The sequence below is a fragment of the Pseudoalteromonas sp. MMG033 genome (assembly GCF_057197785.1).
Genome location: NZ_CM170070.1, coordinates 7,501 through 65,171, shown reverse-complemented (window position 1 = coordinate 65,171; position 57,671 = coordinate 7,501). Strand labels below are relative to the sequence as shown.

At 42.2% G+C, this 57,671-nt stretch carries 41 protein-coding genes and 1 tRNA gene (2 of these 42 only partly in view); 24 read left to right on the top strand and 18 right to left on the bottom strand.

Features of this window, described 5'->3' with window-relative positions; genetic code table 11:
- From AC2CZC_RS00235 to AC2CZC_RS00175, 13 genes are all read right to left on the bottom strand, one after another.
- Positions 1-222 carry the 5' portion of a bactofilin family protein gene (locus AC2CZC_RS00235; protein WP_484583391.1) on the bottom strand. It extends 165 nt beyond the left edge of the window, so only the first 222 of its 387 coding nucleotides appear in the window; it begins with the start codon at positions 220-222; its stop codon lies beyond the left edge, outside the window.
- Positions 212-1,327, bottom strand: a complete 1,116-nt coding sequence (locus AC2CZC_RS00230) for a M23 family metallopeptidase (protein WP_484583390.1) — start codon at positions 1,325-1,327, stop codon at positions 212-214. The genes AC2CZC_RS00235 and AC2CZC_RS00230 overlap by 11 nt, the downstream gene beginning before the upstream one ends.
- A gap of 122 nt (positions 1,328-1,449) precedes the next feature.
- Positions 1,450-2,763, bottom strand: coding sequence for a fumarylacetoacetase (fahA, locus tag AC2CZC_RS00225; protein ID WP_484583389.1), 1,314 nt, complete (start codon positions 2,761-2,763; stop codon positions 1,450-1,452).
- 133 nt (positions 2,764-2,896) lie between these two features.
- Entirely contained in the window at positions 2,897-3,943 is a 1,047-nt protein-coding gene (gene hppD / locus AC2CZC_RS00220) for a 4-hydroxyphenylpyruvate dioxygenase (RefSeq protein ID WP_039611556.1), read from the bottom strand.
- Between the two features lie 431 nt (positions 3,944-4,374).
- Positions 4,375-5,811 carry a peptide MFS transporter gene (locus AC2CZC_RS00215; protein ID WP_484583388.1) on the bottom strand — a complete coding sequence of 479 codons (1,437 nt, stop codon included), beginning with the start codon at positions 5,809-5,811 and terminating at the stop codon, positions 4,375-4,377.
- A 270-nt stretch (positions 5,812-6,081) separates the two neighbouring features.
- Positions 6,082-7,290 carry a DUF642 domain-containing protein gene (locus tag AC2CZC_RS00210; protein WP_484583387.1) on the bottom strand — a complete coding sequence of 403 codons (1,209 nt, stop codon included), beginning with the start codon at positions 7,288-7,290 and terminating at the stop codon, positions 6,082-6,084.
- Positions 7,291-7,464: 174 nt separating this feature from the next.
- A complete protein-coding gene (locus AC2CZC_RS00205) occupies positions 7,465-11,565 on the bottom strand; it encodes a poly-gamma-glutamate synthase PgsB (RefSeq protein ID WP_484583386.1) in 4,101 nt (1,366 codons plus the stop codon).
- On the bottom strand, positions 11,555-15,823 hold the full coding sequence (locus AC2CZC_RS00200) for a hypothetical protein (protein WP_484583385.1): 4,269 nt from the start codon (positions 15,821-15,823) through the stop codon (positions 11,555-11,557). The genes AC2CZC_RS00205 and AC2CZC_RS00200 overlap by 11 nt, the downstream gene beginning before the upstream one ends.
- Positions 15,802-16,566, bottom strand: a complete 765-nt coding sequence (locus AC2CZC_RS00195; RefSeq protein WP_484583384.1) for a hypothetical protein — start codon at positions 16,564-16,566, stop codon at positions 15,802-15,804. Before AC2CZC_RS00195 ends, AC2CZC_RS00200 begins: the two co-directional genes overlap by 22 nt.
- Positions 16,553-18,844 carry a hypothetical protein gene (locus AC2CZC_RS00190; protein WP_484583383.1) on the bottom strand — a complete coding sequence of 764 codons (2,292 nt, stop codon included), beginning with the start codon at positions 18,842-18,844 and terminating at the stop codon, positions 16,553-16,555. Before AC2CZC_RS00190 ends, AC2CZC_RS00195 begins: the two co-directional genes overlap by 14 nt.
- Positions 18,831-21,944 carry a poly-gamma-glutamate biosynthesis protein PgsC/CapC gene (locus AC2CZC_RS00185; protein WP_484583382.1) on the bottom strand — a complete coding sequence of 1,038 codons (3,114 nt, stop codon included), beginning with the start codon at positions 21,942-21,944 and terminating at the stop codon, positions 18,831-18,833. Before AC2CZC_RS00185 ends, AC2CZC_RS00190 begins: the two co-directional genes overlap by 14 nt.
- Positions 21,944-23,914 (bottom strand): hypothetical protein, encoded by a 1,971-nt coding sequence (locus AC2CZC_RS00180; protein WP_484583381.1) that lies wholly within the window; start codon positions 23,912-23,914, stop codon positions 21,944-21,946. Before AC2CZC_RS00180 ends, AC2CZC_RS00185 begins: the two co-directional genes overlap by 1 nt.
- Positions 23,915-23,924: 10 nt before the next feature.
- Complete coding sequence (locus tag AC2CZC_RS00175; RefSeq protein ID WP_484583380.1) at positions 23,925-26,132, bottom strand: CapA family protein; 2,208 nt, start codon at positions 26,130-26,132, stop codon at positions 23,925-23,927.
- A gap of 240 nt (positions 26,133-26,372) precedes the next feature.
- Between AC2CZC_RS00175 and tyrR the strand changes: the two genes are divergently transcribed.
- Complete coding sequence (gene tyrR, locus AC2CZC_RS00170) at positions 26,373-27,929, top strand: transcriptional regulator TyrR (protein ID WP_063361768.1); 1,557 nt, start codon at positions 26,373-26,375, stop codon at positions 27,927-27,929.
- 16 nt (positions 27,930-27,945) lie between these two features.
- On the opposite strand, the gene AC2CZC_RS00165 is transcribed toward tyrR, so the two are convergent.
- Positions 27,946-28,440 (bottom strand): hypothetical protein, encoded by a 495-nt coding sequence (locus AC2CZC_RS00165; protein WP_063361767.1) that lies wholly within the window; start codon positions 28,438-28,440, stop codon positions 27,946-27,948.
- Between the two features lie 165 nt (positions 28,441-28,605).
- On the opposite strand from AC2CZC_RS00165, the gene AC2CZC_RS00160 reads away from it, so the two are divergent.
- Positions 28,606-29,145 carry a thioesterase family protein gene (locus AC2CZC_RS00160; protein ID WP_484583379.1) on the top strand — a complete coding sequence of 180 codons (540 nt, stop codon included), beginning with the start codon at positions 28,606-28,608 and terminating at the stop codon, positions 29,143-29,145.
- 31 nt (positions 29,146-29,176) lie between these two features.
- Here the strand turns inward: AC2CZC_RS00160 and AC2CZC_RS00155 are convergent, their stop codons facing one another.
- The gene (locus AC2CZC_RS00155) at positions 29,177-29,827 is read right to left on the bottom strand and encodes an OmpW/AlkL family protein (protein WP_081216446.1); all 651 of its coding nucleotides are present in this window, start codon (positions 29,825-29,827) and stop codon (positions 29,177-29,179) included.
- A 299-nt stretch (positions 29,828-30,126) separates the two neighbouring features.
- On the opposite strand from AC2CZC_RS00155, the gene dapE reads away from it, so the two are divergent.
- From dapE to AC2CZC_RS00140, 3 genes are all read left to right on the top strand, one after another.
- Positions 30,127-31,296: a succinyl-diaminopimelate desuccinylase gene (gene dapE, locus AC2CZC_RS00150; RefSeq protein WP_484583378.1), complete on the top strand. Its 1,170-nt coding sequence runs from the start codon at positions 30,127-30,129 to the stop codon at positions 31,294-31,296.
- A 475-nt stretch (positions 31,297-31,771) separates the two neighbouring features.
- Positions 31,772-32,593, top strand: coding sequence for a MipA/OmpV family protein (locus AC2CZC_RS00145; protein ID WP_063361763.1), 822 nt, complete (start codon positions 31,772-31,774; stop codon positions 32,591-32,593).
- A complete protein-coding gene (locus AC2CZC_RS00140; RefSeq protein WP_484583377.1) occupies positions 32,583-32,975 on the top strand; it encodes a DUF3019 domain-containing protein in 393 nt (130 codons plus the stop codon). The genes AC2CZC_RS00145 and AC2CZC_RS00140 overlap by 11 nt, the downstream gene beginning before the upstream one ends.
- Positions 32,976-33,019: 44 nt before the next feature.
- Here the strand turns inward: AC2CZC_RS00140 and AC2CZC_RS00135 are convergent, their stop codons facing one another.
- The 3 genes from AC2CZC_RS00135 to AC2CZC_RS00125 form a co-directional block, all read right to left on the bottom strand.
- A complete protein-coding gene (locus AC2CZC_RS00135; protein ID WP_063361761.1) occupies positions 33,020-33,526 on the bottom strand; it encodes a hypothetical protein in 507 nt (168 codons plus the stop codon).
- A 66-nt stretch (positions 33,527-33,592) separates the two neighbouring features.
- The gene (locus AC2CZC_RS00130) at positions 33,593-34,066 is read right to left on the bottom strand and encodes a globin (protein WP_063361760.1); all 474 of its coding nucleotides are present in this window, start codon (positions 34,064-34,066) and stop codon (positions 33,593-33,595) included.
- Positions 34,067-34,309: 243 nt separating this feature from the next.
- Positions 34,310-35,095: a delta-class carbonic anhydrase gene (locus AC2CZC_RS00125; RefSeq protein ID WP_484583376.1), complete on the bottom strand. Its 786-nt coding sequence runs from the start codon at positions 35,093-35,095 to the stop codon at positions 34,310-34,312.
- A 204-nt stretch (positions 35,096-35,299) separates the two neighbouring features.
- Here AC2CZC_RS00125 and AC2CZC_RS00120 point away from each other — a divergent pair.
- The 19 genes from AC2CZC_RS00120 to AC2CZC_RS00030 form a co-directional block, all read left to right on the top strand.
- A tRNA-Met gene (locus tag AC2CZC_RS00120) sits at positions 35,300-35,376 on the top strand.
- Between the two features lie 260 nt (positions 35,377-35,636).
- Positions 35,637-36,092 (top strand): ribosome maturation factor RimP, encoded by a 456-nt coding sequence (gene rimP / locus AC2CZC_RS00115; RefSeq protein WP_063361758.1) that lies wholly within the window; start codon positions 35,637-35,639, stop codon positions 36,090-36,092.
- A gap of 39 nt (positions 36,093-36,131) precedes the next feature.
- Complete coding sequence (gene nusA / locus AC2CZC_RS00110) at positions 36,132-37,631, top strand: transcription termination factor NusA (RefSeq protein ID WP_063361757.1); 1,500 nt, start codon at positions 36,132-36,134, stop codon at positions 37,629-37,631.
- Between the two features lie 26 nt (positions 37,632-37,657).
- On the top strand, positions 37,658-40,336 hold the full coding sequence (gene infB / locus AC2CZC_RS00105; RefSeq protein WP_484583375.1) for a translation initiation factor IF-2: 2,679 nt from the start codon (positions 37,658-37,660) through the stop codon (positions 40,334-40,336).
- A 106-nt stretch (positions 40,337-40,442) separates the two neighbouring features.
- Positions 40,443-40,847 (top strand): 30S ribosome-binding factor RbfA, encoded by a 405-nt coding sequence (gene rbfA / locus AC2CZC_RS00100; RefSeq protein WP_063361755.1) that lies wholly within the window; start codon positions 40,443-40,445, stop codon positions 40,845-40,847.
- Entirely contained in the window at positions 40,847-41,782 is a 936-nt protein-coding gene (gene truB / locus AC2CZC_RS00095; RefSeq protein ID WP_063361754.1) for a tRNA pseudouridine(55) synthase TruB, read from the top strand. Before rbfA ends, truB begins: the two co-directional genes overlap by 1 nt.
- A gap of 103 nt (positions 41,783-41,885) precedes the next feature.
- A complete protein-coding gene (gene rpsO, locus AC2CZC_RS00090) occupies positions 41,886-42,155 on the top strand; it encodes a 30S ribosomal protein S15 (RefSeq protein ID WP_036975065.1) in 270 nt (89 codons plus the stop codon).
- Between the two features lie 246 nt (positions 42,156-42,401).
- On the top strand, positions 42,402-44,531 hold the full coding sequence (gene pnp, locus AC2CZC_RS00085; protein ID WP_484583374.1) for a polyribonucleotide nucleotidyltransferase: 2,130 nt from the start codon (positions 42,402-42,404) through the stop codon (positions 44,529-44,531).
- 106 nt (positions 44,532-44,637) lie between these two features.
- Positions 44,638-45,531 (top strand): lipoprotein NlpI, encoded by an 894-nt coding sequence (gene nlpI, locus AC2CZC_RS00080; protein ID WP_484583373.1) that lies wholly within the window; start codon positions 44,638-44,640, stop codon positions 45,529-45,531.
- Positions 45,532-46,704 carry a hypothetical protein gene (locus AC2CZC_RS00075; protein ID WP_484583372.1) on the top strand — a complete coding sequence of 391 codons (1,173 nt, stop codon included), beginning with the start codon at positions 45,532-45,534 and terminating at the stop codon, positions 46,702-46,704. It abuts the gene before it with no gap.
- A 238-nt stretch (positions 46,705-46,942) separates the two neighbouring features.
- Complete coding sequence (locus AC2CZC_RS00070) at positions 46,943-49,735, top strand: monovalent cation/H+ antiporter subunit A (protein ID WP_211036479.1); 2,793 nt, start codon at positions 46,943-46,945, stop codon at positions 49,733-49,735.
- Positions 49,735-50,106: a Na+/H+ antiporter subunit C gene (locus AC2CZC_RS00065; protein WP_046356586.1), complete on the top strand. Its 372-nt coding sequence runs from the start codon at positions 49,735-49,737 to the stop codon at positions 50,104-50,106. The genes AC2CZC_RS00070 and AC2CZC_RS00065 overlap by 1 nt, the downstream gene beginning before the upstream one ends.
- Complete coding sequence (locus AC2CZC_RS00060; protein ID WP_484583371.1) at positions 50,103-51,614, top strand: monovalent cation/H+ antiporter subunit D; 1,512 nt, start codon at positions 50,103-50,105, stop codon at positions 51,612-51,614. Before AC2CZC_RS00065 ends, AC2CZC_RS00060 begins: the two co-directional genes overlap by 4 nt.
- Positions 51,615-52,151: a Na+/H+ antiporter subunit E gene (locus AC2CZC_RS00055; RefSeq protein ID WP_484583370.1), complete on the top strand. Its 537-nt coding sequence runs from the start codon at positions 51,615-51,617 to the stop codon at positions 52,149-52,151.
- Positions 52,145-52,414, top strand: a complete 270-nt coding sequence (locus tag AC2CZC_RS00050; protein WP_023397675.1) for a K+/H+ antiporter subunit F — start codon at positions 52,145-52,147, stop codon at positions 52,412-52,414. Before AC2CZC_RS00055 ends, AC2CZC_RS00050 begins: the two co-directional genes overlap by 7 nt.
- A gap of 12 nt (positions 52,415-52,426) precedes the next feature.
- Positions 52,427-52,753, top strand: coding sequence for a Na+/H+ antiporter subunit G (locus AC2CZC_RS00045; protein ID WP_284019902.1), 327 nt, complete (start codon positions 52,427-52,429; stop codon positions 52,751-52,753).
- 520 nt (positions 52,754-53,273) lie between these two features.
- Entirely contained in the window at positions 53,274-55,115 is a 1,842-nt protein-coding gene (locus tag AC2CZC_RS00040; RefSeq protein ID WP_484583369.1) for a methyl-accepting chemotaxis protein, read from the top strand.
- A gap of 137 nt (positions 55,116-55,252) precedes the next feature.
- Positions 55,253-57,190, top strand: coding sequence for a DNA topoisomerase III (locus tag AC2CZC_RS00035; RefSeq protein WP_484583368.1), 1,938 nt, complete (start codon positions 55,253-55,255; stop codon positions 57,188-57,190).
- A 76-nt stretch (positions 57,191-57,266) separates the two neighbouring features.
- On the top strand, positions 57,267-57,671 hold the 5' end (the start) of the coding sequence (locus tag AC2CZC_RS00030; protein WP_484583367.1) for a tetratricopeptide repeat protein. 453 nt of this gene lie beyond the right edge of the window; the window shows 405 of its 858 coding nt (coding positions 1-405); the start codon lies at positions 57,267-57,269; its stop codon lies off the right edge, out of view.

The following is a 57,671-nucleotide window of genomic DNA, read 5'->3' as shown; positions in this document are numbered from 1 at the left end:
GCCGTTGACAGTGCCTTTCACGTGAACTTGTGTGGCTTTAATATTACCCTCAATGGTCCCTTGCTCACCAATTACCAAGTGCTCGACTTCGAGGTTACCAGAAACAATGCCATCAATTTGAATTTCACCTTCGCAATGAATATCACCAATCACTTTGGTGTTGGGAGAAATCATGGCGACGTAGAGCGCTGAGGATTTATTATTTTTTAATTTATTGAACACGTTCGAGTACTCTTGCAAGTTTAACAGGGTTAATATGCTTTTTATCCTGTAATACTTCGTAGTGCAAGTGTGTACTAGTACTTCTTCCTGTGCTACCCATTAATGCAATTACGTCAGATTGCTTAACTTGTTGGCCTTTTTTGACTTTAATTGTGTGTAAATGTCCGTAACGTGTCGTGATCCCGTTGACATGTTGAATTTCAATAAACTTGCCATAACCGCCATATTTTCCGGCTCTGATAACTGTACCATCTGCAGGAGCGATGATTTCCGTTTTGTGCCACCCAGCTAAATCGACGCCTTTGTGGTAGGCGCGGCGACCGTTAATCGGATCTTTTCGATAGCCAAATGCACTAGAAATATAATATTTGTCTTCTTTTACTGGCATGCTTGCTGGCAGCTTTTGGACTAAGCGCTCCAGTTGGTTTAGTTGCACAGAGCTGTCAATTGCGTTGAGGTATGATTGAGGCAGTTTATCACTTTGAACCTGGTGATAAGGACCACCTTGCGCTTCATTTGGCGTGTTTGCTTTGATGCCTGCTTCTTGCATACCTGCGAGTAAAATTTGATTTCTGCGTGCGATCAAATTGTGCAATTGGTTAAGCAGCTGACTTTGTGCGTCGTTTAGTTCAGTCGCATGATGATGAAATGAGTCAGTATGCTCTTCGTGTAGCTCTAATGATTCTGTATTTACTTCGCTATTTTCGTGCGATTCTGATGGGAGAGGGGCTGTGTCACTCACCTCACCTTCAGTCAGCGTGTTGGGGAGCGAAGCCATAAGCTCGTTTAGTACTGCATGCTGTGCATCGAGCTGTGCTATGCGCGTTTGCTGTTGGGCAAGTTGCGCTTCGAGTGCGGCCTGCTTACTAAGAAACGCAGCTTCTTTATTTGAAACTTCATCGGACAGCGCAAGTAAATGTGTTTTTTGTGTGAAATATTGTGAGGTTGTAAAGCCAAGCCATGCCAAAGTTGTGATTAGGCATACTATAATCGTGATTTGCACCCAAGCTGGTATAGCTAATAAGCTTACTTCGCCATTTTGACGTAGCATGACTTGTTTGGGTTGAAATAGCTTTAAAACTAGGCTTTTGATAACGCTTAACATAACACTTAAAAATTTAGATAACGCCTAACTCTAACAATTTTTATACAAAAAGCCAGTATAAAATCATAAAAAAAAGGCGTGTTTATGCACGCCTTTGATTTGAATGAAATTATTTTATTCAATTATTTTGCAGGAAGCACAGTGCCTTCTACTGAGCCGAAGCCGATGCGGTTGAAGCCGTCAGCTTCACACCAGCCGCGCATAATGACTTTATCACCATCTTCAAGGAATTTACGCTCTTCGCCATTGTTTAAAGTAATCGACTCTTTACCGCCGCGAGACAGTTCAAGTAATGAACCTGCTTCTTCATGTTCTGGACCTGATTGTGTGCCTGAACCTAGCATATCGCCTGGTAAGAAGTTACAGCCGTTGACTGTGTGGTGCGTAACCATTTGTGCAACTGTCCAATAGCTATGCTTGAAGCTTGACTCAGAAACCTTGCTTGGCGCTGCATTTTCGCTGCGCATCTTATCTGTTTCGATAAGTACGTCCATTTGAATATCAAATGAACCAGTCTCACGGTTCTTTGCAGACTCAAGGTAGCTCATTGGTTGTGGGTCGTTTTCGTCACGGTGCCACGCAGTGCGGTATGGTGCTAACGCTTCCGTTGTCACAATCCATGGTGATACTGTTGATGCAAAGTTCTTCGCAAGGAATGGACCTAAAGGCTGGTATTCCCATGCTTGTAGGTCACGTGCTGACCAGTCATTAAATAGACAGAAACCGAATACGTGGTCTTCTGCATCTTCAATTGCAATTGTTTCACCTAGTTCATTGCCTTTACCAAGGTAAATACCTAGCTCTAGTTCGTAGTCTAGACGTTTACAAGGGCCAAATGATGGTGCTTCTGCATCTGGTGCTTTAGTTTGACCTTTAGGGCGCGGGAAAGTCTGACCTGATACATCAATTGATGAAGCACGGCCATGGTAGCCGATTGGTACCCATTTGTAGTTAGGCAGAAGTGGGTTATCAGGGCGGAACAAGCTACCTACTGCAGTTGCGTGATAGATTGATGTGTAGAAATCAGTGTAATCACCGATGTGACATGGAAGAGCATATTCAACGTCATCCTGTGCTACAAGTGCACTCTCAAGGGCACTTTGATGCTCAGAGCCTTCACGTAATGCACGAGAAAGTGCCAAACGTAAACCTGACCAATGTGCTTTACCTAGACCCATGAATTCGTTTAGTGCTTGTGCATTTGCTGCTTCAACCGCCTCTTGCGCTACACCGTCAAAGATGTTTGCAGCTGCAACGACTGCTAGATCTAGTACTTGATCACCAATGGCTACGCCGCCACGGAATTCTTCATTGCTGCCTTTGCGACGAAATGACGCAAACGGTAAGTTTTGAATTGGGAAATCGTTACCAGCCTGGTTTGCACTTGCAACCCAGCTTTTTAAATTAATATCGTGTGTTTCATTGATAAAAGACATGGTCTTTCCTTTTTTCTACAAGCTGCATATGACTATGCATTTTTATTTGTGCTTTCGCCAGAATATGGCCAAGTTTAAATAGCAAAAGCAGCTTAGAAAAGCTGCTTTTTAATTTGTCTTTACTGGTGGATAATTAAATCACACCACGACGCTCTTGGTCACGTTCAATTGACTCAAATAGAGCCTGGAAGTTACCTTCACCAAAGCCACCGTCATCAACACGTTGGATCATCTCGATGAAGATAGGACCGAACAGGTTCTTAGTGAAGATTTGAAGTAGGTAGCAGTTTTCGCTCTGGCTATCTACTAGGATCTGGTGCTCTTTGATCTTTTGCTTATCTTCAGCAACCCAAGGTACACGGTCGAAAATTGTATCGTAGTAGTGATCAACAATATCTAAAGTCGCGATGTTTGTTTTGTCTAGCTTATCTAGAGAGCCAACAAGGTCGTTTGTTAAGAATGCAAGGTGCTGTACGCCCGGACCATTGTACTCGTCTAGGTACTCATCGATCTGGTTGTTGTTGTCATCTTTACCTTCATTGATTGGAATCGAGAAAGTACCACAAGGTGACTTAAGTGCGTAAGAAAGTAGCGCAGTCTTTTGACCTTTGATGTCGAAATAACGCACTTCTTCAAAGCCAAATACGCCTTTATAGAAGTTTGCCCATGTTTCCATTGTACCTTTGTAAACATTGTTAGTTAGGTGGTCAATGCGGATGAAACCTTTGTCTTCAACAATGTTTTGTTCTTCTAGGTCTTCAAAATCATTTTCAAAGATAGAGCCTTTATCACCGAATACATCGATGAAGTAAATAAGGCTGTCACCGATACCGTAAATTGCAGGGTATGGTAGGTCTTTGTTTGCAGAATCAGTCGCTGGTTTTGCACCACGCTCTACAGCAATGTCAAACGCTTTTTGTGCATCTTCTACACGCCAGCCCATTGAACAAATAGCTGGACCGTGTGACTTAGCAAACTCGGCAGAGAAACCGCCACGCTCGTTGTTTAGAAGGAAATGGATTTCGTTCTGGTTATAATGAACGATGTCTTTACCTTTAAACTTTTTAAGTTTAGAGAAACCAAAATCAGCAAAGATTTTGTCCATGTAATCTGCGTCTGGGGTTGCGTATTCAGTAAATTCGATACCTACAAGGCCAAGAGGATTATTTACTTCACTCATTGTCATTCTCCTGCATTAAGCACTGGATTGCTTGTTGTAATTTATGCAGTGGATAATTAATCAAAATGACCTAAAGTGAAAGGTTTCAACACCAATTCACTCATGGCTGTTTTGTAAATTTGATTGAACATTTGGTGCCGTTTTAAGACAAAATGAAAACAGACAATTTTTTTAGATTGAAAAGCTGTAATTAAACTGAAAATTAGGTTGTTAATTCGCTAATCTTAGAAAGAAGTACAATTTTAAATTTTTGATTTTATTTATCTTTTATGTTTTTGATATGATTGCTCAAGAAGTCTACAGTGATATGCGCGATGTGCATAAAATAGGTAATCAATGGGTTTGCTGTAAATTTATCTGTACATTTTTAGGTTGAGATACGAAAAAGCCGCACTAAAAAGTGCGGCTTTTTCGTAAATTTTATTTATGCGTTATTGTCTTTCGCCAGTCACTTCGAGCTCTTTTTCAAGATAGTGTGCTTGCGTGTGGGGTTCATTGTCACCCTCAGCACCATGCATCCAGTCAACTAGCTTGTTACTGAGCAAGTACATTGCCAGTGCAGAAATGAGTGCTGTTGCACCTAAGCCAATAAAGATACCCATTGCGTTCCCCATTGCTTCTTGGCCTTCGCCAATGAAGGAGCCGACAAAGCCGGCGATTTTATTTGCGACTGCCGTACATAGAAACCAAATACCCATAAGCAGTGATGCAAGACGAAGTGGTGCCAGTTTACTCACCATGGATAGACCAATTGGAGATAAACATAATTCACCCAGAGTATGAAATAGGTAGAAAAGGACTAGCCACATCATGCTGATTTGCAGTGTGTCACCAGGTGCTGCACCTTCTGTCATTAATGCCAGCATCATGGTTAAGAAGCCAAGCGCTAAAAACACTAAGCCTATGGCAAACTTAACTGGCGAGTTTGGCTCACGTTTATCCAGTTTTAACCAAATCATGGCAACAATGGGTGCAAAGATGATGATGAAAATGGAGTTTAAAGATTGAAACCAAGACGCTGGAATTTCAAAGCCCATCAACATGCGGTCTGTATAATCATTTGCGAATAAGTTCATCAAACCACCGGCTTGTTCAAAGCCCATCCAGAAGATGATACTGAATACAGACATGGTAAAGATCACGCGAATACGGTCTTTTTCCACTTTAGTTAATGGCTCTTTTGTGCCAGATTCTGACTGCTGTTGTGATAACTTCGCAGCTGGAACGACACCAATATCACCTAAGTACTTTTGACTTAGTAGCATTTGCATGACGACAGAGATCACCATACCAATACCTGCAGCGACAAAACCGGCTTGCCAGTTTATTTCAGATGCAACATAGCCTGCGACTAGTGGGCCTAATGCGCCACCTAAGTTAATGCCCATATAGAAGATGGTAAATGCGCCATCACGACGCTTGTCACCTTCTTCATATAAGTCGCCCACCATGGTAGAGATATTTGGCTTGAATAAACCGTTACCAATACACAGCAGTGTTAGACCAATATAGAAGACATTTTCTTCTTGGCCTGCAACCACACTGTGTGGGATCCCCATGATGAAATGACCTGCCGCCATTAAAATACCACCAATGATGATGGCTTTGCGCTGCCCCAGTACGTTATCTGCTAGCCAGCCGCCAAATAGCGGAGTTAAGTATACGGCCATGGTAAAGGTGCCGTATAAGCTAAGTGCGTCGGCATTAGTCCAGCCAAAACCGCCACTTTGTACCTGAGCTACTAGATAAAGTACTAAAATTGCACGCATACCGTAGTAGCCAAATCGCTCCCACATCTCCGTGCCGAATAGTAAGAATAGGCCCTTAGGATGGCCTAAAAACTCACCTCGATTAGGTATTGAATTCATATTTATTACTTCCAGATTTATCACATGTGTGTTGTATGGCCTTTATATCATCGACAAATTCATACTTATATATGTGTGAATTTGTCTATTTTTAATTGGGAGGCCAGTTCCCAAAAGCTCTACGTGCGAAGTCAGTATTGACTAACTATTCACGAAAAACGCGTCAGTATACCCAGCAAGGAGGCTATGGGGAAGCCTTACCAGATAGGTTCAGAGGCGATGTGGCATAAAAAAACCAGCCAAGAGGCTGGTTTTTAAGATTAATAATTATTAACGGCAATAATTATCGACAAATGTTAGGTCGTTAATATGTGCCGGGCCTTCCATCAGCTCTGTCGCGACTGCTGTATTTGGATTAAGTGAGTAAATTTTTGCATTCTGACCACTTTGACGGCCTGACACGTACAAGATGCCAGTGTCTGAAATGGCAAGGCCAGACGCCCAATTTACGCCATGCTCGCCAATCTTGGTGAGGCTCATATCCGCGGTATCTAACGTATACAGTGCTTTACCGGTTAATACGTATAGCGTGTTGTTGTCAGCTGAATATGCGATATCGCCATGACTAAATTCATCACCTGCGTATTTCAACTTACCTAATACAGTTTTTTCACCGGTCTGCAAATTGTAGTCATACATATAAGTTTTACTTGTTGCACGCAGGTGTATACCGTCATCACTGACTGCAGAGCGGTAAATAGGCCATGATGTCGCATTGGCCAAGGCTGTCTCAACATTACCATCTAAATCAAGTGACCATAATGTAGAGGCTTTGGTTTGACTGTCGTTTTGTTCCATGAAATACAATACGCCGTCTTTGCTCGCGATATTTGACGCGGTATGAGATACACCAGCAACTTTGCTGTAAGTCATGGTGCCTAAATTGAAATTGAAGATATAACCTTCGCCCGCGCTGCCATAGTTATTGATGCCAAATAGACCTGTTACGCAATCTGCTGTTACAGATACATTGTCCAACAAGGCACCATATGAATCTGATGTGCCGCTACCTGAAAACGCCAGTGTGCTTTGAGCACTGTCTGCTGTCACAGTGACTGTCACGTGCTGCCAACCTCGGTTAGCGCCATTCAAATTCGCGATAACTTGACCATTCCAAGTAACCGTTGCTTGATTCGTTTGGGTGTTGTTGCGTACTCTCGGAGAGTAATAAAAACTGACCACATAACGCTTACCAGCTTCAGTCGCAATGCTTTGATATGCAGTGTAGTTGCTGGTTGAGTCTAGCTCTAAATACTGTGAACCATCTTGTGGTGCAATAAGGCCGAGTCTATCGGTTTGAATTTCAAAACGTGCGCCTGTGCGCTGCCAGCCTGAAAGGTTATCGAAGAGTTTCCAAGTCCCTGAAATGTTTCCTGATTGTTCAAATGAACCATTGGCAATTAAATTATTCTCTGCCAGAACATTCTGGCTCGCTGTCAATGCAGTAACTAATAATACAGATGACGTGGATAGCTTCATATATTACTCCCAACTTGATTACATAACATCCGTTGTTAGTAAAATGTTAAATTAAAATGCCTTTGTCTAATCTTATTTTCCTAGTTTTGAGTGCTCAGGTCAATTAAAATACAAAAAATGACTGGAATTTATTATTCCTTAAATTTCATTCTAGATAAAATTAGTTAAAAAGTACTAATTTTTGGAGTTTGGGATCCTTTTTCGTTTCTGTTGTAGGGCCAGCCAGCCAGGCTTCTGGCTGCGATTGAGTGCGGCCAAAACGGCAATGGCTTTTTCGAGCGTGATACGCTGTGATGCGATGTCTTTATATACTTGTTGAGCTGTTTTTTTACGCTTCACAGCAGCACCTGCATCTAAAAAAGACTCCACGACTTGCAGGACAAAGCGAGTCACTCGATTTTGTTTTACCTCTTCTTCCTCACTGTTTGATTTGGGGTCTTTACTTTGCAGGCGCTCTTTCAGGTGGGCGATTTCAGCCTGACTAAATTCGTTTTGAGCATGGGGTAATTTACTGAGCTTACCAAGAAAGTCATTAAAGTAGTCGTGCTCTATTACGCCGATCCGTGAGGTTTGTGCGAGTTTCATCAACCCTTGCCTAAACTGTGCTTGGCTGATGTGGTGATTTAACAATTGATCGCAAGTTTGATGTAGATGATGCCATTTTTGCCACGCATAAACATAGTTAAGACCGGCGCCTTTTATGTTTTGCATACCCACAATAAGTTGATGTTGTCCATCTAATCCGAGCTTGGCGATTTTTCGAGTGAGCTCATCGGCGCTAATGTAGGGGTTTTCTATTAGCCGCGTGCGCGCCGCAAGTAGTGTATTTAAGTGATCGCTTATTTCTTTAGCATGTGCTTGCAAATCCTCTATGGACATTATGTCATTGGCTAAATGCCAGCTTTCAACTAAGTGATTAAAATAACGGCGTTGACGCCCACAATCTACATGCTGCTCAAAAAATGCTATCATCCTGGGTTTGTCTTGTAGCGTCTCACAGTCCAGCTGGGTGTTTGGGAGTAGCGCATTTAACTTATCACAAAGCATTTGATCAGATACTAAGCATTTAAATTGTTCGAGTAGTTTGGCGAGATCTTCTCGGTCATTATTGGTAATAATACGTGCAATACGTGCGCTTAATGCTTGGTTAAAGTAAGCAAGGAAGCCATCCACATTAGTACCGATAACGACGATATAATCAAAAGTGAGATCTTCAATCAGTATTTGGGCAAACACCTTGGTGCGTGCAATGCGATCATTACGATTATTGATGAGTGCAATGGTCTGAATTTTTGGCTGCTGGCTTTGACCAAACAAATTTAAGCGTCGCCAGTTTTCTATTGTAGCAAGGCGTTCATTGGCAGACATACTATTGACAAAAGATTGGGTGAGTGTCCCGATGGGCGCTTGCTCAAAATGCTGCAATACACCAATATCAGGCACAATGCGCTCGGCAGTTTCTTTAAATACGTAATCTTTATTTATGCCTATATACTGCGCCATTTTGCATACCAGTGCGATGTTATCTGGGTGCTCCTCATAGGGGTAGAGTGCACGAATATCATCTGTGATTTGAAACCCTTCGCCCCAATGCACTTGAATAAGTGTCGAGTCTTTTTGTTCTGCCGACTTATTAAGAATTGGATACATGCTTTGCTCAGCGGTAAATACTTGGGTGTTTGAGCCAATAAACGACGACATTTCAGTGGCGACATCTAAACCGGTTGGGCCTAAAATATCTTCATGATCAGGATAAGCATTGGTGATTGTCGCGAAATTGTCATTCATCCAGCGACGCAAGATCCGCACATACCTTGGCGTCAGTCCCATACATTCCCATAAAAATACGTCTGCTTTTACGGATTTAGCAAATGCCAATACATCGCTTTGCTCCCAAATACTGGCTTTATCAAAAGGCCTGAATAATGGCAGCTCATGTTGTTCTCCATTGCTGGTGGTATATATCATCATGGCTTCACAGCCAGTTGTTTTGGTGATCACTTTTAGCGCGATACTACTAAATAGCGCTGCCTTTAATCTCTCGGTCCCTGATTTACCACGTGTTCCCCAACCGCCAATAGAGATAGGAATATGTTTTCGATTTCGTTGTATATCTTGGCTCACTTTAATATGACGAGACCAAAAGTAGGCCATAAAGGCGCAGACAAAAAACACCAGTTGGCCAATGCTATTTTGATAGATGGAATATAGATACTCTTTAAAGCCTAAGCCAATATTAATCAGTGCGGTGGTGATTGACGTTCGACTAAACAATTGTCGGATGCCGCTTTCAACAGGAAATTGGGCTTTGTGTGTGGAGCCATAGCCGATAAATTCAATTTGAAATCCAAGCTTTCTAATCGCGTCTAGGTAGTTTTGCTGTTCAAGCTCTCCGCCTTTTCTCAAGCGATCTAATGATGAAAACTTGATAGAGATTTGCCAATAGGCCCGTATACGCTGAATAAGTTTATGTGGACGTGTGATCAATAAAATGCCATCAGGTGTGTAACTTTTAGCCTGCGCAGGCAATTGATCCTGACTCAGGATAGAAAGCAAATAATCAGGTAATGGCAAATAGGGTCTTGCGCTATGTTCTTTTAAGTTATAAAGCGCTTCACCAGGTACATTGGTTTCACTGATCTCAGCGGTTGAGCAGCTCGTGACATGTAGCTCAGCAGAGGGTTTTTGCGCTTTAGTATGACTATAACTTTGTCGTTTATCTGTGCTTGGCGTAAAAAACTCGTGCCAGATCCGCCAAAATCGTCGCCCCTTTAATGTGCCATTGTGGATCTGCCATTGATCCCCTTTCTGATAGCCATTAAAGCCTAGCTCTGACTGGGCAATGAAACTCAGTGCTCTGCCGATTTCCTCATGGGCGGCGTCAGTGGAAAGTGTGATGGTGTCTCCTAGCGCCAACTGATCTTCGATAGTCACAATCAGCTCTTGTATATAAAAACTATTTAGTTGCTCTCGAGTTCTAGTAATGAAGCGTCTGACTGCGGTACTTGGGTCTTGTTCTAATTGCAAATTGAGCACATCAATGAATTGTTTAAAAATCGATTCAGGCTGATCTGTTTCTAGCTGCATATTAAGCATTAGCCTAGCGCTTTGCTCTAAAATGATGCGCTTTATCTCGAAGCTTTCTTCACCTTGTAGGCAGCGCTTCCAGTGTTTGAAAGCCAGCCCATTTTCGCTAAATCGGGCGGCAGTCAACTGCTTAACGAGTGTAAAGCGTATTGCGTTTTCTGTTTCGTAGCGAAACCTGTTTTCTAATAATTCAGTGGCAAACTCATTTTCGTAGTTAGGTATACACTCTATCGTAGCTTGTCTTACCCTATGGTATGGGTGAGTACTAAGCTGTTGTATCAGCTTTATGTCGGAGTCTGTTAAAGCTCTTTGCTGTATCAGCACTTTTGGCATAGCAGCTAAGATAAATAACTGATCATTATTTTTTGGTTTGTCTGGAAAGTCATTCACAGACTCTGCAACTTTTGCCCACATAAAGCTGCGAATAAATGTCGGTCTTTGGTGTATCAATATTTCCAATATATCTATGATGGCGAGGTAAGGTGTATTGTCAGCTTCCAAAAGCTCAATAAGTTGCGCTACTAACTCAGCATCTAGTTCAGGATCAGCACTAAATTCATGAATTAGAGAAACTTGGTTAACCAAAGCACGGATCATGCCGTGACGAATATGCAGGCTGTTACTGTGTGCCAGTAAATGAATAAAAAACGGCTGTAAGTCTAGCTTTTGCCAAGCGGTATTCAGGTCATCTTTACTCGAACGTAGGTAGCGGTTAGTCAGTGCACCGAGCTTTGCAATTAAAAATTTTAAGTCTTGTTCAATTTCAGACACTTTTGACTGATAGCGCGCGATGACTGCGCCTTCATCGAACCAGCGTGAAAAGGCCAACTTGTCTTTTTGCAATTCTAATCGTGAAGCACCGAGTTGCTCCGCATACTTTAAAATGTGTAATTCTCTTTCTGCTTTTAACTCTGCTTTGTTTAATCGTTCAATGAAACTTTTATAGTCGGCCTCGATGGCTTGTAAATTACCATGGTGACTTTCAATTTTATGGCGTAAAAACGCAATCGTTTGTAATAGTTGCCAATAGGATGTTTGTTCTTGTTCTGGTTTGTTTTTTACTAACTCCCAATCAGCCAACTCATCTACGAGAGTTTGATACTTGTGCTGATATAGGTTGAGCCAAAATTGTTCTGTGTCGGCAAATAAGAGGTCTTGAAGCTGTCGTTTTAACGTTTTATCTGCCATTAATATCTTGCTCTAGGAAGTGTGTTAGTTGTAGTGATTCAAAAATAATTTCATCATGTGCAAAAGGCGCAAAACCTGTATTTTGTAGGTTACCTAAAGTCACCTCAAAGCGTATGTTATGATTGTTTCTAAACCAATCTTGTGTCCAATTTAGACTGATCCACCCTGCAGTCTGTTCACTAAAATCAAATAAGGTTTGCCAGCTCAATGAGGTTAAGTACTGCCAAGTCGCATTCGGACGGTTTTGGTCCGCGAACACATAGCTGCTGCTGAGTCCCAATGTAAAAATATGCCCTTCATAATATTGTTGCCAATTCCCGCTCAGTGTTGCAGTGTCTAGGCTGGTCCAATCTTCATTAGAGGTTGTGCTAATTTGCGCACTAAATTGACTGTCTACCCAAGGTTGATAGCGAATTCGATATCCTGCTTGCCAGCCATGCATATGGTTTGCGCGATAAAAATTGTACATGTCCTGGCTAATAAACGGGTCGTCTAGGTATTCTTGTTTTTCTATGCTGGTGTAATAGTAATAGGGTTGCCACCACCATTGATGTCTCACGGATATATCATCTCGCCAAATTTGACCGATGGTTGCGTCAATGTGGCTGGTCAAATGGCTTTCCTGAGCAAGTTCAGCTTCTTGCCAGCGGTTATAGAGTCCAACTTCACTAAACCAAGGGCTGTCGTGATCTAGCCAATTGTATATGCCGTTAATCGCCAAAGACTCATATCGTAAATTATTGAGTCGATATGCGCCCTCAAGCCGATACCAGTGCTGTCGATAGCGGTTTCTTAAGCGGATCCCGAAATCGAGTCGGTGAGCGGTATCAATGGGATCATTGGTTTGAAAAATGCCGTCTCTGTCATAGCGCATAAACCCCTCAATATGTGTTCTATTGCCGTTGGCACTGATCAGCGGTTCATTGAAATGCTTGGCAAGCCGCTCAAATTTCAACTCTGCTCTGTTCAGCTTTAGAGGTGCAACAGGGGGGGCGACTGCTAGCTTTTGACGGTTCGTATTTAGTCGCCAAGCAAATAATCGCGCAAGACGCGCATAGTCACTTGGGATCTCAATATTACCAGCAGGGTAGAACCCAATATCCTCTTGGCGTTGTTTTTTCTCGAAGCGTTCAATTTTAACCAAAGCGTCTTTATCGAGCTTCGCTAAGATTGATTGAGATGCGGTGGCATAATAAAACAATTGGCGCTGGTCTAGCTCGATGCTTTGCCAGCGACTATTTTGACGAACTTGTACTTCTACTTGCAGTATTTGCGATAAATATGGATTTAGCCAACGTATTTTAATTAGTCCATTATTTAACTCACTCTGCGTCAAGCCAAACTGAGTTTGTTGGTCTGAAATTGGCCATGCCGTCTCGCCATTGCCTGTTTCGATTTCGACTAAGGTGGCAGCATTAGAGACCAGCTCTGCATCAGAAAAGTGAAACACTAGACGCATTTGCATTGATTTTAATTCACGAAAATCGAGTGAAAGGGTGTGGTAAGGACGAATTGTGATCCCTTTTACATCGTCTCTTTTGGCTGTATGGCGACTAAGCTGCTCTGCGATACTGCGCGTTTCAATGGGGGACAGATCGACAAGTTGAGTACCAGCGTAATTGAGATATTTTTGCAGTGGTACCCAGTGTCCAAAGCTTTGCACACGGTCATGAAGCTTAGATAAAGATGCGGGAATATCCAAGCCGTTTAGTTTTGAAAATAATGCGGTAAACTCATGATCTGCCAGAGTTGCGTTTTCTAGCCTATATAAGCTGTTATTCAGTAACTTAGTAAATGCGGCTGTGTTTTGGGCGTTAGTGGTATGCAGTAACTCCAAAAAAGAAGTGCCTAATGCAAATTCGCTGAGCTGCTGCGTTGAGTATGGGTTAAAGTGTGTTTCATCAAAGATTTGAAGCTGCGCAAAGGTGGTTTGTTTGCTGTTCAAAGTTAAAGTCTCACCAGCGCGTAAAGTCACCATACTGCTGGATGCCACAGATAAGGGCGTTTCAATTGGGCTGGTAACTGAAGTAGTCGATAATATGTCGCTGTAAATTGGCATAAAATAGAGCTCATTGTCTTTATCAACATGCAACCAAGCGATGTTGTTTTCTCCAGTTCCTAAGCCAAAGCTGCGGGCGCTAATTTGAATATTGATGTCTGAGTGGGCTGTGATAGAAATAGGCTGTTCACCTATTTTGTAGGCTTTATATGCGGCCGTTTCAGCCACTAACTGCACTTGTTTGTGGTGGACAATATCATATCTTGGCTGAATATCTCGGCGCTGACCGCCATAGGTTGTGTAACCTAGCCTATCAAAAAGTGCATTGGATACTTGTTGTTGATCGTGATCTAACCACAATGTTTCAAGTAGCTTACCTTGCGACAGTAAAGTACTAGTGAGTAACTGAGGACATCCTTTAAGTTTATGCTTCAGCGCACATAAACCTTGGATATTAAATATTTGATTAGTCTGTTGATAGCGGCTTAGTAACCCTTTTGCAGCAAAGTCGCTCAATAACGTATTCGAGCTTTGCAATAAAGCCCCCAAGTAGCGCAGTACAGCATTGTTACGGTCAAGTCGGGTAAGAACCGCTAACCGCAATTGCCAAGCACGTAGCTGCACATCAGTATGGGGGCTGTTTAATAATATCCTAAGCTTGGGCAGCGCTTTGGTTGGCGCATGTTTAGCTAAGTGTTCAATTTCCCCAAGTTTGTACATCCAATGACTCTTTGTGTAATGGGATAAAGAAGGGGGATTTGGGCCTGATTGTAGTTTGAAGTTAGACAAACTATTGATGTAACTTTTGGCTTTATCTGATTGGATACGAGCAAGCAGTGCGGAAATAGTTGGGCTCTTAAATGCTAATTTGCCGGGCTGCGTGTATAGGAGTTCATTATTGGGTAGTGGTAGTAAGGTACGAATTTGCAGTGCGATATCTATTTTTGCATCACTGGCGGAGAAAAGAGTGATTTGTTCTACATCCATATCTACGTCTAAATTAACTGGTACAAATCCTTGTTTCGGGGTCACAGCGATTTTATGACGCATCGCGTTGATTTCTACTATCAGCTCAGAGGCGCGATTGGCTCTGACATACAAAATCGCGCTGTTTGTGATCCTCTGCTCTTGACTCAAATCGTACTTGAGCGACTTATTTAAGCGATTATATTGCAACATGCTGGATGTTTGACTTTGGAATAAGTACTGCTTTGCTGTTCTCGCGGTTTGGTATACAGAAACTAGCCTTTTGTGTGTTGTGAGTGGCTTTTGGGCATTGCTGGTCGGTGTTAAAAATGTGCCCGTTGATATTGTGCTGATAAAATCTTGATGACGTCTTAGCTCAAGTGCGCTGGCGCTTTCAGGCTTAAATTGAGTGAGTTGGTTGATGTTGTTTTCAAAGTAGATTTTGTGTAGAGCAGTGTCTAAATTATTGACCCAGTATGGACTGAGTAATTTCTCTTGATGTTTTATCCCCGCATTTTGATCATAAATGGCGCGATGCATTTGCTCTAATTTAACCCAGGTTTTAGTACTGCTTTTTAAGGTTAAATAACTGTTTGCTGGCACAGCGAGATAATCGACATTGCCAACACCGAGTTTGTGTTGGGTATATTCCTGAGCTTGTGCATCGGAGACGTTAATGATGCTGATTGGGGTATCATTCACCAAGGCGACAACCTTGCCGCCTTTTTGTAGGTCATACAGGTCGCGATGAACTGTGAGCTTTAGCTTCTTTGCTTGCTCAAAATACAGCTTCATACTTTGCTGGTTATGTAATGGGTATAAAGTGGTATGCTCCTGTGCCAGCGCAACAGTTTTGCCTGGCATTGGAAATTTGACTGCACGACGGAAGGGGTCTCTGTGGGAGTGCTGATATCCACGCCATATTTCAAACTTTCCATCTTGCTGCTGGTTGTAAACTTTTACAATCCGCGATCTTGTAGAGGCACTTAATTGACACATGTCCTGTTGGCATAGCCATTGTTTCTTGGTGATCTGCATAAGGGCATTTAATGTTTGCCCTTGCCAAAATGCCAGTGATTCAAGGTTTTTAAGGGGGGTTACAAGCCACTGTCCTGCTGGTAAAAATAAGTACTTAGCCTGCTGATGAGTGAGACTAATATCAGCAGCACTGCGCTCCAGCGCTAAAGTCTCGGCGTCGTACCACTGCACATCAGCCTGTAAGTTGGCAGTCTGTGCTAGGCAAACGGAGCTTGTTAAACTTAAAAACGCAATCAACGTGAATATGAGAGGCATAAATTAAATTGCTCCATACTGGTTGATTGAGTGATCAGTCGCTTGCGCATCGGTTTACTGATCTCGATATGAATAAATCGATGTGGGGCGAGCCCTATTTTGTGCAGGATGTTTTTAGTGCCACCGAGCTCGAAAATATCTTTTTGATAAATATAGGTATGATTACTTAGGCCCGATAAACAGCGCTGCAACTTAGCCAATTTTGCATTGTAGCTTCGACCTTGGCTAAGTATAAAATCAGCCTTTTTCCCTTCGGGAGATTTGCGCTTTTTTTGATTAAATCCATGTATTTGAAAAATGGTGGCGTTGGGGTGAGCATAGTGAAAGGCTTTGACGGCAGCCACATGCAGCCCATGCTTTCGCTTGGAGTAATCCATTGGCAGGTTATCAAGGCTCTTGCTATGCCTGTGATGGGTATTAAAAACCATCATATTGCAGTTAGATTCAAAGAGTGCGCGACCGATTTTCAATGTGTACTTGTCATGAAATTGATGAGGAATAGACACAAAGCAAGGGGAAGCCGCCACGCGATATATGAGTGCGCCTCCACCATTGATGGGCGAAGTTGCAGTCAGTGTATGTACAGGGCTGCGTAATTTCCCCTGCTGTTGATATTCCCATGGCTCAATTGCTTGCGGCTTTGCTATCCAGCTATTAATTTGCTGCCAGTTTAATTGTGATTGTGCAAAGCCGTTAAAGCTTGTAATGCTGATGAGCGCGATGATCATTTTATGTATTTTCATTTTGCCACCATAAAGGGGTAAGTGGTTGTGCGCTATGTTCTTCTAAAATACTTATCCACATTTCATCTTCAGCCGATATCGCAAATTTTTCAAGTGTTTGAATATCTGTTCCTATTTTTATTGTAACGGGCGGGTAGCTAACAATATTGGTGGATTGCGGATGCAGCATAAAGGCAGGAACTTGCGATGGCATGAGCGCATACCTTTTAGCTGCCACTGTATATTCATCTGTGATGCCGATTTGATATCTTCCATTAAGGCGAGTATTGATAATGAGCGGCGCTTGCCTATTCTTTGCAACTGGATAAATAAAAGGCTTAATGACAATCGATAGCGGTCTATGTTTACCGCGATAGTCTAAAGATAAAGTATCGCCGCGATTGATTTTGTACAGACGCGTTTTAATGAAGTGGCGCTGCTCGCCTTGGTTAATAAATAAATGGTTTGCTTGGCTTGCACTGGTGATGATCGAGTCGTCAGTGGTACTGCTCGTTGCATCAAACTCAATGTATGTGGGTGCTTGCGTTTTTAAAGCGATCACTTTTGGGATCTTGAGAGAAGGGTCCTGATCCGAGTTAATTGAATGAATATTATCGAGTTGTCTAAAGTGAACTTGTGTTGGCTCACTGGGCGGCTCAAAATAGTTAGCAGGGCTGTAAATTAATGCGGTATTCGAAATTGGGTGTCTGTCAAAGAGCGATTCAGATGCATAATCTGTCTCTTTAATAACAGGTAAAGGCGGGGCTTCAAATAGCCGTACTTTTAGGATTTGTTGTAACTCTGTAAAAACAAACTCATTGGTTGCTTTTTGCGCAAACCAAGCGCCAATTTCAACAAAATCAGTTAAAGGGTTATCGCACAGTTGTTCGCAGACCACATTCTGATAATGAAAATCACGATGTCTGCTTTGTAGCTTTACAGCAACACTTGTTTTGCTAGAAATCCTTAATTTAACGGCTTCATCAGGTAGGCGGAGATAATATTTTTCACTTTCATTAACGGCTTGGCGCAGTGTTTCAGGTGTTATTAACCGATCGAATTGTGATAGCCGCGATTCCAAACTTATTTTGTGGCGAGCAAAAATCTGACCTTGTGCGTCGTATAAAGAGACTATCGCGTGTGAGTCCTCAGGGGTTAAATCCCGAATATCGAAGACCACATCACTACCACCTGAAACAGCATAATCAACAGGGGTATCAGGGGTTAATACGTAGTAATAACTGTGCAAGGGGGCAATTGGTTGTGCGAGTTGATACCACTGGGTCAAAGCGGGCAAGCTGGATTGCACCGTCACTAAACCAGGCCTAATATCTTCTATTTTATAGCTATTATCTTCGAGCGCCACCGCGCTTAGCTCAATAGGCGCCAGTTGCTGGCTCAAGTCATGCCATGTTAGGCGTAATGTACTGACAGGCACCGTCGACGTAAAATGCAGGGGAGCGGTACTTTTAACTCTAAAAGTGGCTGTCAGGTTTGGCGCTGAGTAAAAGCTATCGAGATCCCACTGCTGTGCAGAAAAATCATAAGTGATAACATTATAAGGTAGTGTCTCGTACAAGATGTCACTGACGAAGTCGATATTGGGTATGCCTTGAGGCGCCAGCTTTTGCCAATCATATCGCACTGCGTTGGTGAGCTCCCACGGCGCGAGCGCATTCCCCCCTAGGGTATGGTAATTGAGCATTCTTTCGCGCCAATCGAGTGGTAACTTCAACCATATTTGCTGACTGTCATCGGTATCTGTAGATGTTTGTGCGTGAAGTCTGACTACAACACCTCTAAGTGTATCCTCTTCAGGGATAAGTTTGAGCTTGATTTGGCTGGCATTCGGGTAGCGTGACACATCGATATAAAACGATTGTCCAGAGGCCACCGACAACGCCTGTCTGTCCTCGATAATTTGCTTTACTTGCTGCTCTTGCGCTGCAAGCACCAGTTTTGAGGCGTGGTGGTAAGTGTGTTTATTGAGTTGTACGCCCTGACTATCAAACAGCTGATATTCGATTGCATAGTTAACCGGTTCGTCAAATACTTGTTGTCCCTCAAAAATGGCGTTTGATAGCAATCTGACCGCGCGCGTTCTGGATGCTGAAAAATTAAATGCAATGTACTTGTCATTAGGTAACCAATGTACAACTGAGCGTGTTTCTTCTTCGCTGCGTTCTTCTAACTGCTCAGCAGATGCCAGCCATGTAACGCCATTAAAGCTCACCCATAATAAGACTAAGAGCAAAAATCCAGTCGCGCTAAGGTGTAACAGTTTTTTAATCCAATACATGCATTAGCCCCCCTGTAGCGTAGTTAAAATCTTTGATTGTCAGCACTTTATTGCTGGTGGGGGTGTAAATAGCAAGTAATTTATCGCGTAGCTTAATGGTCAGAGCAAGCTGTTGTGATTGCTCTATGCGTACGGCTTGTAATTGGCATTTGGGATATTTTTGACAAAACTCGGATAGCAGTGGCAAGTGCTGATCTTGCGAGTATTGTTCTGCAAGTTGTAACACTTTCTCTAATGAGGGGGGGTTGTCCAGTAGCCAATCATTGGGGCTCAATACTAAGGTATTTAAAGCTCTTACTTGAGGATCTCTTGATACTGCGAGCAGGCGTTGTAAGAGCGCTTGCTCTGAGATGGCAAAATGCTGTTTAAAATCGGAGGCCAGCCACAATGTTGCAAGTTCACTGATTGGGCTAAATAAGCGGTAGCCAGATTGCGGTGACGTACCTATCTCAAGCCCTCTTGTTTGCACTTGTCCGCTAACAACTTGTGTATTCACACCTAAGTCAATCAATGTGTATTGTAATTCTTTTAATGTGTTAGCGTGTTGTTCATCTGGGTTTGTGAATTGAAATGCGATTGCACTGGGCCTAACGTATGAAGGTGCGCTATGACTGCGTACTTGTAAGCTTAAAATCGGCTGCTCAGCGAAGTAGCGCAGTGTACTCTGATGGACGACGTTAAATAGGCTTCTCACATTACCTGGGGCCATGACATTAGCTTGTTCATTCGCATATGGGTGTGCCCCGGCGATTGACAGTGCCTTGGCGCCTGTACTTGCAAATAGCTCACCTGAGAACTTTAGCGTATTACTTTCAAATAAAGGTCTTGGGACTTGGATATTGAGCATGGCACTCGGGTGCAAGTTAATAACATATAGCCCTTGGCCTTGCTGCAAACTCTCTTGGTTGTTGAGTGGAGCCAAGACAATATACTGCGCTTGGTCGTTATCTATGATCTGTAGCTGGTAACCCATCATATTGGCAATATGATTAATTCGAGCTAGACGATTTAGCTCATCCTGGTCAAATTCTCTATCTGATTGCTGCGCCACTAATTTATATAGCGGACCGAGAATCTCAAACTCCCAGAGTGCCGCTTCATTATTTGTCAGCTCTTGGTAATGATTGCTGCCCTTGGCACTGATATAGGGGGCGAAGGTTTCGATAACCTCATCTAGGCTGGTATCAATAAAGGTGGCAGCGACATTGCTGCCGCTGCTGGTGCTAAGAACAACCTCTGAAAGTAGGTTGGAGTAACTCGCGCCATCGATATAGGCTTCAACCATTTTTCCATTAAAATCAGCCGTGGGCATGCTGCTGGTGTGTAACATACCAAATTGACCTCGCTCGAATCCCATGAGGTTGGTAAGTTGCTTCTGAGATAATGAAGTAGGTAACTGATTAAAAATCCAAAACTGACTATTTACCCCATAGGGGCTCAATTGTAGGTGAACTCGGGTATATTGGTTTACTGACCTTATTTGCAGTACTTCCAGCTCCTCAAACACCGAGAAAAACGCACTATAATAGGGACTTTGTTGGGATACTTGCTGTGTTGCAATTGAAGGCGTGAATTGCGTGCCGAGTACCAGTGCATCACTGCCAAGTAATTCAAATAAAAGTCCCGCAGCGTCACTGGCGACTCGTTCACTTGAAGGGTAGGGGACGCTGATAATATGAGACTTACTTGGTTTTTTTGATAAGGCAAAAAAGCCCCTTACTGCGCTTGTGTCTGTATCCTTGATATATAAGTACTGCTCGTCTTCATATAAAGAAAACTGTGCTTGTGCCAATAGCCGCCTAGCTAACAAAACGTTTTCCTGCTCTTGTCTGTTGCGATTAAGTACTCGAATTGCACTCATAAAGTGCTGAATGGACTGAGCTTGTTGATATTGGCTTATAGAGACAGGTTCGCTTTGCTGCGTATAAAGGTAACTTTTATAGGCGCTGATCTGTTGGCTGAGCGCAATATCAGTGTTGTCGCTTGAATTGACCTGTGCAGGCGTTGTGGCGAATATCGCGGGGATAAACATGATTAAAAAGCCTGTGGTTATGGCAATTAATCCGCCGACTATTGAGGTTTGGAAGGTTGCGCGGATCACCAGTCCTAAAGCATTTTTTTGGTAAATTTTTAGCGCTAATAGGGTGGACAACATGTAACCAAAAGCAAAGGTATCAGTTACTTTTAACGTCGGATAATAATGTACAACCACATAATTTAAGGCAATTTTGTATAAAAAGCCGATATTGAAAAAGAATAGTAATAGTCGCGCCCCTTCAAAGTTTGCGTGGCGCAATCGCGTGAAGGTCAATATGGAGCCGCCAAGTATCAGGATCACAGCGGTCTCAGCAAAGGATGTGAGTAATTTTGTCGGTTGCATGAGCTGCAACGCGAGTAGTGCAGGCAGCATGATGCCGTTAAACTCCCAGCCGTATTTGATGTTGGCACGCGAGGCAATAAAGGCAGTGATCACTAAAATGATATAGGCTTTGGGCGCTGCGACAATGGAGGCTGCAACAGCTTCATACATGATTGCCAGATTGGCAATACTAAAATTGGTAAAAGGCATCAGCACAAAGCGGACTAACAGGTATGTCACAAAGAGCTGTACTAGTGTGACCCGCATGCCATATTTAAAGCCACCATTCCACATGACGTTTGCTGTTAAAGCGATGATCACCAGACCTAAGCTGTAGAGTTGGCTGGAGTAGTCAAACGTGATATCCCATTGTGCTAAGTACATGGCAACTAATGGCCAAAATAGCGTATCCATCACGACTCTGACTAAAATACTGATTAGGATGATGGCAAAAAAGCGGTCTCTGCCAAACATTTCGCTAAACCCAAAGCGCTCCATGATGGTTTTAGCACTAAATAACATCACAGCATAAACAACGATCGCTTCTATGATGATAACCACCGCGGATATTGGCGTAACGATGAAAAGTGGCACCAGGTAGCCTGGAACAACAAGCCCAGTAAGTGGAAATCCAAAGCGTAAATTCAACATACAAACAACGGCGATGCCAACCCAGACTGTTGTAATTACAGACTGTCCTAAGCCACTGCCGGTCGGGAAGAGCTGTAGCACCCAGTCCATTAAGTCTGCACCTTAATGTGGTGTTCTTCTGGGTCGAGTGGTTGCATCATTTCTAATTGCTTTAACAGTAGGGCCGGGTCATCTAGCTGTTTAATTAGATAGGAGATATCGATAAATTCAAATAATATTCCGCCTACTTCAAAAGGCTCGCCAATGCTGCTGGTGGAGCGAGATGATCGCAATGAACGAATACTCAAAATAAACGTTGCTTGCCCTAATTGAGCAGGCATATATAACTCGCCTTGTTGTAAGGTGATATAGCGTAATTTCCCTTTGGCTTTTTCACTATCAAGGTGAGTGACGCGCTCTAACAAGTCTAATGCTGTCATCTCAAATAAAGACATTTCATTGTGCTTGGCGATTTCTTCTATTTTTTGGTTGGTTTGCACGACTTGCCCAAAGAGGTTAAACATGATCGCCGCAGTGTGGATCTGGTTAAATACGTGCTCAAGCGTCGATAGCTTTTGTTCCATGTCGCCAATGGAAGATTTAACTTGTTGACTCAAAGGTTTTTGCAGTGCCAAGGTTAATACCTTGGTAAGTGCGCTGGTATTGGCTTTTTGTTGATTTTCAAAGATCCGAAAGTGAAACAACAGCTCGCCTATCTGGTTTGCAAAGCGATTTACATTTTGTACGAATCGTTCTTCGTCAAAATACTCATTGGGCTCAACCGTCATTGCCCAAAAGCCTCTAATATCTCCTGCATACATCAAAGGCACCACATATTGTGCCTCAGCCTCTTTTAAATCATTGAAGAATGGTCTCGTTATATGTAAAGCACCAAACGCTTTGATGGCGTCAGAGTAGGGAGGGCGTTCATAGTCTCTGCGCATCTCGTGGATATCGGATAAACTGCAATTAATGGCGCGTATTTCATGGAGCCTATGGTCGCCTTCAGTACGGGCGAGAAATATCGAACGATTTAGGGCAAGTTGCTGATTTACCAGTGTGATAATTGCATCCCAAGGGCTGCTTTGCGCGCTAAAAGCTTGCGGTAGGTAACGTCCCATCATCCGTTGTTGAACGTTGCCTATGATGTCATTTAATTCAATTTCCTCAACCCACTTTCGAGAGAAGAACACCCATAGGAGCGTAACCAGGTTGGTAAAAATAATTTGTCCGGCTGGCAAAAAGTAATCAAAGAAACGAACGCTAAGATAGACTGAGGAAATACAAAGCAGGATAACCGCACACGCGATTAATACTCCAGTGTTAAAGCTGCACCTTTGATAGCTGATGAGCAAAATCGTTAAAATTAATAACTGAAGGGCTGCAGCATATGTGATAGGCATTAAAGTTACTAAGGTCTGCTCAGCAAAGTTATCAGCAATATAAGCGTGAAGATAAATAGGGTCTTTGAAAGAGTCTATTTTTGGCGCTCGTACGGGGAGGGCAAACGCTAATTGACGCTGAGAGACGAGCACCACTTTGTCCTGTAGCTGAGCTAAAAATACATCATCTGAGAGCAATCGTGATGCACTAAATTTAGTGAGGGCTTGTGGCGCAAGTGAAAAATCAAGCAATTGACCCTGTGCTTTGTACTCTGGGTCGAATACATGTTGCCACACACTTTTACAGTGTTCTGGTGCATCTTTAATGACGATTTCATAGCCAAGCCACGACTCTAGGCTGGGTAAACAGTATCTAGAGTCGGCGTATGGAAAATACACGTTGTCAAAAGAGAGCTGCTGCTCACCAGAGACATGGCTAAATATCACTATGGCTTTGGCTTTATTTTCTCGTAATTTTGAAATGATGTCACTTTGCTGCGCTACGAGGTTGTCAGACTCAATTACGACGATTTGGGTATTTTGCCGATTGAGGTTTTGGCTAAGCTCAAGATAAATAAGTGCATTGAGTTTGTCTAGCGTTCCACTTAAGGTGACTAATAAAATCAGGGCGCACAGCAGCATAGTAGACCAAAAAGTCTTTTGTCGTTTGATGATAAAAAACTGCTGCTTTATCGACATGTTAAGCTACCTAGTCAAATGCTGAAAACTCAAAAGATAAGGTAACGTCCTGTTGTGTTGTGACATGTAAAAAGTCGAGCCCATGAATGGCATTGCTTTGCCAAACGTTATCGGACAACGAGATATCTTTTTGCCATGATATAAGGGCTAAGTCATCTAAGATGAGCGTTGCTTCGCCATCATCTGGCGGCGAATGTACAACGGCTAATTTAACTGCACGAGCGGGTAGCTGCTCAGGGCCAAGCGTATTTGTATCGTCAGGTAGTGAAAAGCTATATTCAAACTTGCGCCAATTATATTCCCCAGGCTCAGCAAGGCGAATGGTTTGCTCTGAGAAGTGCAGGTTGTCTTCCGATGTCGTGATGGAGAGTTCAACATCCAGTGCACCGGCGTTCATTCCTTTATTGTATCCATAAAGGCTCATGTCATGATATGCCAGCAATGTAGATTCATTGGGGGTAATTGGCATAGTGCGAATCGTATGTTTAAAGGGCATACGTAAAGGCCTATTGTCGAACTGGGTACGAACTAGGCACATGGCTTGTTTGCCACTGCGTGCGCCAGTTAAGCATGGAGTGATATTTTCGCTGTCATTTTCCCAACGAGAAACCTCACCAAATGTGTCATCGTTATCCCAATCTTCAAAGTCACCAAATAACATCAAGTCTCTACCTAATTTTAGTACTGCAGAACCGCTGGATGATACCTTAGTCAAAAAGGCATTACTCGGTACAAACTCTCTTAAATCAACAATATGCTGACCTGCGCTGAGTGAGATCTGAGCGGTTTCTACAAGATTTGGTGTACGGCTATTATAAAAGTCGATTTCCGCATAACCAGTACGAGGAATGACTGAAACACCGCCTTGAGAGAACTCACCAAGTCGTCTCATGAGGTAGTCACTTAAAAAACCAGTGACTAATTTAGGTCGATAGTCTTCTAGGTAAATAGGGTAAGCCCGAGCGCGTGTGGTTTTGGGGGTTGCATTTGGCATTACCTCCAATGTTACAGCGACACCGAGCAAGGTTTCGATCCGGTTCTGTTCAAATACAAAGTTACCTAATCCGAGTAACACGGGGGTGTCGTTTTGCAGGCTGAAACCTTGTGCAACGTGAGGATGGTGCGCAATCAGTAAGTCAGGTTTTAGCTCACTGAGTAAATTAAATCGATTACTAATGTAACGCGTGGGTGCATATGAGTATTCGTCACCGCCATGTAGCTGTGCAATGGCATAATCACTTTGTGCGATTGCTTGCTCTACGGCCGAAGTCGCTTGCTGGCTTTGGGTGAGATCTGCTGCACCGCCTTTTTGCTCCTCGGCAATATAATTAATGGGGTTGTCATCACCAGTAATGGATGTTGCAGAGACGAGCCCAAGTGAAAACCCGTTTACCGAGGTAATTAAGGGGGCATAAGCTTCAGTGTTGTTGTTGCCTACGCCACTGTACAGTAAGCCAGCCTCTGATACATATTTGATGGTATCTGCTAAGCCAGGCTGCAAATAATCATAAACGTGATTGTTACCTAAAGCGACATAATCGACGCCAATTTCTGTGAGCCCTTGCAATGTTTCAGGCAAGGAGAAAAAAGCAAACTCTTTGGTTGGGTGAACACTGGTGGGAGTATCTAGAATTGGGGTCTCTAGGTTAACTGATGAAAAATCTGCATGTTCAACTAAGGGCTTAATATATTGCGTGATCTCAATGGCATTTTGAGCCGCTGTGCTCGCGCGAATGAGTGCGCCTTCAACATCTGGTACCGAATTGCCCATAGTGGTTAAACTTGGGTCCATATAGCGTCTACCAAACATGGTATCACCTGCAAAAAATAAGGTGATTGCGCCCTCGGGTTTGGCGACTAAGCGCAAATTGAGCTGTGTATTGGCACTGGATACCTGTACTGTGGTGAGTAAAGGCTCAAACCCTTCTTTGAAAACCGAAATACTGTAATTACCGGGTTTTAAAGTGGGTATAGAAATAACACCGCTGCTATTGGATTGGTAGGTATTGCCTGCAATAACGACTGTCGCATCGGTGACATTATTATTTGACGCATCAGCAATGTTGATCTGCCATTGCAGCGATTCGTTTTGCTGTTTGTCTTGCTCGGTTTGTTCAGCTTGCTGAGATTCGGTTGGCCCCGTCTCATAAGGGTCTTCAACGGAGCAAGCGCTAAGAAAAATGGATGTTAGAACTACAGCTAGTTTTTTTGCTTTCATTGGCTCTCCCACCATTTATATTAACATTATTTAATTATTTAGTATTATAAAGTGTGTGCTGAACGACTTGCAATCATTTATTCTGAATTAAACATCTTAAATATCATGTGTTTATTATAGGTCATTATTATTAATTATGACTTAGAAAATATCTGTCCAAAAATGTTTACAATTTGCTAGGCTGAAGACTATTCTTAGAGTATGATCCGGCCAGAGGTAAAAAACCGTTTTGAGGAACAGATGCGTTTAGAGATTCATTGCGCCGACCGTATTGGTATTGCACAAGAAATACTCAATATATTGGTTAACTATCGAGTTGATTTAAAGGGGATTGAAGTTGACTCGGTAAATTGCCGTATGTATGTGAGCTTTCCCCCCATTGAGTTTGAACAGTTTCAGAAAATCATGCCTGAAATTCGATTAATTGATGGTGTTGAAGATGTTCGCACTACGGCGTTTTTGCCTTCTGAGCGTGAGCATAATGAACTCAATACGTTATTAAGTGCTTTACCTGACGGGGTCATTTCTATTGATGCAAAAGGTGGCGTGAGGCATTGTAATGATGCTGCATGTAGAGACTTAAACTTATCACTCGATGAAGTGATTGGCACCAGCATCAACTTGCTATTGAAAGGTTTTAACTTTACGCGTTGGTTAGAAGGTAGTGAAGTGTTGGGACAAACAACACGTGTAGAAGTTGCTGGAGAAGATTTTATTGCAGACATACTGCCTATTTCTGTGCCTCAGGCTACTGAGGGAGATGTTTTGGCTGGTGCGGTCATCAATATTAAGTCTCAAAGCCGTTTAGGCCAGCAAGTAAGCGCGTTTAGACGTTATGGACAGGAAAGTTTTGCAACCATACATAACCAAAGCACTGCGATGCGACGTGTGGTGCGTGAAGCGCGCAAAATGGCGCAGTTAGAGGCGCCTATCTTAATTACTGGCGAGACAGGAACCGGAAAAGAGTTACTAGCAAGAGCATGTCACTATGCATCAAACCGCTCGTTAAAACCTTTCATTGCTTTGTCTTGTGCGTCATTGCCTGATGATGTTGCTGAGTCTGAACTGTTCGGCTACGCAAGCTTTGATGAGCAAGTACCGTCAAAACGCGGTGTTTTAGAACAAGCGGATGGTGGTACCGTGTTTCTTGATGAAGTCGGTGAAATGTCTGAACAGTTACAGACAAAGTTACTGCGTTTTTTACAAGATGGCACCTTTAGAAAGGTGGGCGACGAAAACGAAGTTAAAGTGAATGTTCGCATAATAGCCGCGACTCAAAAAGACTTGCCTGCCATGGTACAAGAAGGCGGATTTAGAGAAGATCTCTACTATCGCATCAATGTTTTAACCTTAGAAATAGCACCACTGAGAGATCGCAAAGCGGATGTTAAGCCATTGGCAGAGCATTTTATTCAAAAATATGCACAGCAAAATGGTCAAGCAGTTCCTTCTTTACACCCTGAGTGCCTTGAGTTTTTAGAGCAATACCCGTGGCCTGGTAACGTACGCCAGCTGGAAAATGCTATCTATCGCGCAGTGTCCTTATTAGATGATAAAGAGCTTCGTATTGAAAATATGCAATTGCCAACCTTTACACATGACTTAGGTTATTTGGAATCGGACTTTGAAGGCACGCTTGAGCAAGCCGTTAAACGTTTTGAAGCAACGTTATTGAGAAAGCTTTATCCTGCTTATCCAAGCTCAAGACAGTTAGCGAAGCGCTTAGGTCTGAGCCATACTGCGGTAGCAAACAAGCTACGCGAATATGGCATCAATAGAAAAACTGTTAAGGTATAAAGTGTTTTCTGGGCGCCTACTTCTTGGTGCCCATACTTCTCGTGACGCCTTCCAAGCGAACATGTTTGACACCAGAATCATCAAAATGCACGTCAATACTGACATTATTTCTACTTAAAAAGTAATCAACATTATTGAGCGTAAGCACATAATTCCCTTTCACTGGGGTTTTAAACTCTTTCTTTGCTAGCTCTAGTTTATTTTTACCAATTTGCCATTGAAAGGCTTCAATATAGCCAGCGTTAAACTCTTGGATCCAAACTCTAGAATCGTCTTTACTTAAGGTCAAAGCAATAGAGTACGACTCAGGAAGTTGAGACATTGAATAGGCTTTTTTGCCAATACGGAATTTTTTGTCTGATGCTTGCCAGCCAAAACCAAAGTCAAAATCTTTTGTGATGCCAGTTGGGTAAGTAACAACCCCTTTCCCGGACAAGTCAAAGTTAGCAAGTACATGATCACTGAAACTCAGCGCTGTGATGAATAAGCCAAGTTTGAATATATTATTCATAAATAAACACTTATCTTGAAGATAAAGAAAACTTAATTCAGTTTATAACATAAAGCAAGTTGCTCAAAATTTAACAAGTCATTAAATATATAACTGAACACGCTTGTTGCAATTAAAGGCTATGATACACTGGCAAGACAAATTACTGGTTAGACCAATTGGAACATGAATTTATATTTTCGCTTATTGCTTCTGTTTTGGAAAATTAAACAAAATAAAACTTATGAAGGGATGTTGGATCCAACAAGCATTGACTTTAGAGCCTTACCAACGGACTGTGATATCAATCTACACCTAACAAATTCACGTTATTTGGCAATGATGGACATTGCTAGAACTTGGATGACCGAGCGAGTAGGCTTGCTCAATAAAATCCTCAAAAGAAAATGGTTTCCTATCGTAAATGCCACAGCGATCACTTATATTCGCGACATTAAACCTATGCAAAAGTTTTCAGTGACGACGCGCGTGGTAGGTTGGGATCATAAGTACTTTTATATAGAGCAAAAGTTTCATTCTGAAAAAGGCTTACATGCTATTGCTTACGTCAGAGGCGTATTTAAAAGTCGAAAAGGTATCGTTGCGGTTGAAGATTTATTAGACCTTGCAGAGTTTAAAGGGGAACAGCCTGAGCTGCCCAACGAAATTGTGCATTGGAAAGAAATGCTGGAACAGAAAAAAGCAAACAATAAAAAGGCCACATAAGTGGCCAAGATTGAGAAATCTATTTCGAATATTAGAACTTGTACTTAGCACCAATCATCGCTACAAATGGGTCAATTTCAACATCAGAAGTAAGCGCTTGGCTACCATTTGCATAAACGGTTGCATCTGTGTCGATATCCATTTTCGACACCATCACATGCAAGCCCCATTTGTCATTGATTTCATAATTCAAACCTAGCTGTAATGCTAATCCAAATGAACTATCTAAGTCGACTTTTACATCATCTGTACCTAGCGTCTGCTTTAATGCTGCACTCGGTTCTTCATCGAAGAAGACTGTATAGTTTAAACCCGCACCAATGAATGGACGTAATTTGGCACTCTTGTCAAAGAAGTGGTACTGCGCTAAAAGTGTCGGTGGCAAGTGTTTAATCTTAGCAATGTCATTCCCTGCTAAGCCTCCTTCGCCTTGCACAGTATGAGAAAATGGCGTTGCTGCGACTAATTCAAATACGATGTTATCATTGTAGTGGTAGTCGAATGTGATACCTAATTGTGTGTCAGAATCTGCTGATAGCCCCAGAGCTCTATTTTCATTAATCGCTGATGCTGTATCAATTGGGTTTACATGAATCGCACCTACGTTAACGCTAAATTGTGCATGAGCGAGTGGTGCTGTTACTAATAAAGTTGAAATTAAAGCAGCTGTTAGTTTATTCATTTTCATCTCCTGAACCTATACCAGTTGGTTCTCTTTAATGGCTCTATAGTAAGGGCTCCGACAATTAAAAAACTGTTCTAGATCAAATTTGACTTTTCATCTTTCAGAAATATTTGAAAGTTTGATTTGGGATAAGTTTTTATAGCGTTTTGTGTTGAAAATTTGCTGTATTTTTTCGCTGTGTAATCTAAGAGTCGTTTTTGGGCGTGGGTGATTAGTAATAAATGTGCAATTTACTCGACATAAATTGGACACTTTTAGCACGTTTAATGAAGAAAATAGTTTTTTGGTGATGAAGCATGCCACAACCTCTTCAAACGGGCGTTCAAACTATCCCTTCAGTTATAGAGCACTTACAACATTTGATTAGAGCCCGTTCAATTACGCCTTGTGATGCAGGGACCATCGCATTTTTACAAAAGCAATTACACAAATGTGATTTTGAGGTGGACCTGATTGAATCTAATGGGGTAAAAAATTTAATTGCCTATAAGCATTTTGGCGATGGGCCCGTTTTGGCTTATTCCGGGCATGTGGATGTTGTCCCTGCTACATCTGAAGGCTGGGCGGTTGACCCATTTTCGGCTGAGATTGTGGATGATATTATTTATGGTCGAGGCGCTGCAGATATGAAGGGCTCGGTGGCGGCCATGCTCAATGCAACCATAGATTTTTGTCAATCAAGCAATAAAAAAATTGGTTCATTTTATTGGCTGATCACATCAGATGAAGAAGGTGAAGCAACTGATGGCTCTGTCCTTATTGCAGAGTATTTAAAGCAAAAAGGGGTGGTATTGGATGCTTGTTTGGTTGGTGAGCCAACGTCGCATAAACTAGTAGGGGATACCATAAAAAATGGTCGAAGAGGCGCAATTTCCGGCCGATTTATTATAAATGGCAAAGCAGGTCATGTTGCCTATCCTGAATTTACAGTCAATGCAGCGCATATTGCAGGTGAGTTGGTAACCCAGTTATCACACTTAAACTGGTCTTTGGATGAACCTGGTTCTAAAACGACGCTTCAGGTAACAGGGGTAACGGTGCCTGATATCGTTGATAATTTGGTCCCCGCAGCATGCGAGGTGACATTTAATGTGAGATATAGTCACAGCTATAAAAGTGGTGATATTTGTCAGAGGCTGACTGCGCTTGTTGAGTGTTTTGACGCTGATATTGATATTTCTTGGGAGCGCCCTTGCGAGTCATTTTATACTGGCAAAAAGCAAAATAATTGCTTTTTATCTTTAATAGAAAACGTCATTGCTGAAGAGTTGGGACAATACCCTGCGCTTAGCACCGCTGGTGGCACATCAGATGGCCGCTTTTTTGCTAATGAGCATACACAAGTAGTGGAATGTGGCGTAAAAAATGAATCAATACATCAAGTTAATGAACATATTTCTATCACTGATTTACTCTCAATTGAGCAAATATATAAGCGGGTCTTGTATGCTTATTTTAGTGAGTAACTGCGTATTTGTTTATAAAGAAAGTGAATGCACTGATATTTATACGATACTCACCATAGCATAATGAGAACTATTATCTGTATTGTACGAAGAAGTCACTGTGCCTTGTGGTTATTTTTCCGTGAGAAAAGAGTTGTTCTAAAAATATAAATAACGCAACTTTTTTATCGTGTTATCGGCATTATCGAATTGAGTAATTATCATCGCTAATTTTTAGGTAAATTCTTTCGACCTATTATATCCTACTTATACCTCAGTACACTGTGGCGATGTGTCATATAGGAAGCTTAATTTTGCATGATATTGCTTTTCTTCTTGTTGACATGTAATTGGGTAAAGTACTTACACAGCCAGCAACGCCATTTTGCGTAAAAGCTTGGTGTAATTGGTTTTAATGTTTACTTGTTGTATGAGAAATGCTCAGGTATGATCTGGAATTGAATTCGGCACAAATGCGCAATAAAGATAATAAGTAATGAAAAAAATAACGTCAGTGCTGCTTGCAATGTGTATGGCTGTTGCAAGTAAAGCACATGCTGAGCCTTGGTATGATGAAGATGACTTTGAATGGCAGTTAAGTGTAGGTGCTTTTTATGTCAATACTAAACTACCAAAGCTAATTGGCGCCAAAAATGAATTTTCTTCCCTCTCTCCTTTGATAGATGCCAAAATCCAATACAAACAATTCTATCTGAATACACATTCGGGAGATTTTTTTGGTGGTTCCGATTTAGGCTATCAGTTGATTCAAGAGGAGGATTGGGGGTTAGATGCGATTTTTGGCAATTATCAAATCCCATTCTCAGATACAGGTTATTATTCAAACGAAGATGATAGAGTTGAAGAGTTAAAAACGATTAATCGCCGTAAAGTAGACCAGTCCATAGGTCTTGCTTATTATCGAAACATTGGAGAGTTTTTAGCCGTTGCTGAATTAGTCTATGATGTGTTTGGTGACTCGAATGGATGGGTTTTTCATATCGAAGCGACGCGTAATTTTGAGTTACGCAATTGGGATCTTTGGCTGAACTTTGGCGCTAACTATTACTCTCAAAATTTCAACAACTACTTTTATGGTGTATCGCCTTCAGAAGTAAATGATTATTTGTATGGTTTTACTGCCGGAGATGGCGCGACAGCATTTGTTCAAACTCAAGTTAATTATCCTATCGCGCAGGATTGGGTTTACAGTGCAGGCGCTTCAATTTTGGTTGGCTCAGGCGGTGTGAAAAGTAGTCCACTGATTGATTCAAACTATGCTCGAGTATTTTTTACTGGAGTGAAGTATGTATTTTAGATTTGCTTGGGTAATTATGGTTTTGGTTAGTGCTTTGTCAACTGAGTCAATGGCTAACGAAACGCGTAAAGGAATATTAAATGCATCACCAACTAAATGTGTTGCGCTGAACCAAGGACGTACCTGCTACGCTGACGTGGTATTTGATATATCAGCACCAGCCGCGGGGGATTATTGCCTTAGAGAAAGCGAATCTAAACGCATTTTACAATGTTGGGCTAATACTGATAGCTTTACATACACATTGAATTTTGGGTCTGTAGAGAGTGTGAGCTATGAGTTAATAGCTAAAGCACATAGTGATGTTTTAGCAGTGACCACAATTGAGGTAAATTGGGTACACAAGGTACGCACTAAGAAAAGACGCTGGCGTCTTTTCTAGTCTGAAAAGCGGTGGCCATGCGTTATATATGTCCACCGTTGTATTTAATTACACTGCTCTATTAGTCCACGTAAGTGGGTGCCGATGTCTTCAGTTTTTGTTTGACCTTGTTCTAGTAATGTTGCGAACTGTGTTTGAAGCTCAGCTAAGTCATAAGTTTGCAATAGAGTTTTCAGATAGGTCACTGTCTCGGCGCCAGCTTTTAACAACTCCGGTATACTTTCCAAGCTGATCTCTTGTTCTGTTAAACTGGCAATTGAATTTGCTAATTCCGCGACGCTTGCCCCATCTTGTAGTGCACCTTCTACTTCAACCAAGGCACCCATCGGGTCACCATCAAGTTTGCTCGCTACACAGCTGGCCATAGTACCTGCTTGTGCGCTTTGTGCCATGGCTTCGAGTCCTTGCTCTCGGATCTGCTCGATAACAGCTTGAAGCTCTTGGTTTTCCGACAAATACTGCGCTTCTATTTGGGCTTTAGAGTTTTCAAATACATCACATCCAGTGGTAAAAAATACACTCAAACCCATTAAAACAGCGATACGTTTCATAAACTCACCTAATTATCCTAATTTAGGTCCAGTCTACTCATTCATGCTTTGATTGTCATCATAACTTCAGGAATGGCCGATTTGCTTTTGTTGTCTAATTTGATCTAAGTAAACAATATTTGACATGCCAAATAGCTCCGCCTTCAGCACATTTGCAACGATATGCAAAGCGCGTTTCCAGGCATTTCTGACTGCGAGTGTAAATTGCTTACCAAGGTGCACTTTGAGGGTATCTAAAAAGCAATTACACAAAATTCTGATATCACATGCGGATGGTCGCAGTGATTTTATTGTGGCGATATTTTCTGTGATATATCGGCACAGTTCTTTTTGGTTTGCCATTCTTATCAAGCTTTGTTGGATAAAAGCTCGTAACTGATATTCGATTGTCAGAATTTGTGATTCGGCATTGGGTATGACCATCGACATGGGATGCATCTTTAGGCGGTGGTTGAAACTGACACAAAAGCAGTGAAAGTTAGGTTTAATAGTCGCAAATGACTGACTTAGCAGTTGATATTGATAGGGTGAAATACTCATAATCGCTCCAATTACGATTAGAGCGGATCCATGCTCAAGTTTTTAATCAAATCTGCTTTGTCATCACTCAACTGATACAACAAACAAAACAAATTAAACTTGGGTAATTACTCATAGTGCGGCTTCGATTTTGTTTAAAAAGCACACTTTTCTTAAGTATAGCCACGAGACTTTTATGATTGCAAACTTATTTATCACTAATGCAGAAATGAAAACAACTCATTTCTGCACTACTTACTAATTTTACTTGATAGGAGACAATAGTTTAGGATCAGTAACTAGCTGTCTAATACCATGTGCGTGATCTTCTTCAAAGACGTTATCTTCACACCACTCGGCTAAACTGTTGATGTCAATTTTAGCGCAAGCTGGGCGGACGCTCCAAGTCACTTGTAGAGGAGAGCATTGCTTGTCGTTGTAGCTTGGTCCAGTTGTAGAACCTAAAAACTCTACCGGCTTACCTGTTGTATTTGGGATATGCTTTGGTTGGTGATAACCATTAACGATATTTCCGTCATAGCTTAAATCATTAAAATCAAGCGCATTTTCATCGTTCACGACCAAGAACACTTGCGTTTCTACACGTAGATCTGGGTTTGCACATTGCTCATTAAGGCATGAACCTAAGCCTTTGCCTGGTTTGACATCACATGAGCTATGCACCCAATGTACTTCGATAGTGTCACCAGGTTTGACGTTTTTACATACTTTGCCTTTTGGTGCTTTTAGTTCAGCAGGTGTAAGGCTAGAGGTCGCATTACACTGATAGCCACCGTATTTTCCATCGCCCGCAAATACTGAAAAGTCTTTTGCTTTGTGTTCTGCATTTTTATGAAAGTGAATATTACACAGATTCATTTGTGATGAAGGGGGAGCGAGACTGAAGATGCGCTTATTTTCACCTGCTAGGTTATCAATGTCGCGTGGGGTTTGCGGGCCAGCTTTTGCACATGAGTTTGCTGTAGCGACACCACTAAAGATTAATGTCGAAAGTGCAGCGATTGTTGCCTGAAATGACCTTTTATTCATTTTATTGTCTCCTAATTGTAAGAAATGTGAAGTATAGAGAAAACTAAAATAGGTACAAGCGCTATATGTTAATGATTGTTAAAGAACAAATCGGTAATTGAGCTGTATTTGAACGGCTGGGTAATTTATCTAGTTAGTGGTTGCGTATTAATGGAACAATCTCTATAATACACGCCAATTGAGCAGCTTATTGCTGCATGTGGACGCGGGATGGAGCAGCCTGGTAGCTCGTCGGGCTCATAACCCGAAGGTCGTCGGTTCAAATCCGGCTCCCGCAACCAATATTAAGAAGTTTCTAAATTTCTTAAAGGTCGCGCATTCATGGTAATGCGCGTTTTGCGTTTAAGCGCAGCTTAATTTAGGCTGGTACAGCCCGCAACCAAGCACGGCCTTTGGCCACACAGTTTGTTTTTGGTGTGACGCCCCGCTTGGTTCGGGGCGTTGTTGTGTCTGGTGCTAGATATTAGCAATGTAGGCCCAAGAACATGCAGCTGAATTGATGGGGCCATGAGCCCTTTTTTTGTTTGTATGGAGGTAATTTGTGTCAAAACTCGAGCAAGATTTAACCGTAATGCTAGAGCCCGCTGTTGAAGCGTGTGGTTTTGAGTTACTCGGTCTAGAGTTTGTACAAGCAGGTCGTCATTCTACACTTAGAGTGTACATTGAACATGAGAATGGCATTAATGTTGACGATTGTGCAGAAGTAAGTCGCCAAATTAGCGCGATTATGGATGTAGAAGATCCCATTACAAATGAATATAACTTAGAAGTGTCTTCACCGGGTGTGGATAGACCATTATTCAAACAAGCTCACTATGAGGACGCGCAAGGTGAAGAGGTGCGTTTGCGCACTAAACTTCCACAAGATGGTCGTCGCAACTTTAAAGGCGACCTAGTAGCAGTTAAAGGCGATATGATTACGCTAACTGTCGACGGACATGAGCATCACATTATGCTTAGCAACGTCGAGAGAGCTAATATCATCGCCAAATTTTAAGATTAAGTGCGAAGGACCAGGGCAAGCGAGGCAAAACCTATGGCAAAAGAGATCTTGTTGGTTGCAGAAGCTGTATCCAACGAAAAAGCAGTCCCAAGAGAGAAAATTTTTGAGGCGTTAGAGTTCGCACTGGCGACTGCAACAAAGAAAAAACATGACGGTGAAATTGAAGTACGCGTTTCTATTGATAGGAAAACGGGTGAATACGATACGTTCCGTCGCTGGCAGGTTGCAGAGCCGCTAGAAGATGGTTCATTAGAAAATCCATATTCTGAAATTACCATCGAAGCTGCACAAGTAGAAGAGCCAGAGTTACAACTGGGTGATTATGTTGAAGAGCAAATTGAGTCTATTCAGTTTGACCGCATTACAACTCAAATGGCAAAGCAAGTTATCGTACAGAAAGTACGTGAAGCTGAGCGTGCACTCGTCGTTGATGCATATAAAGATCAAAAAGGTGAACTTGTTACGGGCGTAGTGAAAAAAGCGTCTCGTGATACAGTTGTGATTGATCTGGGTAACAATGCTGAAGCGGTTATTTATCGTGAAGATATGCTGCCACGTGAAAGCTTCCGTCCAGGTGACCGTGTTCGTGGTCTATTGTATGAAGTGAAGCCTGAAGCGCGCGGCGCACAATTATTTGTTACTCGCTCTAAGCCAGAGATGCTGATGGAATTATTCCGCATTGAGGTACCAGAGATTGGTGAAGAGATGATCGAGCTCAAAGGTGCAGCTCGTGATCCTGGTTCACGTGCAAAAATTGCGGTTAAATCAAATGACAAGCGTATCGACCCAGTAGGTGCATGTGTAGGTATGCGTGGTGCACGTGTACAAGCAGTATCTACAGAGCTAGGCGGAGAGCGCGTTGATATAGTACTATATGACGACAATCCAGCTCAGTTCGTAATTAATGCAATGGCTCCGGCAGAAGTTGCATCAATTGTGATGGATGAAGATACACGTACAATGGAAATTGCTGTTGAAGCCGATAATCTTGCACAAGCGATTGGCCGTAACGGGCAAAACGTTCGACTTGCTAGCCAGTTAACTGGTTGGGAACTGAACGTAATGACAGTTGAAGATATGGAGCGTAAAAACGCTGAAGAATCTGATAAACTGATCAGCCTATTTACTGACAACCTAGATATTGATGATGACTTTGCAGAGTTTTTAATCAACGAAGGTTTCTCTACGCTTGAAGAAGTGGCATACGTGCCAGTTGCTGAGTTCCTTGAAATTCAGGGGCTAGACGAAGACACAGTTGAAGAGTTACGTAAACGTGCAAAAGATGCTTTAACAACTAAAGCACTTCGTGATGAAGAGTCTTTAGAAGGTGCTGAACCTGCTCAAGACCTACTAGACTTAGAAGGTTTAGATCGTCACTTAGCATTTGTGATGGCGAGCAAAGGCGTTATCACCCTAGAAGATTTAGCAGAACAGGGTATCGACGAATTAGTTGAGATCACTGAATTATCTGAACAGCAAGCGGGCGACTTTATTATGGCTGCACGTAATATTTGCTGGTTTAGTGAAGAGTAGTTTATTAACGGGAGGTAACGCATAGCATGGCAGAAGTGAGCATAGAAAAACTAGCCGAGAACATTGGTACAACTGTCGATAAATTACTACAGCAGTTAACAGATGCAGGGATCACCAAAGCCAAAGGCGATCAGGTAAGTGAATCTGAGAAAGCCAAGTTACTTGACCACTTGAGCAAGCAACATGGCGGCACAGGTTCAGATGGCCCTGAGCGTATGACTCTTCAGCGTAAAAGCAAGAGTACCTTAAGTGTTACTGGTTCTACTGGTAAAGCTAAATCGGTTCAGGTAGAAGTACGTAAAAAGCGCACTTACGTTAAAAAGAGCGCAATCGAGCAGCAAAAAGAGCAAGAACGCTTAGCTGCAGAGGAAGCTGCGCGCAAAGAAGCAGAATTGAAAGCTCAACAAGAAGCTGAGCAACAAGCGAAAGAAGAAGCTGAACGCAACGCCCAACAGGAGGCAGAGCGAAAAGCCAAAGAGGAAGCTGAGCGCAAAGCTAAAGAAGAAGCCAAACGTAAAGCAGAAGCAGAACGTCAAGCGAAAGAACAGCAGAGTAAAGAAGTGGATAGCGCCCAACAAGAGCAAGAGAAAATCGAAGCAGAACGTCTTCGTACAGAAGCAGAAGCAGCAGCTGTGAAAAAGGCTGAAGAAGAAGCAAAACGTCAAGCAGAAGAAGCTCGTCGTCTAGCGGAAGAGAATGAAGCACGTTGGAAAGCTGAAGAAGAAGAGCGCAAAAAACGCGAAGCTTCTGCAGATCACCACATGACGACTTCTACATATGCACGTGAAGCAGAAGATGAATCTGATGCACGTGAAGAGAAAAGTGCACGTCGTAAGAAAAAGAAAAAGCCACAGGCGAAAGGCGAATCTAACGCACAGTCACGTGGTAAAAAAGGCAAGCTTAAAGCGCCTACTTCTCTTCAGCACGGTTTCCAAAAGCCTGCGGCAGAAGTTAAACAAGAAGTTCGCATCAGTGAAACAATTACAGTATCTGAGCTTGCATCACGCATGGCTGTGAAAGGTGCTGAAGTTGTAAAAACACTGATGAAGCTTGGTGAAATGGTAACGATTAACCAGGTTATTGACCAAGAAACTGCACAGTATGTTGCAGAGGAAATGGGTCATAAAGTTGTTCTTGTTAAAGAGAACGAACTTGAAGAGAAAGTATTAAACGATCGTAGTGACAACGAAAGTGTTGGTCCACGTGCGCCGGTTGTTACTGTTATGGGTCACGTTGACCACGGTAAGACGTCAACGCTTGACTACATTCGTAAAGCGAAAGTAGCAGACGGCGAAGCCGGTGGTATCACGCAGCACATTGGTGCATACCATGTTGAAACTGACGGTAACATGATCACGTTCCTAGATACTCCGGGACACGCGGCGTTTACATCAATGCGTGCACGTGGTGCAAAAGCAACGGATATCGTTGTTCTAGTTGTAGCTGCTGATGATGGTGTAATGCCTCAGACTAAAGAAGCTGTGCAGCACGCAAAAGCTGCTGAAGTACCGCTTATCATCGCTGTAAACAAAATGGATAAAGAGGGTATCGACCCAGATCGCGTTAAAAACGAGCTTGCTCAATTGGATGTTATTCCAGAAGAGTGGGGTGGTGATACGCAGTTTGTTCATATCTCAGCGAAAACAGGTCTAGGTATTGACGACTTACTTGAAGCTATCTTGATGCAAGCTGAGCTACTAGAGCTTACAGCGCCTCAAGAAGGTATGGCACAAGGTGTTGTTATCGAATCTCGTCTAGATAAAGGTCGTGGCCCAGTTGCTACTGTACTTGTACAAGGCGGTACGCTAGAGCAAGGTAACATTGTACTTTGTGGCCTTGAGTATGGTCGTGTTCGTGCGATGAGAGACGAAAACGGTAAAGAAATTTCACAAGCTGGTCCGTCAATCCCTGTAGAGATTTTAGGTCTTTCAGGTGTACCTGCGGCGGGTGATGAAGCAACGGTTGTTAAAGATGAGCGTAAAGCACGTGAAGTTGCTCTATATCGTCAAGGCAAGTTCCGTGAAGTGAAGCTTGCACGTCAGCAGAAAGCGAAGCTTGAAAACATGTTCACTAACATGACTGAAGGCGATATTTCTGAAGTTAACGTTGTACTTAAAGCAGACGTTCAAGGTTCAATCGAAGCAATCTCTGATTCACTAACTAAGTTGTCTACAGACGAAGTTAAAGTGAAGATTGTAGGTAGCGGTGTTGGTGGTATCACTGAAACTGATGCAACACTTGCAGCGGCTTCAAATGCAATCATCGTTGGTTTCAACGTACGTGCGGATGCATCAGCACGTAAAGTGATTGAAGCTGAAAACCTTGACCTTCGTTACTACAGCGTTATCTACGACCTGATCGAAGAAGTGAAACAAGCAATGGCTGGTATGCTTGCGCCTGAGTTCAAACAAGAGATCATTGGTCTTGCTGAAGTACGTGACGTGTTCAAATCGCCTAAGATTGGTGCTGTTGCTGGTTGTATGGTAACTGAAGGTATCGTTAAGCGTAGCGCTCCAATTCGTGTACTACGTGAAAACGTGGTTATCTACGAAGGTGAACTTGAGTCACTTCGTCGCTTTAAAGATGATGTACAAGAAGTTCGTAACGGTATGGAATGTGGTATCGGCGTTAAGAACTACAACGACGTTAAAGTTGGCGATCAAATTGAGGTATTCGAAACTGTTGAAGTACAGCGTTCACTGTAATTCTCGCAGGGTCTAAACCTTGAAATGGGGGCATTCGCCCCCATTTGTGTTTGTGTTTTTTGGATTTTTATAGCATAAAAATCAATAGTTTATATAAGTGGTGACAATGAGAGAATTTTCTCGTACGGATCGCGTTGCACAGCAAATTCAAAAAGAAATTGCGGTTATTTTGCAACGAGAAATTAAAGATCCAAGATTAGGTATGGTGACTGTATCAGCAGTTGAAGTATCTCGTGATTTATCCTACGCAAAAATCTTCGTAACTGTTTTAAGCAGTAAAAGTGATGAGGATACGAAGCAAAACCTAGCAATTCTGAATGATGCAACGGGCTATATCCGTTCATTGCTTGGTAAACGTATCCGCGCACGTATTATGCCAGAGTTACGATTTGTACTTGATAACTCACTAATGGAAGGGATGCGTATTTCTAACTTGGTTGATGAAGTGATCCGCACTGACAAAGAAAAGCGCGGTGAAGATACGGATTCAGTTGAAGGTGGTGAAGAGTAATGGCCCGTCGTAGTAAAGGTCGCCCGGTTGATGGCATTGTACTTTTACACAAGCCACAGGGGATCTCATCTAACAAAGCTTTGCAACAGGCTAAAGGCATCTACTTTGCACAAAAAGCGGGTCACACTGGTGCGTTAGATCCACTGGCAACAGGTATGCTGCCAATCTGCTTTGGTGAAGCGACAAAGTTTACGCAGTTTCTATTAGATACTGATAAAACTTATGTTGTGCGTGCACAATTAGGTGAACGTACAACGACGTCAGACTCAGATGGGGAAATCGTTGAAACACGCCCTGTTGAAATTACGCAACAGCAATTAGAGCAGGAAGTTGCTAGCTTTTTAGGTGAGTCTGATCAATATCCTTCGATGTATTCTGCGCTCAAATATCAAGGCCAGCCATTATATAAGTATGCACGTGAAGGCATTGAAGTGCCGCGTAAGTGCAGAAAAATAAACGTATATAGCATCACGCTTGATGAGTACGATGCTGACAGTCAACAGATCCAGATGACCGTGCACGTTTCAAAGGGTACTTATATTCGCACTATTGTTGACGATCTGGGTGAAAAGCTTGGCTGTGGTGCACATGTGATCATGCTTCATCGCAGTGGTGTTGGTCACTACCCAGCAGAAAAGATGATCACTATTGAAGCGTTAGAAGAAAAGTTACAACAGGCTAAAGCGGATGGTATTGAGCCATCGACATATATTGATGAGCTACTGCTTCCGATGGATACTGCACTGGTTGACTTACCGACGATTACTTTAACCAAAGAGCAAGGCGTTGCTTTTAGCCATGGGCAAACTGTGGTGGTAGGTGAAGTACCTGAAGGCGTAATAAAGGTAATGGCTGAAGATACGTTTATCGGTATTGGCGAACGTAATAAGCATGGCCATCTAAAAGCAAAAAGAGCACTATCTAGCGCACAATAGCTTTGTCAGCGGCATTAATTACTGTTACAATGCCGCCGCTTTGTCGCTTTGGCTGAATTAGTGATCGGCTGAAGCATTAAATTTATTTAAATTGGAGTTTATTATGTCACTAAGCAACAAAGAAAAAGCAGAAATCGTAGCAAAATTCGCACGCGCAGAAGGCGACACTGGTTCTCCAGAAGTTCAAGTTGCACTTCTAACTGCTGATATCAACAAACTACAAGGCCACTTTGCTGACCACAAACACGACTTCCACTCTCGTCGTGGTCTACTACGTAAAGTTAGCCAACGTCGTAACCTTCTTGACTACCTTAAAGGTAAGAACGTTGAGCGTTACGCTGCGTTGATCAAAGAGCTTGGCCTACGTCGCTAAGAATTTGATGAGTTGTTGGATTTTTATCCGACAATAAAAAAGGGGCGAATTCGCCCCTTTTTTTGTGCGTGTACTAGCAGTATACTTACCCTCGCTCATGCATAGTGCTGAGCAAGCGCCGATACTTCTGCCAATTGTAGTGCTTAAGTAGAACTCTATGAGTAGCCAGTAAATTTTTGGTTGTTCTATTTAAGACTGTAATTGGTTGTTGTTGGCGTTTTAATATATTTTTTAAGGAATATTTTTGTGCAAGCAATAATTAAAGAATTCCAGTTAGGTCAACACACAGTGACTCTGGAAACAGGTGCAATCGCACGTCAGGCTGACGGTGCGGTTTTAGCAAGCATCGGTGACACATCAGTACTAGTGACTGTTGTTGGTAAGCGTGAAGCAGCGCCTGGTCAGGACTTCTTCCCTCTGACGGTTAACTACCAAGAAAAAATGTACGCAGCTGGTCGTATCCCAGGCGGTTTCTTGAAGCGTGAAGGTCGTCCTTCTGATTCAGAAACACTAACAGCGCGTCTAATTGACCGTCCAATTCGTCCACTATTCCCAGACGGTTTCGTGAACGAAGTTCAAGTTATCGCGACAGTTGTTTCTTCAGATCCTGAAATTCAGCCTGATATGGTTGCGTTGATCGGTACTTCTGCAGCACTAGCAATTTCTGGTGTACCATTCAATGGTCCTATCGGTGCGGCGCGTGTTGGTTACATCAATGGTCAATACGTACTTAACCCAACTGTAACTGAGTTAGCTGAAAGTAAGCTAGACCTAGTGGTAGCAGGTACTGAAAATGCAGTACTGATGGTTGAATCAGAAGCTGAAATCTTAACTGAAGAAGAGATGTTAGGTGCTGTTGTATACGGTCACGATCAGTCTCAAGCTATCATCAAAGCAATTGAAGAGTTCAAGGCTGAAGCTGGCAAACCTGCTTGGGATTGGACTGCACCTGAGAAAAACGTAGCACTAGCAGACAAAGTAGCTGCAATTGCAGAAGAAAAAGTAGGCACGGCTTACCTTATTACTGACAAAGTAGCACGTAAAGAGTCACTATCTGAAGCAAAAACAGAAGTAATTGAAAAGCTAACTGCTGAGCTTGGCGAAGGCGAAGAGCTAGACGAGCAAGAAGTTGGCAAGCTATTCAGCTCTCTAGAGAAGAAAATTGTTCGTGGTCGTATCATTGCAGGTGAGAAACGTATCGATGGCCGTGAACCAGATATGGTACGTGCACTTGACGTAATGACTGGCGTATTGCCACGTACACACGGTTCATCAATCTTCACACGTGGTGAAACTCAGGCATTAGTTACTGCTACTTTAGGTACTGAGCGTGACGCGCAGATGATGGATGACCTAGTTGGTACTCACAAGCACCACTTCATGCTTCACTATAACTTCCCTCCATTCTGTGTAGGTGAAACTGGTTTCATCGGTTCTCCAAAGCGTCGTGAAATCGGCCACGGTAACCTTGCAAAGCGTGGTGTTCAAGCTGTAATGCCAAGCTTAGAAGAATTCCCTTACTCAGTGCGTGTTGTATCTGAAATCACGGAGTCAAATGGTTCATCTTCAATGGCATCTGTATGTGGTACTTCTTTGGCTCTGATGGACGCAGGTGTACCTGTTAAAGCTTCTGTTGCTGGTATCGCAATGGGTCTAGTTAAAGAAGGCGAAGAGTTCGTTGTTCTTTCTGATATCTTAGGTGATGAAGACCACCTAGGTGACATGGACTTTAAAGTAGCAGGTAGCAGCGCTGGTGTTACTGCACTTCAGATGGATATCAAGATTGAAGGTATCACGAAAGAAATCATGCAGATCGCACTTAAACAAGCTAAAGCGGCCCGTATGCATATCCTTAGCGTGATGGACCAAGCAATTGCTGCACCTTCACAAGAGCTATCTGAATTCGCTCCGCGTATTTACACGATGAACATTCCACCGAAGAAGATTGCAGACGTAATCGGTAAAGGTGGTGCAACAATTCGTCAGCTAACAGAAGAAACTGACACAACTATCGAAATCGAAGATGACGGTACTGTTAAGATTGCTGCAACTAATGGCAACAGCGCTAAAGAAGCGATTGCACGTATTGAAGCACTGACAGCTGAACTAGAAGTTGGCACTATCTACAATGGTAAAGTAAACCGTATCGTTGACTTTGGTGCGTTTGTAAATGTACTACCAGGTAAAGATGGCCTTGTACACATTTCTCAAATCAGCAAAGAGCGTGTAAATAACGTATCTGACCACCTGAAGGTAGGCCAAGAAGTTAAAGTTAAAGTACTAGAAGTAGACCGCCAAGGCCGTGTACGTCTAAGTATTAAAGAAGCACTTGAGCCATCGGAGCCTGCTGCAGAGCAAGCACCAAAAGGTGAGTAATTTTATGTAAAGAAACAATAAGTTTCGTTAAAAGGGGCTGAATGGCCCCTTTTTTTGTGCTTTAATGGCTGACACTATAATTATCTGGCCCAAAGAGGGATATACCTTGAGATTTTTACTATTACCTTTGCTTGGATTGAGCTTATTGGGCTGCCAAAGCACTCAGCAGGCGAATGTTGAAGATAAACTGCAACCACTGCTGCCAATCCCTTTCACCGAGCCAATGCAACCTAACCCTCGTGCTCAAATCGAAGTTGCCCGATATAGTGAATTATTAAATAGCGCAGAGCTTACTCGTAATCAAAGAGCTGAGTTATACCATATACGCGGCAAGTTATATGACAGTTTAGGTTTAGCGCAATTGGCACAAATAGATTTCAATCGTGCACTGAAGCTCAGACCAGATCTTGCTGAAACATATAACTTTATTGGCATACACCATACATTGCGCCAGGAATTCAGTGAGGCCTACGAAAGTTTTGGCTCGGTGCTTGAATTAGATGAAAGCTATGAATATGCCTATTTAAATCGCGGCATTGCATTGTATTATGGCGGCAGAAAAGAGATAGCGGTCACTGATTTTGAGCGCTTTTTATCAAGCTCACCAGATGATGCATACAGAATGCTATGGCTATATATAGCACATAGTTCTGTAGACCCAATTACTGCGCAAGCGCAATTAAAAACCAACAGTCAGCAACTCAATCATGAAGCTTGGTCAACTCAAATTGTGCAGTTTTACTTAAATGAGATAAGTGAAGAGCAATTCTTAGATGGCATCACAGTGGGGGTGAAAACTCAAAAAGAGTATGCTGAAAGACTCTGCGAAGCATATTTTTATATAGCGAAAAAGCACTTGAGTACAGGTAGTTATGTGAAAGCTGCGGAGTATTTTAGGTTAACTTTGGCAACCAATGTATATGAATTTGTCGAACATAAATATGCTAAATTAGAGCTTCGCCTGTTACGAGAAGCATTACTAAAAGCAAGTGCTAGCTAAGTGATGCTACGTCAGTACCTACTTGGTATTGTCTTTTTGTTGATGGCTGTTCCGAGTAGCAGCCAACATATAGCAAGTTTGGCCGATATGAAAGGCTCCGAACTGAATATACTCGTTACCCGTGCCGCGCAAAACTTTAACCACTCAAACTATGCTTATTTGCGACTCAAGCAAATCCCAGAGCAACTCACTGACGAACAAGTTCAATCTCTAAGGCGCACTGGCTATCCTATTTTTGCTTTTGAATGGGCTATTAGACTTGTAGCAAATAGCCATTATGGGCAAGCGTGGCTTTTAATCGAAAAATATTGGCATCATAGCACATCATCAACACGTATTCGGTTGTTAGAGCTATTAGAAGAGCAAGGAGAGTATGCACTTATGGCACGTATATTTGATCAGCTAGAGGTTGTAGAGCCTTATGCTTCTGTATATGCTCTTGAAGTTGGCAACTCGATAAGCACCTTGAATAAGGCCAGTGTTGATACTTTAGGTGTGTCCGTATTTGGTTGGCATACTCCAACCGCCAGTTGTAAACATTCTATTATGTTATTTGCAGAGACCTTATCTGGTGTAAAGCAGCTCAAACGTCTAAGTACACAGTACAATCAAAGCAAATTGTCTAAACTGCTTCCTTATTGCTTATCAGATCCTTTGTATGTTGGAGACCTGACACTGTGCTCAGGAAGAGAATCTAACTTCATCCAATGCAATATTGATCAGCTAATTCAAGAATCATCAGTGCGACAAGCCAGACATTTAGTGATCATGACAAATAAACAAGGCTTGGCAAATGTATATAACGGTGTGATGAGGCTTCATGATAAGAGTCAATATGAGCTGTTTGTACACGAAATGATGCATTTCGCTCATTTTGAAGATGAGTATCCAGTGCCTCAAGCAAAGGCTGATTGGCTATGTAAAACATCAGGCTATAAAGCCCCCAATTTATATGTTGGTACAAATGCCCCAAAAGGATGGTATAAGAGCGAAACATGTAAGTTTGGGCAGCTACAGTCTTTCAAACCGCAACATATCGCATCAAAAATGCAATATCACGAAATTCACTTGTCAAACCATTATTTAGGATTATGGTTAAAGTCATTAAATAAAACTTTATCAGTGCCCAGCGATTATCAAGTTTATCTCAATGAGCTAAATGCCAAGCATTGATCTGAGTTAAATGAGCGTACCTTTTATGAACAGGATCTGAATTGTTTGTTAATCTTGTCTACAATTTAAACAGCCAGTACGTGAAACCCTAGACAAGTCAAACACTAATAAAGTATAACTGGTAGACGTTATGTGTGATAAAAATGCACGTAAAAAATAAACAGAACACGATCGCCATGACGTAATCATAACGTGCATTTAATAGTGATGAACGGCATCGAAGATATAAGGCTTCTTTATGACTTTGCTTTGGATACCATTGATATCCTTGTTAGGTAGTTTACTCTCATCGTTAACTGGTAAGCTCTCTCGCAATCAGTCTACTGCAATCACCTTGATTGCACCTACTGTGGCTCTTTTATTAGCCATTGATTTAGCTCCCGCAGTGTTTGCTGGGGAAGCTGTTCGCGCAACGTTAGATTGGGTACCAATACTCGATCTTGACGTGTCTTTCCGTTTGGATGGATTGGCACTTTTATTCGTATTTATGATCTTAGGTATTGGCATATTAGTTATTTTCTATGCACGCTATTACCTGAGTGAAAATGACTCAATGCCCAAGCTTTATGCTTATTTAATGTTATTCATGACAGCCATGCTAGGCATTGTAATGTCTAACAACGTCTTACAATTATGGGTATTTTGGGAACTAACCAGTATCAGTTCATTTTTGCTGATAAGCTATTGGTGGCATAAATCAGAAGCGCGTAAAGGCGCAAAAATGGCGCTGGCAATTACTGGTGGCGGCGGTTTAGCATTATTGGCTGGTTTACTATTACTCGGTAATATCGTTGGAAGTTACGATTTAGACATTATTCTGGCTAGTCGTGAGCTTATCCAATCTCATGATTTATATGAAGTGGCATTAGTACTTGTCTTATTAGGCGCATTCACTAAATCCGCTCAGTTTCCTTTCCATTTCTGGCTACCGCACGCTATGGCTGCGCCAACGCCTGTCAGTGCTTACTTACACTCGGCAACTATGGTTAAAGCGGGTATTTTCTTACTTGCGCGTTTTTACCCAGCTTTGGCGGGCACAGAAATTTGGTTCATCTTAGTGGGTTTGACAGGCCTTATCACGCTGCTTGTCGGTGCGTACATCGCTTTATTTAAGCATGACTTAAAGGGTCTACTGGCATTTTCGACTATCAGTCACCTTGGTCTTATCACCCTGCTACTGGGCTTGGATACCGAGCTTGCTACAGTAGCGGCTATTTTCCATATCATAAATCATGCTACGTTCAAGGCATCGCTCTTCATGGCGACCGGCATCATTGATCATGAAACTGGCACCCGAGACATGCGTAAGCTCAATGGTATGTGGCGCTTTATGCCGTATACCGCTACCTTGGCGATGGTCGCAGCTGCATCGATGGCCGGTGTTCCGCTGTTAAACGGTTTCTTGTCGAAAGAAATGTTTTTTGCAGAAACATTGCACCAGCAGTTACTGGGTTCAATGTCATGGCTTATCCCTATTTTAGCAACCATTGCTGCTGCTTTCTCTGTGGCTTATTCTGCGCGATTCATTCACGATGTTTTCTTTAATGGCGATCCGGTTGATTTACCAAAAGAGCCTCATGAAGCACCGCGTTATATGCGAGTACCTATTGAGATATTGGTGGCGCTATGTTTGATTGTGGGCATGTTCCCGAACTTTATTGTCGACGGAATTTTAAGACTGGCTTCTGGCGCTGTTTTAGGTGGTGAGCCGCCTGAGTTCTACATCGCAATTTGGCATGGCTTGAACTTACCTCTGCTAATGAGTGCAATTGCTGTTTGTGGTGGTTTACTGATATATACTCAGCGCAAATACCTATTCCAATTCCAAGCATCTCTACCACCAATTAATGCCAAAAAAGGTTTTGAGAAGACCATGCATTCTGTGGTGATCTGGAGTCAAAACAAAATCAGTGCTATTGAAAATGGCTCATTGCAGCGTTATTTAATGCTGATGCTGTTGGTTGTGCTTGTCAGCGCAGGTTGGCCTTTATTTGAGATGAGCCAATTAGTGGGTGAGAATACACTTACACCTGTCGACATTCATAATGGCATTGGCGCAGGACTGTTAATGATTGGTGCGATTAGCACTGTGATTTGGCACCGTACACGTATGGTTGCGTTGCTTATGATTTCAGTTGTAGGTTTGATGGTATCTGTCGCCTTTACGCGCTTCTCTGCACCAGATCTTGCGTTAACACAGTTAACGGTTGAAGTGGTGACCATTATTCTATTGATGCTAGCTTTGTTCTTCTTACCGCAGAAAACGCCAAAAGAGTCTAGCTCGATTAGAACGTTGAGGGACTTGGGGATCGCATCAGCGATAGGTGTCATTATTGGTAGCATCTGTTATGCCTTGATCACACGACCTTTGACTTCTATCTCTGATTTCTTCGTTGCTAACGCGAAAACGGGCGGCGGTGGTACTAATGTCGTAAACGTTATCCTAGTTGACTTCAGGGGCTTTGATACGCTTGGTGAAATCGTTGTATTGGGGATTGCAGCTCTGGGTATATACAAACTGATTATTCATTTACCATTGTTTATGCCAGGCAGTGACTCTGAGGGTAGACCTTGGGCGAAAGAGCGTTATCCGCTTCTATTGGCTTCAATTTCTCAAAGCTTGTTACCACTCGCGCTGTTAGTGTCATTCTATATTTTCCTGAGAGGGCATAATCTACCTGGTGGTGGCTTTATCGCAGGTCTAGTCACAGCAATTGCCTTTATTTTGCAATACATTGCACATGGTTCAAATTGGATAGCAGAGCGCTTTACCTTGAACTACAGAAAGATTATCGCTTCAGGTATTGCGATAGCGATGTTATCTGGTTTAGGTAGTTGGGCATTTGGACGTCCATTCTTGACTACGTGGTTTGATTATTTTGATATTCCATTGATTGGTGAGATTGAGCTTGCCAGTGCATTAGTATTTGATTTAGGTGTTTACATCACCGTTGTAGGCGCAACGCTGATGATACTAGCAAGTCTTGGTAAAGTGACTGCAAATGCACCCAAAGAAGAGGTGAATATTTAATGGAGCTTTTGTATTCTTCATGCGTGGGCCTATTAGTGGCCTGCGGTGTATTTTTGATTTTACGTGCAAGAACGTTCCCGGTTGTACTTGGTTTAACCATGCTCTCGTACGCAGTTAATTTGTTTTTATTTGCATCAGGACGTTTGTCAATGAACCAAGCGGCTGTGCTTGGTTACAGCGAAAGTTATGCCGATCCGCTGCCACAGGCATTAGTTTTAACAGCCATCGTAATTGGCTTTGCGATGACTGCATTTGTTGTGATTTTAGCGATCCGTGGTCGTGCTGATTTAGGTAATGATCACGTCAATGGGGTAGTACCTGATAAATCAAAAACGAATTCTCGTCAGGTAAAGGAGCAGGGTAAAGCATGAGTCAACATTTAACTTCTTTACCTGTTTTACTACCTATGTTGGCGGCAGTGCTTATGCTGATGCCGCCATGTGGAAAAAATTTAAAAATTAGGCGTTACGTCTCTGTTTTGATGGGCTTGATAACGACAGTGGTATCTGTGTCGTTGCTCGCTTATGTAAAAGTAAATGGGACGCAAGTGTACGCTATTGGTGATTGGTCAGCGCCATTTGGTATTGTGTTGGTTGCGGATCCTATCTCGACTTTACTGGTCTCGCTTACGTCGTTTTTAGGCTTAGTTTGTGCGCTTTACAGCTGTGCTGGTGATGACGAGCAAGGTAGTTTTTTCCACCCACTTTTACACTTCTTAATTTTAGGTGTGAACGGTGCCTTCTTGACAGGAGACGCATTCAACCTATTTGTTTTCTTTGAAGTATTGTTGATTGCATCCTATTCATTGCTGATGCATGGTGGCGATAAACGCAATACCCGTGCAGCATTGCAATATGTTATTTTAAACTTGGTTGGTTCATCTGTGTTTCTAATTGCCCTCGGTATTTTATACGGTACTTTGGGTACATTAAATATGGCCGATATGGCAACACGCGTGATGGAATTACAAGGCGATGACGTATATCTGGCTAAAATAGGTGGCTTGTTGTTGCTGGTCGTATTTGCTCTAAAAGGTGCTTTATTACCGCTTCATTTGTGGTTACCAAATACTTACTCGACAGCAATGCCAGTTGTTGCTGCCTTGTTTGCTATCATGACTAAGGTTGGTGTGTATTCAATGATGCGCGTTTACACCTTAATTTTTGGTGAGCAAGCAGGAGAGTTGAGCCATATGGCACAACATTGGTTGTGGTGGCTTGCGCTGGCAACTATCGTAATGGGCGCAATCGGTGTGCTTGCAAGCCAAGATCTTCGCAAGATGGTTGCAAACTTAGTAGTTGTTTCTGTTGGTACATTGGTGGCGCTTGTTGCCGCACAAACAGTTGATAGCAGCGCCGCAGCAATTTATTACTTAGTGCATTCAACACTTGTTTCAGCAGCTTTATTCTTAATTGCTGATTTAGTGGGTAAGCAAAGAGGTAAAGTGAGCGACCGTATAACAGCGGGTCGTCCTGTAGCGCAGCCGTTGTTTCTTGGTGGTGCATTTATTTTTGCGGCAGTAACCGTCATTGGCATGCCTCCATTGTCAGGTTTTATTGGTAAGGTTTGGATCTTAGAATCTACGCTGGAGTCAGCACACGGACATTGGTTCTGGCCAATTTACTTAATTGCCAGTCTTGCTGTATTGGTTTCTGTATCAAAAGCTGGTAGTACTGTTTTTTGGCATCACACCGGAAAAGGTGAAGCGAATACCGAAGAAAAGGCACACCCTGTGCAGATGGTTGCTGTGTTGATGTTGGTTGCGGCGTCTCCATTGATGGTTATTTTTGCAGGCTCAGTTACTGACTATGCCCAGTTTGCAGCAGTTGAACTGCACAACTTTTACGGCCTTATCCAACATGTATTAGGAGGCAAGTAAATGAGATTAGAAGCAAAATACAAATGGTTGCCTACTCCGTTTAGAAGTTTACTGCTATTTTCGGTATGGCTATTGCTCAATAATACAGTTGCCCTTGGTCATGTTATATTAGGCTTAATCTTGGCGATTGTGATCCCATTGATCACACACCCTTTTAGAACGAAGCAACCTTTGGTGGTGAGACCGTTTAGAGCGCTGAGCCATTTAATGTTGGTTTTGTATGATATCTTGACTGCAAATATTGAAGTTGCGATTAAGATTTTAGGTCCGACTAAAAAGTTGAAGCCGGGTTTTGTAAAAGTGCCGCTAGATTTAAATGAGGCTATGCCTATTACTATTCTAGCGAGCACGGTATCGTTAACGCCAGGTACTGTTAGTGCTGAGGTATACCCTTGGCCAGAGACAATTGAGGGTGAAGCACCGGATTGTCAAAAATACTTACTTATCCACGTTTTAGATTTGGATGATGAGCAGGCGTTGATCAATACCATTAAATCTCGTTATGAGGCGCCTTTGAAGGAGATCTTTGAATGTTAGACACGATCATCTTAATTGTTTTTGCCATGATTGGTTTGGCGCTACTGTTAAACTTATGGCGCTTAGTCGTTGGCCCATCAGTGCCAGACAGAATTTTGGCACTGGATACCATGTACATTAATACCATTGCGTTAATTATTTTATATGGAATGAACATGGGGACGTCGCTGTATTTTGAGGCTGCGTTGTTAATTGCGTTACTTGGCTTTGTTAGTACGGTTGCCGTGTGTAAATACCTGCTTCGTGGCGATATTATTGAATAGGAGGCCATGTAAGTGGATATTGTAATTTCAGTTTTGCTCTTAATGGGTGGGGTTTTGGTACTAGTAGGCTCAATCGGTTTGGTAAAAATGCCAGACTTTTTCATGCGCCTTCATGGGCCGACTAAAGCAACCACGTTAGGCATGGCATGTTTGCTTTTTGCCGCGATGGCACATTACAGTGAATATGGTGATGGGCTTAGTTTAAAAGAGATTCTTATTTCTTTGTTTTTACTTATTACCGCGCCAATCAGTGGTTATATGTTGATTAAGTCTGCAATTCACCACCGAATTGATTCTACTGATAAGACGACTGGCAAAGACAAAATAGAAGAAGATTAAGCCCTTATTTTAAGCTGGGTGTGTCGGCACCCAGTTTTCTTTCTTACCCCACCATTTGATTCTTAAATATTTATATTCTAATTTAATTGTTGATCTAGATTAATTTATTTTTGCACATTTCGATTTAAACACTTATTGTCAATTAATCTTTAATATTTCTGTAGCATAATCAATTTTAGAAATTAAAGAACCAACTTCTAACAGTTCACTCTTCGTGCGTTTTTATACTCACCTGTGGTTAGTCAAATTAGAATTACAAGGTCATTTATGCGACAAATCTCAATTAAATACAAACTCATGTGCTTTGTTATTACGATAATAATGGCAGTAATAGCAATGCTCGTGATAACAACATGGTTGCATTTACAAGATGAAAATAAAAAACAAAGTGAGCAAATACAATCTGTAATTCTATCGGAAATTAATACCCGCTTGGCTGCTCAAGGAGATTATTACGCACAAAAAAATTGCTGCGTTTTTAGACTCCGCGTATCGTGTACCAAATACATTGGTGGGCGCATTGGAATCGACATTAACAGCTCCCATTGAGCGTAGTGATATTCAATCAATGCTTAAAGGTGCCTTGAAATCAAGCCCAGATATTTCTTCTGTATATGTGCATTTTGAAAAAAATGCCTATGATCAAAAAGATGCGCATTTTACTAATGATGCTGCGCACTCGGTTTTAGGCAGTGGCGCACTTGAAATGTATTTTACTCAACATAGCGTCATGTCCTCCTCAGCAAAATATTCAGAAACGCTCAATCGTTATGGTATACGTGAGGCTGAATGGTATTTATGTGCAAAAGAAAGCAAATTGCCATGCATTATGGAGCCGTATCTGTACGAAATTTCCAAAGGCAATGAAATGCTGATGACATCACTGACCGTGCCTATTACACAACATGGACGTTTTAAGGGGATTATAGGTGTGGATGTCAACTTGCCAAATCTACAGAGATTAGTGCAAGAGCTTTCAAGTCAGCTTTATCAGGGACAAGGAAAGGTATTATTACTCAGTGAACTTGGCTTGGTTGCCGGTGCAAGTCATCATCATGATAGTTTGGGTAAACCTCTCACTGAAATTTTAGAAAGTGCACTTGCTGAGCAACTAACATCTTTGCATACGAATAAAGGCTATCAAGAAGTTGGCAACTCCATTTTTGTTGCCAGTTCAATCAAGATTCAATTGGCAAATACGGTCTGGTCTTTAGTAATTGAAGTCCCAAAGCAAGAAGTTTTATCTTCAGCCTTTATGATTGAAAAGCAGTTGCATCAGTCCACTGAAGACCTTGGGATCTGGATGTTGATGCTGGGAATAGTGATTGTCACAGTGGCTTTGGCTTTGAGTATCTTCTTGATCAATACGATCACTAAACCTCTTTCATATATCCAATCACGGGTTTCTAATCTTGCCTCCAATGAAGGGGACCTAACACATAAGCTGGAAGTTACGCATCACGCAGAATTAATCTCTTTGGCGAACGGCTTTAATCTATTTACAAATAAATTAAGGCATATGATCGCGGATCTAAAAGGGCTTGCCCAGCAGTCATATCAACAGTCTTATGTTACGACAGAGGCCGCCATAAATATCAAAAATAAAGTATCAAACCAACATATTGAGATCGATAGTGTTGTGACAGCGATCAATGAACTTAGCGCGACGGCCAATGAAGTAGCCAGAGCTTGCGAACAAGCTGCGTCTACAACAGATAAAGCGGTTAGAACAGTCAATGACTGTGAGCGCAGAATCGTTTCGACAACGAGTACGGTTGAAGAGATTGCGTATCAAGTTTCAATCGCTCAGTCAGCATTTAATAAGGTTGCTAAACGCAGTCATGATATTTCACAAATCTTGGATGTGATCAGAGCGATAGCAGAGCAAACGAACCTATTGGCATTAAATGCAGCGACAGAAGCTGCGCGAGCTGGAGAGCAGGGCAGAGGCTTTGCAGTAGTGGCTGATGAAGTACGTTCTTTAGCTTCTAAAACACAAGCGTCGACCGATGATATTGCACAATTGATTGAAAATTTACAAAGCGAAATTAAAGGGTCTGAAGAGATAATTGAACATACGGTAAACAAGGGCCGTGATGCAACACTTTTAAGCCGGGAGGCTGCAAACACCATGAAAGGACTTGTGGCGGAACTACATAATATCTCCCATGAAGTGACTCAAATAGCAACTTCTGCTGAAGAGCAAAGCATGGTAACAGAAGAAGTTAATACAAATACGACGAGTATTGCTGATGCAGCTCGTGAGTTATCGCAGTTTGCTGACGAGGTCGAGCTGGCAGCGAGTATGATGACTCAATTGGTCGAGCAAAAACATGGGCAGTTAAATTTGCTGAAGACATAACTCCCACTAGTACGGGCAGTTTTTGATAAAAATAGCGAGTTTCTTATTTAATAAAAAGACGCAATTATTTGCATACCCTAGATTTGTTTAAATGAGTTGGCTAGAATGACTGTAATTATATACAGTAAATGAATTTTATGAAGCTCTATATCGCAGAAAAACCTTCACTTGGGCGAGCAATTGCCGATGTACTACCAAAACCCCATAAAAAGCAGGATGGGTTTATAGAGTTAGGCAATGGTGATTGCGTTACTTGGTGTATTGGCCATCTGTTAGAGCAAGCAGAACCAGAAGATTATGATGAGCGCTATAAAAAGTGGCTGATCCAAGATTTACCCATTGTGCCTTCAGAGTGGAAATTTAAAGCTAAACCAAAAACAAAAAAACAGTTATCTACTGTTAAGCGGTTAATAAAAAAGGCGAATGTTTTAGTCCACGCTGGAGACCCAGATAGAGAAGGTCAGCTACTTGTTGATGAAGTGATCCAAGAGGCTAAACTTTCACAAGCAAAAAAATCATCAGTTGAGCGTGTACTAATAAGTGATTTAAACCCCAGTGCAGTAAAAAAAGCGCTTAACCAATCTAAATCTAACACTGAGTTCATGCCTTTGAGCATCTCTGCGTTAGCTAGGGCAAGAGCAGACTGGTTGTATGGAATGAATTTGACTCGTGCATTTACCTTAGCTGGGCAAAAAGCAGGTATTCAAGGTGTGCTATCAGTTGGACGGGTACAAACGCCTGTATTAGGTTTGGTTGTACGCAGAGATGAAGAAATTGAAAACTTTGTCTCAAAACCGTTTTATGAAGTGATAGCAATACTGCAAAAGCAGACAGGTGAGCAGTTTGAAGCTAAGTGGATCCCCAGTGAGGCTTGTTTACCTTACATGGATGAAGAAAAGCGGGTGTTATTGAAATCTCTGGCAGAGAATGTAGCGAGTAGAATAAAAGATAAACCGGCAGACCTAACTGAACTGGAGCAAATGCCTAAAAAGCAAAATCCGCCGTTGCCATATAACTTATCAGCTTTGCAAATCGATGCAAATAAGCGATTTGCTATGTCAGCCAAGCAAGTATTAGATATCTGCCAATCCTTATATGAAAAGCATAAATTAATTACTTACCCTAGATCAGATAACCGATATTTACCTAAAGATCATTACAGTGAGCGCAATGACATATTAGCAGCAATGCTTAACAACAAGGGTGAAAAAGAGTCGCATATCAACAATGCGGACTTAAGCTTAAAAAGTAAATGCTGGAATGATAAAAAAGTAGAAGCTCACCACGCAATCATACCAACAAAGAAACAACTAAAAACAGCGCAGCTGGGTCATCATGAGCTGCAAGTTTATGGATTGATCTGTAGGCAGTATTTAGCACAGTTTTACCCTGCTTACTTATATTCTCAAACTAAAGCGCATATACAGATCTCTGGTGGTAAGTTTATAGCCAAAGCAGATACGGTGATCGATATGGGCTTTAAGGTTTTGTATCAATCAAATAAAAAAGAGCCAGAGGATAAAAAGCAACTACCGATGCTTGAAGTTGGTGAGCCATTACACTGCAATGATGGTGTAGTAATGGAAAAACATACACAACCCCCAAACTTTTATACGGAAGCGACATTATTAAGTGCCATGACGGGGATTGCACGTTATGTAAAAGACAGCGATATTAAAAAAGTGCTGAAAGAAACAGACGGCTTAGGAACCGAAGCTACACGAGCAGGTATCATAGAGCTTCTATTTAAAAGGAACTTTTTAAATAGAGAAGGAAAGTCTATTAAGTCCACAGAGCTAGGACGAGGGCTTATTAACACAATCCCCAATAACCTATCACTGCCTGATAGAACAGCGCTGTGGGAATCGCAATTAACAAACATTGCACAAAAAACGGCTTCGTATAATCAGTTTATGTTACCGCTGCAAAATGAGCTATCGGAACTCGTGGGGCTATCTCAAACAATTAATACAGACGCATTAAAAGGGATCTCAACAACAAGTGCTTTCAAAAAGAAAGGCAGCTACCGTAAAACCCGTCGTAAGTCAGCATATACGAAAGGAAAAAGTAAATAGTTAGCGATAATTACCTTGTAAAGTACAAACAAGACACTATATAGCTATTAGAATCTAAATTAAGAATGCCTCATTTATGGAAAACAAAATTACATTAACGCCTGAAAATATCCAACAGGTACTATCATCTTCCTCTGCAGATCATCTTGTGTTATTGAGCTTCTATAGTGCTCAGCACCCTGATTGCGCGGCTCAAGCTGCTATATTGGACGAATTAGCAACACAGTATAAAAGTAGCATTACCATTGCGACATTGGATTGTGATCTTCAACAGGCGTTAGCAGGGCAGTTAGCGCAGCAAGTTGGTTTACAAGCCTTACCTACTATAGTTGTGTTAAAGGCAGGTTCGCCTGTAGATGTTTTGGCTGGTGCTAAGACAAAGGAAGAAATTACGAAAGTACTTACCGAGCATTTACCTTCGCCAGAATTGATTTTGCTAGATCAAGCAAAACAATCATTAACAGCAGGAGATTTAAATGCT

Excerpts from the sequence above, each read along its gene's own strand:
- AC2CZC_RS00230 (WP_484583390.1), bottom strand. The coding sequence starts at position 1,327 with ATGTTAAGCGTTATCAAAAGCCTAGTTTTAAAGCTATTTCAACCCAAA.
- fahA (WP_484583389.1), bottom strand. The coding sequence starts at position 2,763 with ATGTCTTTTATCAATGAAACACACGATATTAATTTAAAAAGCTGGGTT.
- hppD (WP_039611556.1), bottom strand. The coding sequence starts at position 3,943 with ATGAGTGAAGTAAATAATCCTCTTGGCCTTGTAGGTATCGAATTTACT.
- AC2CZC_RS00215 (WP_484583388.1), bottom strand. The coding sequence starts at position 5,811 with ATGAATTCAATACCTAATCGAGGTGAGTTTTTAGGCCATCCTAAGGGC.
- AC2CZC_RS00210 (WP_484583387.1), bottom strand. The coding sequence starts at position 7,290 with ATGAAGCTATCCACGTCATCTGTATTATTAGTTACTGCATTGACAGCG.
- AC2CZC_RS00205 (WP_484583386.1), bottom strand. The coding sequence starts at position 11,565 with ATGGCAGATAAAACGTTAAAACGACAGCTTCAAGACCTCTTATTTGCC.
- AC2CZC_RS00200 (WP_484583385.1), bottom strand. The coding sequence starts at position 15,823 with ATGCCTCTCATATTCACGTTGATTGCGTTTTTAAGTTTAACAAGCTCC.
- AC2CZC_RS00195 (WP_484583384.1), bottom strand. The coding sequence starts at position 16,566 with ATGAAAATACATAAAATGATCATCGCGCTCATCAGCATTACAAGCTTT.
- AC2CZC_RS00190 (WP_484583383.1), bottom strand. The coding sequence starts at position 18,844 with ATGTATTGGATTAAAAAACTGTTACACCTTAGCGCGACTGGATTTTTG.
- AC2CZC_RS00185 (WP_484583382.1), bottom strand. The coding sequence starts at position 21,944 with ATGGACTGGGTGCTACAGCTCTTCCCGACCGGCAGTGGCTTAGGACAG.
- AC2CZC_RS00180 (WP_484583381.1), bottom strand. The coding sequence starts at position 23,914 with ATGTCGATAAAGCAGCAGTTTTTTATCATCAAACGACAAAAGACTTTT.
- AC2CZC_RS00175 (WP_484583380.1), bottom strand. The coding sequence starts at position 26,132 with ATGAAAGCAAAAAAACTAGCTGTAGTTCTAACATCCATTTTTCTTAGC.
- tyrR (WP_063361768.1), top strand. The coding sequence starts at position 26,373 with ATGCGTTTAGAGATTCATTGCGCCGACCGTATTGGTATTGCACAAGAA.
- AC2CZC_RS00165 (WP_063361767.1), bottom strand. The coding sequence starts at position 28,440 with ATGAATAATATATTCAAACTTGGCTTATTCATCACAGCGCTGAGTTTC.
- AC2CZC_RS00160 (WP_484583379.1), top strand. The coding sequence starts at position 28,606 with ATGAATTTATATTTTCGCTTATTGCTTCTGTTTTGGAAAATTAAACAA.
- AC2CZC_RS00155 (WP_081216446.1), bottom strand. The coding sequence starts at position 29,827 with ATGAATAAACTAACAGCTGCTTTAATTTCAACTTTATTAGTAACAGCA.
- dapE (WP_484583378.1), top strand. The coding sequence starts at position 30,127 with ATGCCACAACCTCTTCAAACGGGCGTTCAAACTATCCCTTCAGTTATA.
- AC2CZC_RS00145 (WP_063361763.1), top strand. The coding sequence starts at position 31,772 with ATGAAAAAAATAACGTCAGTGCTGCTTGCAATGTGTATGGCTGTTGCA.
- AC2CZC_RS00140 (WP_484583377.1), top strand. The coding sequence starts at position 32,583 with ATGTATTTTAGATTTGCTTGGGTAATTATGGTTTTGGTTAGTGCTTTG.
- AC2CZC_RS00135 (WP_063361761.1), bottom strand. The coding sequence starts at position 33,526 with ATGAAACGTATCGCTGTTTTAATGGGTTTGAGTGTATTTTTTACCACT.
- AC2CZC_RS00130 (WP_063361760.1), bottom strand. The coding sequence starts at position 34,066 with ATGAGTATTTCACCCTATCAATATCAACTGCTAAGTCAGTCATTTGCG.
- AC2CZC_RS00125 (WP_484583376.1), bottom strand. The coding sequence starts at position 35,095 with ATGAATAAAAGGTCATTTCAGGCAACAATCGCTGCACTTTCGACATTA.
- nusA (WP_063361757.1), top strand. The coding sequence starts at position 36,132 with ATGGCAAAAGAGATCTTGTTGGTTGCAGAAGCTGTATCCAACGAAAAA.
- infB (WP_484583375.1), top strand. The coding sequence starts at position 37,658 with ATGGCAGAAGTGAGCATAGAAAAACTAGCCGAGAACATTGGTACAACT.
- rbfA (WP_063361755.1), top strand. The coding sequence starts at position 40,443 with ATGAGAGAATTTTCTCGTACGGATCGCGTTGCACAGCAAATTCAAAAA.
- truB (WP_063361754.1), top strand. The coding sequence starts at position 40,847 with ATGGCCCGTCGTAGTAAAGGTCGCCCGGTTGATGGCATTGTACTTTTA.
- rpsO (WP_036975065.1), top strand. The coding sequence starts at position 41,886 with ATGTCACTAAGCAACAAAGAAAAAGCAGAAATCGTAGCAAAATTCGCA.
- AC2CZC_RS00070 (WP_211036479.1), top strand. The coding sequence starts at position 46,943 with ATGACTTTGCTTTGGATACCATTGATATCCTTGTTAGGTAGTTTACTC.
- AC2CZC_RS00065 (WP_046356586.1), top strand. The coding sequence starts at position 49,735 with ATGGAGCTTTTGTATTCTTCATGCGTGGGCCTATTAGTGGCCTGCGGT.
- AC2CZC_RS00060 (WP_484583371.1), top strand. The coding sequence starts at position 50,103 with ATGAGTCAACATTTAACTTCTTTACCTGTTTTACTACCTATGTTGGCG.
- AC2CZC_RS00055 (WP_484583370.1), top strand. The coding sequence starts at position 51,615 with ATGAGATTAGAAGCAAAATACAAATGGTTGCCTACTCCGTTTAGAAGT.
- AC2CZC_RS00050 (WP_023397675.1), top strand. The coding sequence starts at position 52,145 with ATGTTAGACACGATCATCTTAATTGTTTTTGCCATGATTGGTTTGGCG.
- AC2CZC_RS00035 (WP_484583368.1), top strand. The coding sequence starts at position 55,253 with ATGAAGCTCTATATCGCAGAAAAACCTTCACTTGGGCGAGCAATTGCC.